The 55,778-nt window shown below is 67.4% G+C and carries 61 protein-coding genes (2 of these 61 cut by a window edge); 15 read left to right on the plus strand and 46 right to left on the minus strand.

Annotation, left to right across the window (positions count from 1 at the left end; translation table 11 throughout):
* From ACE37B_RS09805 to ACE37B_RS09910, 22 genes are all read right to left on the minus strand, one after another.
* Nucleotides 1-144, minus strand: the 5' portion of a protein-coding gene (locus ACE37B_RS09805; protein ID WP_409923142.1) for a flagellar biosynthetic protein FliQ. Its footprint begins 129 nt before the window's first position; the window shows 144 of its 273 coding nt (coding positions 1-144); its start codon is at nt 142-144; its stop codon lies beyond the left edge, outside the window.
* Between the two features lie 100 nt (nt 145-244).
* Nucleotides 245-1,174, minus strand: coding sequence for a flagellar type III secretion system pore protein FliP (gene fliP / locus ACE37B_RS09810; RefSeq protein WP_409923143.1), 930 nt, complete (start codon nt 1,172-1,174; stop codon nt 245-247).
* On the minus strand, nt 1,167-1,664 hold the full coding sequence (locus ACE37B_RS09815; protein ID WP_409923144.1) for a hypothetical protein: 498 nt from the start codon (nt 1,662-1,664) through the stop codon (nt 1,167-1,169). The genes fliP and ACE37B_RS09815 overlap by 8 nt, the downstream gene beginning before the upstream one ends.
* A complete protein-coding gene (gene fliN, locus ACE37B_RS09820; RefSeq protein ID WP_409923145.1) occupies nt 1,664-2,368 on the minus strand; it encodes a flagellar motor switch protein FliN in 705 nt (234 codons plus the stop codon). Before fliN ends, ACE37B_RS09815 begins: the two co-directional genes overlap by 1 nt.
* A 76-nt stretch (nt 2,369-2,444) precedes the next feature.
* Entirely contained in the window at nt 2,445-3,443 is a 999-nt protein-coding gene (fliM, locus tag ACE37B_RS09825) for a flagellar motor switch protein FliM (protein ID WP_409923146.1), read from the minus strand.
* A gap of 92 nt (nt 3,444-3,535) precedes the next feature.
* On the minus strand, nt 3,536-4,765 hold the full coding sequence (locus ACE37B_RS09830) for a flagellar hook protein FlgE (protein WP_409923147.1): 1,230 nt from the start codon (nt 4,763-4,765) through the stop codon (nt 3,536-3,538).
* Between the two features lie 247 nt (nt 4,766-5,012).
* Nucleotides 5,013-5,513 carry a flagellar hook assembly protein FlgD gene (locus ACE37B_RS09835; RefSeq protein WP_409923148.1) on the minus strand — a complete coding sequence of 167 codons (501 nt, stop codon included), beginning with the start codon at nt 5,511-5,513 and terminating at the stop codon, nt 5,013-5,015.
* A gap of 60 nt (nt 5,514-5,573) precedes the next feature.
* Entirely contained in the window at nt 5,574-7,448 is a 1,875-nt protein-coding gene (locus ACE37B_RS09840) for a hypothetical protein (RefSeq protein WP_409923149.1), read from the minus strand.
* Nucleotides 7,445-8,221 carry a lytic transglycosylase domain-containing protein gene (locus ACE37B_RS09845; protein WP_409923150.1) on the minus strand — a complete coding sequence of 259 codons (777 nt, stop codon included), beginning with the start codon at nt 8,219-8,221 and terminating at the stop codon, nt 7,445-7,447. The genes ACE37B_RS09840 and ACE37B_RS09845 overlap by 4 nt, the downstream gene beginning before the upstream one ends.
* Entirely contained in the window at nt 8,218-8,640 is a 423-nt protein-coding gene (locus ACE37B_RS09850) for a hypothetical protein (protein ID WP_409923151.1), read from the minus strand. Before ACE37B_RS09850 ends, ACE37B_RS09845 begins: the two co-directional genes overlap by 4 nt.
* Complete coding sequence (locus ACE37B_RS09855) at nt 8,637-9,992, minus strand: FliI/YscN family ATPase (protein WP_409923152.1); 1,356 nt, start codon at nt 9,990-9,992, stop codon at nt 8,637-8,639. The genes ACE37B_RS09850 and ACE37B_RS09855 overlap by 4 nt, the downstream gene beginning before the upstream one ends.
* On the minus strand, nt 9,989-11,032 hold the full coding sequence (fliG, locus tag ACE37B_RS09860; RefSeq protein WP_409923153.1) for a flagellar motor switch protein FliG: 1,044 nt from the start codon (nt 11,030-11,032) through the stop codon (nt 9,989-9,991). The genes ACE37B_RS09855 and fliG overlap by 4 nt, the downstream gene beginning before the upstream one ends.
* A complete protein-coding gene (fliF, locus tag ACE37B_RS09865; RefSeq protein WP_409923154.1) occupies nt 11,029-12,687 on the minus strand; it encodes a flagellar basal-body MS-ring/collar protein FliF in 1,659 nt (552 codons plus the stop codon). The genes fliG and fliF overlap by 4 nt, the downstream gene beginning before the upstream one ends.
* Before the next feature lie 3 nt (nt 12,688-12,690).
* Complete coding sequence (gene fliE / locus ACE37B_RS09870) at nt 12,691-13,008, minus strand: flagellar hook-basal body complex protein FliE (RefSeq protein WP_409923155.1); 318 nt, start codon at nt 13,006-13,008, stop codon at nt 12,691-12,693.
* Nucleotides 13,009-13,010: 2 nt separating this feature from the next.
* Entirely contained in the window at nt 13,011-13,412 is a 402-nt protein-coding gene (locus ACE37B_RS09875; protein ID WP_409923156.1) for a flagellar basal body rod protein FlgC, read from the minus strand.
* Nucleotides 13,413-13,450: 38 nt separating this feature from the next.
* Nucleotides 13,451-13,810, minus strand: a complete 360-nt coding sequence (gene flgB, locus ACE37B_RS09880) for a flagellar basal body rod protein FlgB (RefSeq protein WP_409923157.1) — start codon at nt 13,808-13,810, stop codon at nt 13,451-13,453.
* Nucleotides 13,811-13,905: 95 nt separating this feature from the next.
* A complete protein-coding gene (locus ACE37B_RS09885; RefSeq protein WP_409923158.1) occupies nt 13,906-14,502 on the minus strand; it encodes a FliH/SctL family protein in 597 nt (198 codons plus the stop codon).
* Nucleotides 14,499-14,996, minus strand: a complete 498-nt coding sequence (locus ACE37B_RS09890) for a hypothetical protein (protein ID WP_409923159.1) — start codon at nt 14,994-14,996, stop codon at nt 14,499-14,501. Before ACE37B_RS09890 ends, ACE37B_RS09885 begins: the two co-directional genes overlap by 4 nt.
* A gap of 5 nt (nt 14,997-15,001) precedes the next feature.
* Nucleotides 15,002-15,289 carry a hypothetical protein gene (locus ACE37B_RS09895; RefSeq protein WP_409923160.1) on the minus strand — a complete coding sequence of 96 codons (288 nt, stop codon included), beginning with the start codon at nt 15,287-15,289 and terminating at the stop codon, nt 15,002-15,004.
* Entirely contained in the window at nt 15,286-15,792 is a 507-nt protein-coding gene (gene fliS, locus ACE37B_RS09900) for a flagellar export chaperone FliS (RefSeq protein ID WP_409923161.1), read from the minus strand. Before fliS ends, ACE37B_RS09895 begins: the two co-directional genes overlap by 4 nt.
* A gap of 48 nt (nt 15,793-15,840) precedes the next feature.
* Nucleotides 15,841-18,225, minus strand: a complete 2,385-nt coding sequence (gene fliD, locus ACE37B_RS09905) for a flagellar filament capping protein FliD (RefSeq protein ID WP_409923162.1) — start codon at nt 18,223-18,225, stop codon at nt 15,841-15,843.
* A gap of 94 nt (nt 18,226-18,319) precedes the next feature.
* The gene (locus ACE37B_RS09910) at nt 18,320-19,528 is read right to left on the minus strand and encodes a flagellin (RefSeq protein WP_409923163.1); all 1,209 of its coding nucleotides are present in this window, start codon (nt 19,526-19,528) and stop codon (nt 18,320-18,322) included.
* A 247-nt stretch (nt 19,529-19,775) separates the two neighbouring features.
* Between ACE37B_RS09910 and ACE37B_RS09915 the strand changes: the two genes are divergently transcribed.
* Nucleotides 19,776-20,684 (plus strand): sigma-70 family RNA polymerase sigma factor, encoded by a 909-nt coding sequence (locus tag ACE37B_RS09915; protein WP_409923164.1) that lies wholly within the window; start codon nt 19,776-19,778, stop codon nt 20,682-20,684.
* A gap of 62 nt (nt 20,685-20,746) precedes the next feature.
* A complete protein-coding gene (locus ACE37B_RS09920; RefSeq protein WP_409923165.1) occupies nt 20,747-21,505 on the plus strand; it encodes a D-alanyl-D-alanine carboxypeptidase family protein in 759 nt (252 codons plus the stop codon).
* On the opposite strand, the gene ACE37B_RS09925 is transcribed toward ACE37B_RS09920, so the two are convergent.
* From ACE37B_RS09925 to ACE37B_RS09935, 3 genes are all read right to left on the minus strand, one after another.
* Entirely contained in the window at nt 21,412-22,224 is an 813-nt protein-coding gene (locus ACE37B_RS09925) for a hypothetical protein (RefSeq protein ID WP_409923166.1), read from the minus strand. The two genes, ACE37B_RS09920 and ACE37B_RS09925, sit on opposite strands and share 94 nt — an antisense overlap.
* Nucleotides 22,225-22,300: 76 nt before the next feature.
* Nucleotides 22,301-23,164: a hypothetical protein gene (locus ACE37B_RS09930; RefSeq protein ID WP_409923167.1), complete on the minus strand. Its 864-nt coding sequence runs from the start codon at nt 23,162-23,164 to the stop codon at nt 22,301-22,303.
* 311 nt (nt 23,165-23,475) lie between these two features.
* The gene (locus ACE37B_RS09935) at nt 23,476-23,778 is read right to left on the minus strand and encodes a WhiB family transcriptional regulator (protein ID WP_409923168.1); all 303 of its coding nucleotides are present in this window, start codon (nt 23,776-23,778) and stop codon (nt 23,476-23,478) included.
* A gap of 271 nt (nt 23,779-24,049) precedes the next feature.
* On the opposite strand from ACE37B_RS09935, the gene ACE37B_RS09940 reads away from it, so the two are divergent.
* Nucleotides 24,050-25,477 carry an MFS transporter gene (locus tag ACE37B_RS09940; protein WP_409923169.1) on the plus strand — a complete coding sequence of 476 codons (1,428 nt, stop codon included), beginning with the start codon at nt 24,050-24,052 and terminating at the stop codon, nt 25,475-25,477.
* A gap of 51 nt (nt 25,478-25,528) precedes the next feature.
* Here the strand turns inward: ACE37B_RS09940 and ACE37B_RS09945 are convergent, their stop codons facing one another.
* The 6 genes from ACE37B_RS09945 to ACE37B_RS09970 all read right to left on the minus strand — a co-directional run bounded on the left by ACE37B_RS09945 (nt 25,529) and on the right by ACE37B_RS09970 (nt 29,816).
* Nucleotides 25,529-26,197, minus strand: coding sequence for a nitroreductase family protein (locus ACE37B_RS09945; RefSeq protein ID WP_409923170.1), 669 nt, complete (start codon nt 26,195-26,197; stop codon nt 25,529-25,531).
* 65 nt (nt 26,198-26,262) lie between these two features.
* On the minus strand, nt 26,263-26,718 hold the full coding sequence (locus ACE37B_RS09950; RefSeq protein WP_409923171.1) for an ATP-binding protein: 456 nt from the start codon (nt 26,716-26,718) through the stop codon (nt 26,263-26,265).
* 9 nt (nt 26,719-26,727) lie between these two features.
* Nucleotides 26,728-27,048 carry an STAS domain-containing protein gene (locus tag ACE37B_RS09955; protein WP_409923172.1) on the minus strand — a complete coding sequence of 107 codons (321 nt, stop codon included), beginning with the start codon at nt 27,046-27,048 and terminating at the stop codon, nt 26,728-26,730.
* Nucleotides 27,049-27,157: 109 nt separating this feature from the next.
* Nucleotides 27,158-27,976, minus strand: coding sequence for a SigB/SigF/SigG family RNA polymerase sigma factor (locus ACE37B_RS09960; RefSeq protein WP_409923173.1), 819 nt, complete (start codon nt 27,974-27,976; stop codon nt 27,158-27,160).
* Nucleotides 27,977-27,985: 9 nt separating this feature from the next.
* The gene (locus ACE37B_RS09965; protein WP_409923174.1) at nt 27,986-28,561 is read right to left on the minus strand and encodes a hypothetical protein; all 576 of its coding nucleotides are present in this window, start codon (nt 28,559-28,561) and stop codon (nt 27,986-27,988) included.
* Between the two features lie 91 nt (nt 28,562-28,652).
* Nucleotides 28,653-29,816: a phospholipase D-like domain-containing protein gene (locus ACE37B_RS09970; RefSeq protein ID WP_409923665.1), complete on the minus strand. Its 1,164-nt coding sequence runs from the start codon at nt 29,814-29,816 to the stop codon at nt 28,653-28,655.
* A 189-nt stretch (nt 29,817-30,005) separates the two neighbouring features.
* Here ACE37B_RS09970 and ACE37B_RS09975 point away from each other — a divergent pair, with 189 nt between their 5' ends.
* A complete protein-coding gene (locus ACE37B_RS09975; RefSeq protein WP_409923175.1) occupies nt 30,006-30,572 on the plus strand; it encodes a MarR family winged helix-turn-helix transcriptional regulator in 567 nt (188 codons plus the stop codon).
* A gap of 255 nt (nt 30,573-30,827) precedes the next feature.
* Here the strand turns inward: ACE37B_RS09975 and ACE37B_RS09980 are convergent, their stop codons facing one another.
* Complete coding sequence (locus ACE37B_RS09980; protein ID WP_409923176.1) at nt 30,828-31,721, minus strand: hypothetical protein; 894 nt, start codon at nt 31,719-31,721, stop codon at nt 30,828-30,830.
* Between the two features lie 708 nt (nt 31,722-32,429).
* On the opposite strand from ACE37B_RS09980, the gene ACE37B_RS09985 reads away from it, so the two are divergent.
* The 6 genes from ACE37B_RS09985 (at nt 32,430) to ACE37B_RS10010 (ending at nt 35,631) form a co-directional block, all read left to right on the plus strand.
* Nucleotides 32,430-33,056, plus strand: a complete 627-nt coding sequence (locus ACE37B_RS09985) for a sigma-70 family RNA polymerase sigma factor (RefSeq protein WP_409923177.1) — start codon at nt 32,430-32,432, stop codon at nt 33,054-33,056.
* Nucleotides 33,053-33,325 carry a zf-HC2 domain-containing protein gene (locus tag ACE37B_RS09990; protein ID WP_409923178.1) on the plus strand — a complete coding sequence of 91 codons (273 nt, stop codon included), beginning with the start codon at nt 33,053-33,055 and terminating at the stop codon, nt 33,323-33,325. The genes ACE37B_RS09985 and ACE37B_RS09990 overlap by 4 nt, the downstream gene beginning before the upstream one ends.
* Before the next feature lie 51 nt (nt 33,326-33,376).
* On the plus strand, nt 33,377-33,853 hold the full coding sequence (locus tag ACE37B_RS09995; RefSeq protein WP_409923179.1) for a hypothetical protein: 477 nt from the start codon (nt 33,377-33,379) through the stop codon (nt 33,851-33,853).
* A 113-nt stretch (nt 33,854-33,966) separates the two neighbouring features.
* Nucleotides 33,967-34,119: a hypothetical protein gene (locus ACE37B_RS10000; RefSeq protein WP_409923180.1), complete on the plus strand. Its 153-nt coding sequence runs from the start codon at nt 33,967-33,969 to the stop codon at nt 34,117-34,119.
* Nucleotides 34,120-34,173: 54 nt separating this feature from the next.
* Nucleotides 34,174-35,055, plus strand: coding sequence for a tRNA lysidine(34) synthetase TilS (gene tilS / locus ACE37B_RS10005; protein WP_409923181.1), 882 nt, complete (start codon nt 34,174-34,176; stop codon nt 35,053-35,055).
* Between the two features lie 69 nt (nt 35,056-35,124).
* Complete coding sequence (locus tag ACE37B_RS10010) at nt 35,125-35,631, plus strand: hypothetical protein (protein WP_409923182.1); 507 nt, start codon at nt 35,125-35,127, stop codon at nt 35,629-35,631.
* A gap of 89 nt (nt 35,632-35,720) precedes the next feature.
* Here the strand turns inward: ACE37B_RS10010 and ACE37B_RS10015 are convergent, their stop codons facing one another.
* From ACE37B_RS10015 to ACE37B_RS10040, 6 genes are all read right to left on the minus strand, one after another.
* Nucleotides 35,721-36,488 (minus strand): M23 family metallopeptidase, encoded by a 768-nt coding sequence (locus ACE37B_RS10015; protein WP_409923183.1) that lies wholly within the window; start codon nt 36,486-36,488, stop codon nt 35,721-35,723.
* Between the two features lie 150 nt (nt 36,489-36,638).
* The gene (locus ACE37B_RS10020; RefSeq protein ID WP_409923184.1) at nt 36,639-37,445 is read right to left on the minus strand and encodes a M23 family metallopeptidase; all 807 of its coding nucleotides are present in this window, start codon (nt 37,443-37,445) and stop codon (nt 36,639-36,641) included.
* Between the two features lie 139 nt (nt 37,446-37,584).
* Nucleotides 37,585-38,313: an ABC transporter ATP-binding protein gene (locus tag ACE37B_RS10025; RefSeq protein WP_409923185.1), complete on the minus strand. Its 729-nt coding sequence runs from the start codon at nt 38,311-38,313 to the stop codon at nt 37,585-37,587.
* Nucleotides 38,314-38,365: 52 nt separating this feature from the next.
* Nucleotides 38,366-39,469: an ABC transporter permease gene (locus ACE37B_RS10030; protein WP_409923186.1), complete on the minus strand. Its 1,104-nt coding sequence runs from the start codon at nt 39,467-39,469 to the stop codon at nt 38,366-38,368.
* On the minus strand, nt 39,466-40,590 hold the full coding sequence (locus ACE37B_RS10035) for an ABC transporter permease (protein WP_409923187.1): 1,125 nt from the start codon (nt 40,588-40,590) through the stop codon (nt 39,466-39,468). Before ACE37B_RS10035 ends, ACE37B_RS10030 begins: the two co-directional genes overlap by 4 nt.
* Before the next feature lie 71 nt (nt 40,591-40,661).
* A complete protein-coding gene (locus tag ACE37B_RS10040; protein WP_409923188.1) occupies nt 40,662-41,369 on the minus strand; it encodes a M23 family metallopeptidase in 708 nt (235 codons plus the stop codon).
* A 52-nt stretch (nt 41,370-41,421) separates the two neighbouring features.
* On the opposite strand from ACE37B_RS10040, the gene ACE37B_RS10045 reads away from it, so the two are divergent.
* From ACE37B_RS10045 to ACE37B_RS10060, 4 genes are read left to right on the plus strand one after another with little or no spacing between them, the layout of a single operon-like run.
* Nucleotides 41,422-42,393, plus strand: coding sequence for an NAD-dependent epimerase/dehydratase family protein (locus tag ACE37B_RS10045; protein ID WP_409923189.1), 972 nt, complete (start codon nt 41,422-41,424; stop codon nt 42,391-42,393).
* Nucleotides 42,390-43,256, plus strand: a complete 867-nt coding sequence (locus ACE37B_RS10050) for a hypothetical protein (RefSeq protein WP_409923190.1) — start codon at nt 42,390-42,392, stop codon at nt 43,254-43,256. Before ACE37B_RS10045 ends, ACE37B_RS10050 begins: the two co-directional genes overlap by 4 nt.
* On the plus strand, nt 43,256-44,113 hold the full coding sequence (locus tag ACE37B_RS10055; protein ID WP_409923191.1) for an alpha/beta fold hydrolase: 858 nt from the start codon (nt 43,256-43,258) through the stop codon (nt 44,111-44,113). Before ACE37B_RS10050 ends, ACE37B_RS10055 begins: the two co-directional genes overlap by 1 nt.
* Before the next feature lie 14 nt (nt 44,114-44,127).
* On the plus strand, nt 44,128-45,153 hold the full coding sequence (locus ACE37B_RS10060) for an NAD(P)/FAD-dependent oxidoreductase (RefSeq protein WP_409923192.1): 1,026 nt from the start codon (nt 44,128-44,130) through the stop codon (nt 45,151-45,153).
* 396 nt (nt 45,154-45,549) lie between these two features.
* Here the strand turns inward: ACE37B_RS10060 and ACE37B_RS10065 are convergent, their stop codons facing one another.
* From ACE37B_RS10065 to hemB, 3 genes are read right to left on the minus strand one after another with little or no spacing between them, the layout of a single operon-like run.
* Nucleotides 45,550-46,161, minus strand: coding sequence for a hypothetical protein (locus tag ACE37B_RS10065; protein WP_409923193.1), 612 nt, complete (start codon nt 46,159-46,161; stop codon nt 45,550-45,552).
* Between the two features lie 9 nt (nt 46,162-46,170).
* A complete protein-coding gene (locus ACE37B_RS10070; protein WP_409923194.1) occupies nt 46,171-47,529 on the minus strand; it encodes a glutamate-1-semialdehyde 2,1-aminomutase in 1,359 nt (452 codons plus the stop codon).
* 46 nt (nt 47,530-47,575) lie between these two features.
* Nucleotides 47,576-48,595 carry a porphobilinogen synthase gene (gene hemB, locus ACE37B_RS10075; RefSeq protein WP_409923195.1) on the minus strand — a complete coding sequence of 340 codons (1,020 nt, stop codon included), beginning with the start codon at nt 48,593-48,595 and terminating at the stop codon, nt 47,576-47,578.
* Between the two features lie 54 nt (nt 48,596-48,649).
* Between hemB and ACE37B_RS10080 the strand changes: the two genes are divergently transcribed.
* Complete coding sequence (locus tag ACE37B_RS10080; RefSeq protein WP_409923196.1) at nt 48,650-49,882, plus strand: hypothetical protein; 1,233 nt, start codon at nt 48,650-48,652, stop codon at nt 49,880-49,882.
* Between the two features lie 60 nt (nt 49,883-49,942).
* On the opposite strand, the gene ACE37B_RS10085 is transcribed toward ACE37B_RS10080, so the two are convergent.
* The 5 genes in view from ACE37B_RS10085 to ACE37B_RS10105 are tightly spaced (at most 50 nt apart) and all read right to left on the minus strand, a layout consistent with a single transcriptional unit that may run on beyond the window.
* Complete coding sequence (locus tag ACE37B_RS10085) at nt 49,943-52,432, minus strand: choice-of-anchor D domain-containing protein (RefSeq protein WP_409923197.1); 2,490 nt, start codon at nt 52,430-52,432, stop codon at nt 49,943-49,945.
* 50 nt (nt 52,433-52,482) lie between these two features.
* Nucleotides 52,483-53,253 (minus strand): uroporphyrinogen-III synthase, encoded by a 771-nt coding sequence (locus ACE37B_RS10090; RefSeq protein ID WP_409923198.1) that lies wholly within the window; start codon nt 53,251-53,253, stop codon nt 52,483-52,485.
* On the minus strand, nt 53,240-54,220 hold the full coding sequence (hemC, locus tag ACE37B_RS10095) for a hydroxymethylbilane synthase (RefSeq protein ID WP_409923199.1): 981 nt from the start codon (nt 54,218-54,220) through the stop codon (nt 53,240-53,242). The genes ACE37B_RS10090 and hemC overlap by 14 nt, the downstream gene beginning before the upstream one ends.
* Nucleotides 54,174-55,433, minus strand: a complete 1,260-nt coding sequence (locus ACE37B_RS10100; protein ID WP_409923200.1) for a glutamyl-tRNA reductase — start codon at nt 55,431-55,433, stop codon at nt 54,174-54,176. The genes hemC and ACE37B_RS10100 overlap by 47 nt, the downstream gene beginning before the upstream one ends.
* 12 nt (nt 55,434-55,445) lie before the next feature.
* Nucleotides 55,446-55,778 carry the final stretch of a redox-sensing transcriptional repressor Rex gene (locus ACE37B_RS10105; protein WP_409923201.1) on the minus strand. 372 nt of this gene lie beyond the right edge of the window, so only the last 333 of its 705 coding nucleotides appear in the window; the start codon falls outside the window, past its right edge; its stop codon occupies nt 55,446-55,448.

Here is a 55,778-nt window from a genome sequence, read left to right on the forward strand (position 1 = left end):
CGTGGGTTCCTGCAGCTGGGTGACGGACTGCATCAACCCGACGATCAGGCCGATCGCCAAGACGACGAGCAGGAACGGCGCCGACAGCTTGGCGATGACGACGAGGGAGTCGGTGGCGATGTCGATGGCATCGGACGAGTTCATGCGGACTCCGAACGGACGAGCAAACGGGTGGATACGAGGGTGAACATCTGGGTGCAGCGCCCGAGTCGGGACGCGCAGCGACGACGGCAGGCGAGCATCGTCAATAGGAACTGAGCAGGGTCGAAACGACGAGGGTCCACCCGTCGAGGAGGATGAACAGCAACAGCTTCATCGGCAACGACACGAACGTCGGCGGGAGCATCATCATGCCGAGCGAGGTCAACACGGCCGAGACGACGAGGTCGATCACGAGGAACGGGACGAAGATGACGAAGCCGATGATGAACGCCGACTTGAGTTCGGACAACACGAACGCCGGGATCAAGGCCTTGAGTGGCACCTCGTCACGTGCGACCGGCCCCTCGACGTCGGACGCGTCGAGGAACAGCGCCAGCTCGCTTTCTCGCGTCGACTTCAGCATGAACTCACGGATCGGGCCTTCGGCCTCTGTGTAGGCCTCGCTCAGCGTGAGATCGCCGGCGAGCAACGGTTGCAGTGCGTTCTCGTTCAGCGTCTCGAACGTGGGACCCATCACGAACAACGTGAGGAAGATGCTGAGGCCGACGATGACCTGCTGCGGGGGCAGCTGGGGAATGCCGAGCGCGTTGCGTGTCAGCGAGAGCACGATGACGATGCGGGTGAACGACGTCGTGAGCACCAGGATGCTGGGCGCGATCGACAGCACCGACAGCAACAAGATGATGACGACGACGTTCGACGAACCGCCAGCGACGTCGGGAAGTTCGATCCCGATCATCGTGCCGTCGGCGGCATCGTCACCTGCGTCATCGCCGGTGTCGCTCTGCTCGCCGAGCAGTTCGTCGAGCGGTATCCGGTCGGGGATCGGAAGGTCGGGGATCTCGATCGGAGTGATCGGCTCCGGCGGCGGAATGGTCGCTGCCTGGGCCGGAGATGCGGCACCTACCGTCAGTACGAGACTCGCGACAGCGGCGACGAACGCTCCCGTCATGAGTGCCCGCAACACGCGCCGGGCGGGCCCAGCGTGCGTCTCCGGCTTCGACTCAGGCACGTCGAACGGTCGCTTCTCGCAGTGCTTCGACGAAACCGGGACGGCGATCCGGTGCAGTCTCGTTCCCGAGGACGTCGGTCGAGACCGACGTGGTGACGACGCGTTCGACGGCGCTCAGTTCGTCCCAACGTTCGGCGGGCATCTCCTGGAGCACCGTGATCGGCGCGCCATCGGCCAAACCGAGGAGCACGACCTGGTCGCCGAAGCGGACCGCCATGGCGACCGATCCTCGGGACAGTCCGATCCGTCCGAGTGTCTCGAGCACAGCCGGTTCGCGCTTGACGTGTTGGCGGGATCGTCCGCTGCTCGTGCCCGATCCGCGAGCGACAGCGCCAGTCCAACCGCGCGCCCGACTGCCTCCCCGAGTGCTCGGCCGGCTCACGCCGGCACGGCGCTTCGCGACGAGGTAGGCCAGGCCGATCAGCACCAACACGATGCCGAGCGAAACGATCGAGCGGATGACCAGCTCGATGAAACTCGTATCACCCATCAGGCAGGCTGCTCCGCGGAGATGATCTCGGTGATCCGCACACCGAATTCCTCGTCGATCACGACGACCTCACCGGTGGCGATCAGCCGACCGTTGACGAGCACATCGATCGGTGCGCCTGCTGCGCGGTCGATCTCGACGACCATCCCCGGCTGCAACGAGAGCAGCTCGCGAATCGGCAGCTTCGTGCGGCCGAGTTCGACCGTCACCTCCATGTCGACGTCGTTGAGCATCGAGAGCGACCCGACGGTGGCGATACCCGGTCCGGGTCCATTCGCTTGCATCGGCGTCGGCTCGTAGTCGGCCAACGCTCCGGTGGGGGCATCCAGCACGAGGCCCACCGTCAACTCCATGCCATCGACACCGACGATCGTGACGGCACCGGCGACGGGGTCGACGGTCGGGACGAAGGCGTCGACGTCGACGCTGTCGGTGGGTGAGCCGAGCGCGACGAGCACGGCGCCGACGAGAGAGGGGGCCGTCGCAGGGTCGGCCTGCAACTGCGCAGCGACGTCGCCGGTGACGCCGACGTGCAGTGCCCCGCCGACAGGGCCGGTGAAGCGGGCGACGAGATGCTCGCCGACGGAGTCGGGCCACGCTCCTGCGGGCGACGGAACGCCGTCGAAACCAAGTGCATCGGCAATGGCACTCGCCGCCGTCGTCAGGGTTGCAGCATCAAGCGCCTGTGCGTCTTGCGTCGTCACGATGAGTCTCCATCAGGTCTCGAACACCCCGATCACTTCGGGGACGAGAACGACTGTGTGGAGATTCCGTCAATCGTCAAGCAAGCGCGGTCGAAGAACTCACCGCGTGCATCCGATGCCGCCGTTGGTGACGGCCCGGCTCGATGGCACCATCGACACGCACGGCGAGATGTCGATGTACTCGGCCGATCATCACGTCGTGCAGCGGTACACCGTCGACCTCCAGGGTCAACGGCGCAGCGACCGGATGATCGAGCAGGACGACGTCGCCGACGCCCAGGCCGAGAATCGCCGACGAGGAGGCGACGAGCGGACGGAACCGAGCGACCGCTTCGACTTCGGTCTCGGTGAGGTGCGCATGCAGCCGACTGCGTTCCTCGGCCAACTTGTCGGCACTCAGCGACCCCATTCGAGCCTGCTCGCTGAGGTCGTCGAGGAACGGCTGCAACGCGGAGAAGGGAATGCACAACCGAACTCGGTCGGTCGCGCCTTCGATCCGGGTCTCGAACGAGATCAACACGACCATGTCGGTCGCCGAGGCGATCTGGACGAACAGCGGGTTTGCTTCCTGTCCGGTGATCGTGGGCTCCAAGGCGACGACGGGCTCGAAGCCGTTGCGGATCACCGGCAACATGAGCTGCACCACGTTGTGCATGAGCGCACGTTCGAGGTCGGTCATGGCCCGCTCGGGCTGCACCGCGGAGCCGTTGCCGCCGAGCATGAGCTCGGTCGTCGCGAAGGCGAGCGGCAACGGGATCTCGAGAATCGCCTCACCGATCAGCGGCGACAGTGACAGCGTGGTGAGCATCGACGGATTCGGCAGACCGGCGCTGTATTCCTCGTACGGGACCTGATCGATCCCCGCGATCGACACCTGAGCGACGGCACGCAGCGATGTCGCAAGCGTCGACGCGAGACCCCGAGCCATCGTCTCCTGCACGATCTGGAGTGTCCGGATGTGCTCGCGCGACATCGTCGACGGGTGCCGGAAATCGAACGGCTTCGCGTCGCCTCGCACGGAAATCGTCGGTCGCGATGTCCGGTCGGGACGAGAGCTGCGCGTGGCGTTGTTCATCGGGGATCTCTCAGTTCGTGTGGATGAGTGCCGCAGGAGTCGGCAGGTGAAGAAGACGAGCGGCGGCGCCCGGTGCGCCGCCGCCGACGGAATCAACGACGCAGATTGACGACTTCCTGGAGGACTTCGTCCGAGGTCGTGATCATCCGGGCGTTGCCCTGGAAGCCTCGCTGGGCGATGATCAGCTGCGTGAACTCCTCGGCGAGGTCGACGTTCGACATCTCGAGCGTGCCCGACGAGATCAGACCACGGCCACCGGCTCCGGCGACACCGACCTGGGCGAGCCCGGAGTTCGGGGAGGTCCGCCAGGAGCCGGCCAGTCGCTCGAGGCCGGTCGGGTTGGTGAACGTCGCCATCGCGAGCTGGCCGATCGTGCCTCGGCGACCGTTGGAGTAGCTGCCGACGATCCGGCCGTCCTGGCCGATGTCGAACGACGTCAGCACACCCGACGGGCTGCCGTTCTGATTGACCACCGACGCACTCTCCGCGCTCGCGTACTGCGTCATGCGTCCCGAGTCGCCTGGCATACCGAGCTCGACCGTGATCGCACCCGACATCGACGGGATGACGCCGCCGGCGATGTTCATGTTCCCGTCGGCCGGACCGATCCGTTCGCCGCTGGCGTCGAAGGTCAGCACGTTGTCGGTCAACGCGATCGGCACGGCGGGATCTCCGAATTCCGCCGTCGCGGTCCACTCGTTCGCAGCGGTCTTGGTCATCGTGAAGGTGAGCAGGCCGGGCTGGCCCTGGTCGTCGTACACGGTCAGCGACATGATCGAGGCGTCGCCGATGTCGGCCGCCGAGCGCAGGTTGCCGCCGACGAGGATCTCCGATGTCGGCTCCGGGGGGAGCAGGTCGCCGGAGCGGATGGTGATCGGGCCCATCGCCAGGTTCGTGTTGATCGAGCCGTCGGCGACCGCCTGCCAGCCCTGCACGAGCAGGCCGTCGAGCGTGGTCATGTTGCCGTTGCCGTCGAGCGAGAACGCACCGGCGCGGGTGTAGAGCTGCTCGCTGCCGTTGTTGATCACGAAGAACCCGTCGCCCTGGATGGCGAGGTCGGTGGGCCGCCCGGTGCGCTGCAGGGCGCCCTGGGCGAAGGTCTGCACGGTGCCGGCCAGGCGCGAACCGAGGCCGACCTGGTTGGCGTTGGTGCCACCGGTCAGACCGCCCGGTGCGGTGGCGCCGCTGAGCGTCTGTGACAGCACGTCGGAGAAGATCGTGGCGACGCCCTTGTAGCCGACGGTCGAGACGTTGGCGATGTCGTTACCGATGACGTCGATCTTGGTCTGGTGGTTGCGCAGGCCGGAGAGGGCGCTGGACATGGAACGAATCATTGCTGGATGCCTCCTGTGGAATGGGTGTCCGGAAGTGGACGGGAGCAGCATCCGTGCCGCGAGTGCCGATGTCGGCGAGTGTCGGACTCCGTCCGACACTGTGGGGAACCGTCCGAACCTGTCGACGATGCGCCGACAGGTCGGACCCTCTCGCCGCTCACGTCGAGCTGGTGACCGTCGAGCTGGCGACGGACACGAACTCGCGGCGAGGCGAACGAGACGAGGTGGGCCTGAGTCACCATGAGGTCGAGCGAGGCGAACCAGGGGTGGAGAACGAGCTGGAGAACGGGTCGGCCGATGCCGCGGCGACAGGTGCGCCGGCGCGGATCTCGGTGACTGCAGTGAGCGGTACAGCGAACCCACCGGCCGAGAGCACGAACTGACCTTCGAGGAAACGCACCGCCTCGACGAGGCCCGTCGTCGGGCCGTTCTCGCTCTGGAAGGTGATCTCGCGTCCGACCATCGACCCGGCGAGCGCCAGCTGATCGGTGGCTGCCGCGGCCGTCAAGGCGTCGGAGATCTCTTGGAGCCGCTCGACCATCGTCAGCTGCGACGTCTGGGCCATCATCGCCGACGGATCGGTCGGGTTCGTCGGGTCCTGATACCTGAGCTGCGCGACGAGCAGTTTCAAGAACGCGTCGCGGTCCAGGTCGGCGCCCGGATTCTGCGGCGCTGCGACCGGTGCCGCTGAGGCACCGAGGTCGCGGGACGCGACCGGGGCAATGGCATCGGTCATCGGAGGTCTCCTCGTGATGGGGTGCGAAGGTTGGTGAACTGCATCGGTCGTCCGATCGATTCAGATCCGAACGTCGACGTGGCCGTCGACGGTGAGCATCGAGTTCCGGGACTCGGCGAGCGACGGAAGGTGGGCGGTATCGAGCGTGGTTTCCGTCAAGGCCGCCGTGGCAGCGCGGCCTCGCGTTCCTGGCGGCTGCTCGTTGGCGGCGTCCCCGCCCGCGCTCCGCTCGCCGTCTGGACGGTCCCCTCGAGAGCCGACGTCGAGCGACTCGATCGACACGCCGTCGGCGCCGAGTGCGGCGCGCAGTTCGTTGGCGCGGTCGGCGAGCAGCGTCCGCACGCCGAGATCGTCCGAACCGAGCTTCACCTGGATCGAACCGGCACGATCGACAGCGTCGACGTGCACGGTGCCGAGTTCGTCGGTGACGATGTCGACGCCGAGACGGGTCGCGCTCGCCAGCCGTTGCAGATCGAACTGACGCATCTGTTCGACATGGCGAACGTGGTCGGCGATCCCGTTCGAGAGCGACGCGCCGTTCGGCTCGACCGCCTGAGCTCCCGCCGCGGGCGGCGCCGAGGCAGGTTGTGACGGCGATGATTGCGACGCTGATGGTTGTGACGGAGATGGTTCTTGTGCCGTCTGGATTGCTGGCGCACTGTCGGATCGTGTTGTCGCGGCAGGACCGCTCGGTTCGGGCGATGATGAAGCAGCGGACGATCCTGCGGCGGTGGCTCCGCTCGGCACGGGACTCTCCACCGTCGGCGACGCGTCGGCGGCTGCCGCAGACCGACCCGTCGCCGATCCTGGAGCGGGGCTTGGCGATGATCCTGGCGATGATCCTGGCGTCGGCCCGTCGGCGCCGACGGGGCTTGCATCGGACATCAGCATCTCGTGCTGCGCCGAGACCATCCCGCTACTCGACGGTCCGGACGGGAGCCCTCCCGGAACAGGGATCGTGGTTGCCTGCGCGGTGCCGACGGGTTGGGCCGGTGCGCCCGCTTCGTCAGCGCCGAGGGCCCGACCCGCGGTCGTCGCACCCGACGGAACCTCGGCGGTGGCTGACACGGCGGCTGGCGCCGTGGCTGGCACGGCGGCCGGCAAGTTGGTCGACGCCGCGGGTGGAACGACAGGAGTCGAAGTGGACGCCACCGCGGGTGGAACGACAGGAGTCGAAGTGGTCGACGCCGCGCCCCTTTCGATGCTCGCAGCGGGTCGCCGGTCGGGCCCGACCAGCGGTCCGGCCGGTGCCGTCGAAGCGGCCGCGTCAGTCGCCGTCGACACCGTCGACGGGGCCATCGGTGGTGTCGCTGGCGAGGACACCTCGGACGACCGGGGAAAGCCAGACACGGTGCCAGGCGCAGTGTCACGCGCAGTGTCAGGCGCGGTGCCAGACACGGCGTCAGGCGCACCGTCAGGCGCGGTGCCAGACACGGTGCCAGGCGCAGTGCCAGGCGCGGTGCCAGCTGGTACCGCCGGGCCCACCGCATCGCCGGCCAGGGCACTCGACGACATGGGCGCTCGGGTCGTCGTGCCGGCCGTCGTCGTGCTGGATTCGGCGTTCGTGGCGTGCTCGCGTGCCATCGGCTCGGGGCCAACCGCCGACGCAGCGCCGTCGAAGGCAGCGGGCAACCGAGCTGCAACGACTTCTGGATCACCGGTCGTGGCGCCCTCGGGCATCGCGGACCGATCGACGCTTGCTCGGTCCCCCGTGGACGGAGTCGTTTCGTGATCGGCAGCCGGGCCGTCGGCGTCCGATTCGTTCGTCTCACCGGAGAACGGGCCGGCCTCGCGCTGCGACGCTCGGTACACCTCGTCGAACGGCGGCCCCACGGCAGGATCGACGACCGAGTTGGCGCCCTTCGACGAACGAGCGGTGCTGCGATCGCCGACCGCTTGGGGAGCAACGAGGAGTGTCGGAAGCGTGGAGTTCACGTGAAGGCAAGCCGTTCGGTGACGTTGCGCACGTAGTCGTGCGAGCGGGTGGTGGGTGGAACGTTGCCGGCGCGGCTGACGGCGCCAGCACCGGAGAAGTACGAGGCGACCGACAGTTCCCAATCGCCGAAGCGCTCGCGGTGCTCGGCAAGGAGTTGTGCCGCTGCGTCGATCGCTTGCGCCGGGACCCGAGCGTCGACGCCGTAGTGCTCGGCAACGAACGGCATCAGTTGCATGACACCAACGGCGCCGTCGGGGCTGACCACGTCGGTCTGGTAACGCGACTCGACCCAGCCGATCGATGCGAGCAGGCGTGGTGGCACGCCGTGACGGGCTCCCGCCGCGTCGAACAGTTCCGCGAACGGCGTGCCAGGGGCGACCGGTCGAGCGTCGAGCGACTCGAGAGCCACCGGCCCCGACGATGGCACGACGAGACCAGGGCTGCCAGCAGGCGTCGCCTCGGTGACCGAGGCAGTCGGACCCCACGATGGGGTGGCCGCGCCGGTCCGAACGGACGACGCCGACGCACCCGACCAGGCGGCACCGCCGGGCAACGACGACCACGGCACGGCGACCGAGCCGATCGGTCCGGTCCGCAACGCAGCAGCCATCGCCGTGTCGAGGACGGCGTCGAACTCAGATGACGCGCTGCTGGCCACGACGCCAGGCGTGCTCGCAGGTTGATCGAGCGGCGTCGACGGAGGCTCGACGCCGAAGCGGGATTCGATCGTCGCGATGCGAGCCATGATCCCGGCGACCGGTGAGATCGTCACGCCACGCCTCGCTTCCAGCGGGTGACGACCAGGTCGTCGATTTCGTTCTGTACGCGCAGCGCCTCGTCGAGTCGCGCCTGCTCGTCGAGACGACGTTCCAGCCGCTCGACCCCTTCCAGGCGACGCGAGGCGTCAGTCCAGTCGTCGACGGACTGGGCGACCTCGACCTGCGCGGCGGTCTGGCGCTGTTCGGCGAGTCCGACGTGCACGAGCCCCACATCGAGCATGGTTCGTTGGGCCGCAAAGGCCGACGGCGACGCCGGATGATGACCCGCTCGCTCGGCGACGGCGAGTTCGGCCGCGGCAACCTCGTCGGCACGTTGGCGTTCGGCACGGCGACGCCGTTCCACCTCTCCACGAGCGATCTGCTCCTGCAGCGTTCGGATGCGCACCACGTTCTCGAGTCGCGAGCGGCTCATTGCGCTCCTCCAGGAACGGACGCCAACAGCGCCTCCAGCCGGGCGAAGGCCTCCGATGCGTGCTGACGGTCGTCGATCTGCTGGCGGAGGAACCCATCGATCGACCCGCGCAGCGCCACCGCACGATCGACGAGCGGATTGCTGCCCGGGATGTACGCGCCGATCTCGATGAGGTCGCGAGCTTCCGCGTGTGCGGCCATCAGGCGCCGGAGTTCGGTGGCGAGTTCGCGTTCACCCGGCGTGGTGACCGCGTTCGCGACTCGACTCACCGACGCCAAGGCGTTGATCGCCGGATAGTGGCCGGCATGAGCGAGATCGCGGGAGAGCACGACGTGACCGTCGAGGATCGATCGCACTGCGTCCGCGATCGGTTCGTTGTGATCGTCGCCGTCGACCAGCACGGTGTAGAGCCCGGTGATCGAACCCCGCGCCGCGGTGCCGGCCCGCTCGAGCAGCTTCGGCAGCATGCTGAAGACACTCGGCGGATAGCCCCGTGACGTGGGCGGTTCGCCGGCGGCGAGCCCGATCTCACGCTGGGCCATGCAGTACCGCGTGATCGAGTCCATCATCAGCATCACGTCGTTGCCTTGATCACGGAACCACTCGGCGATGCGAGTGGCAGCCGTCGCGGCACGGAGACGTACCAGCGCTGGCGCGTCCGACGTCGCGACGATCACGACCGACCGGGCCATGCCCTCGGCGCCGAGTTCGCCTTCGATGAACTCGCGCACCTCTCGACCGCGTTCACCGATCAGCGCCACCACGTTGACGTCGGCGGTCGCACCGCGAGCGACCATGCCCATCAAGGTCGACTTGCCGACGCCGGACCCGGCGAACACGCCGACGCGCTGACCCTTGCCCATTGGCATGAGGGTGTCCCAGGCGCGAACCCCGAGCGACAGTCGTTCGTCGACGCGAGCCCGACGCAACGGATGCGGTGGCGTTCCGTCGAGGCCGACCCATCTCGTCCCGCTGAGCGCCGGGCCGTCATCGAGCGGGTGTCCGAGCGCGTCGATCACCCGACCGAGCAACTCGGTACCGACCGGAATCGAGGGCGGACGTCCGATGCTCGACACTCGGGTTCCGACGCTCAGCCCCGCCACGTCGCCGTAGGGCAGGCAGGTGATCCCGTCGAGCGTGCACCCGACGACCTCGGCGGTGAGCGGCGGACCGTCGGTGCGAGTGTCGTCGACGATCTCCACACCGGCACCGATGGGCACGTCGAGTCCTTCGACGTCGAAGCCGAGCCCGACGACACGCGAGATCGTTCCGGTGACCCGCGGCTGCGCGGCCTCGAGCGAGGTGTGCAGCCGAGCCGACAGCCCGGGGTCGCGAACGAGGGTCGGCGTCACTCGACGAACTCCTCACTGCCGCGGGCGATGGTGATCTCGCCGCTCTCTTCGAGCACCCGGATCTGCTGCACGATGCCGACCTGAGCTTCTTCGACGGTGGCGAGTCGGATCTGTCCGAGCAGCTGGATCTCTTCCTCGAGATTCTTCGCTGCTCGCTCGGACATGTTCTTGGTGACCTTCTCCTTGACCTCCTGGCGAACACCCTTGAGCGCCGTGGCCAGGGATCCGGAGTCGACGTTTCGAAGAATGAGCTGGATGGCCTTGTCGTCGAGGTCGACGATGTCTTCGAACACGAACATGCGGCGGCGGATGTTCTCGGCGAGTTCGGCTTCGGTCGATTCGAGTCCTTCGAAGATCGCTCGCTCGGTCGTGCGGTCGGAACGGTTGAGGATGTCGACGAGCGTCTGAACGCCGTCGGCGTTGCCGGTTGCCGGGCCCGCGACCATGGCGGAGCCGAACCGGCGCTGCAACATGCTCTCGAGCTGAGCGATCACTTCGGGTGAGGTGCGCTCGAGCTTGGCGACGCGAATCGACACGTCACGCTGCATGTCTTCGCCCAAGCCCCCGAGGATCGGCGACGCGACGTCCGGAGCGAGGTGCGCGAGGACGAGCGCAACGGTCTGTGGATGCTCGGCCGAGAGCACGTTGATGACCTGCTTCGGTTCGGCTTTGGCGATGAACTCGAAGGGCACCGGCGTCGGCGTGATCAACCCCATGATCCGATCGGCCTCTTCGGCGCCGACCGAGGACTCCAGCATCTGGCGAGCAGCGCTGACCCCGCCCATCGCTCCAGCCCGGCTCGACTTCGCGAGCTCCACGAACTCCATCAGCGACGCTTCGGCCACTGCGGCAGGAATGGATCCGGCGCGTGCGATCTCGACGCTGACCTCAGCCATCGCCCGCTCGTCGAGCAGTTTCATGATGGAGGCCGCTCGGTCGCGACCCAGCTTCAACAACAGGATCGCGGCCTTCTGTGCCCCCGTGAGCGCGACCGGCGGCTCGATGGTGTCGTCGAGCGTGTCGACGTCGACAGCGCTCACGTCGTCGCCTTGTCATCGGCGAGCCAGTCCTGCAGGATCTGAGCGATTTCCTCGGGACGGCGATCGGCCAGCGAGCTCAGTTCGTCGAGTGCACTCTGACTCGAATCGTGCATGGCGGTGAGCGCCCGACCGTCCTCGTCGTGCGGCGATCCGCTCGGAGTCAGCGCGCGATCCGCTTCGTCCTCGCCGGAACCGAGCGGAAGAGCGCCAGCTCCCGACCCGGCACTGATCGAACCGATGTCGATCGGCGTCGCCACCTCGCGACGGGCTCGGCGAGCGCTGCGATAGGCGAGGATCAGTGCGAGCAGGGCGACGAAACCGACGATGCCGGTGCGGATCATCGACGACTGCTCCGACGCTGCTTCCATGGCCGCTGCTTCGGCGGCTGCCGCCTCGGCTTCGGCCGGGTCGGCGACGGAGAACGGCAGTCGGGTCACCGAGACCTGATCCCCACGGGCGGCGTCGATGCCAGCCGCGGCGCTCACCATCTCGGCGATGGCTTCACTCTGCTCGGCGGTCACCGTGCCTTCGTCGACGAGCACGGCGACGCTGAGACGGGTGACGGCGCCCGGGGCGAAGGTGACCTGCTCGACGGTGCGGTTGACGGCGAAGGTGCGCTCCGCGTCGTCCTTGACGTACGACGTCTCCCCACCGGCTCCCGCACCGGCAGCGGCGATCGGCGCGCCGTCGGGGCCGAGCACGCCGGCCTCACCGCCGATGCCGACGTCGATCCCGGTGTAGGTCTCGTTGGCCACCCGTTCACCGAGGACCACGCCGTTCTCACCGGTCGTGTCGTAGGTCTCCGACGTGGCCTGCCGTTCGGTCAGTTCGAGTTCGGCTTCCACGTTGACGGCGACGTTCTCGAAACCGGTCACGCGTCCGACCATCGCGCGCAGTTCGCTGGCCAGGTTGGTCTCGAACGCGTCGGTCTCGGGATTGACCCCACCGCCGGCGACGGAGGGAGCCCCGCTGCCATCGGTCAGGACCCGGCCGGTCGAGTCGGCGATCGTGACGTCTTGGGGCTCCATGTTCTTCACCGACGCGGCGACGAGATGGACCATCGCGGCGACCTGATCGGCCGTGATCGCATCGCTGCCGGCCATCCCGACCAGCACCGACGCAGTTGGCTTCGTCGGCTCGTCGACGAACACCGAGTCTTCCGGGAGCGCCAGGTGGACGGTCGCCGACCGGACGCCCTCGATGGAACGGAGGGTCTTGGAGAGTTCACCTTCGAGCGCCCGCTGGTAGTCGATCCGTTGGCGGAACTCCGAGGTCGTGATCCCTTGACGGTCGAGGAGCGCATAGCCCTCGTTCGACGCCGGAAGTCCTTCGCCCGACAGCGCGATTCGCAGGTCGTAGACGTCGTCTCTGGGCACCATCACGGTGCGTCCGCCGTCGGCGAGTTCGTACTCGACGTTGCGAGCCATGAGTTCATCGGTCACCGACGCTGCGTCGCGCGCCTCGAGGTCGGTGTAGATCGCCGCCATCGCGGTCTCGCCGCTCGTCGCGCTCGTGAAGACGAAGAACCCGGCGACGAGCGTCAGCACGGCCGCACCGAGCGCGACCTTGTGGAGTGGGCTGAGCGACGTGACCGTCCCCATGATGCCGCTCGACGAGCCGGAGGCGCTGCTGCGGTTGGAATCGAAGCCAGCCATGGATCAGACCTGCATCCGCATGATGTCGTTGAACGACTCGATCGCCTTGTTGCGGATCTCGACGGTCAGTTGGGTCATCAGCTGCACTTCGGTCGTCGCGATGGTGAAGTCGTGGACCGCTGTCAGGTCGCCCGTCGCCGCCTTCACGGCGAGTTGATCGACTTCGGTGTGCGCATCGGACAGCGACTGGAGCGCGTTGCCGATCTGGTCGCCGAACGACTGTCCCGACTCGCCTGCAGTGGCGGCGGGCGTGCTCGTCGGCATCGCCGGGAGTGCGCCGACCGAGGGAAGAGAAATCGGGGGGAGAGGAGCGATTGCCATGGTCAGCGTCCGATCGAGAGTGCTGCTTCGTACGCCTCACGGGCGCGTTGGAACGTGTTGATGCTGGCTTGGTAGCCACGCTGTGCGAGCTGCATGTACACCATCTGCTCGCCGAGATCGATGCGAGGACGGCGGACCATCCCTTCCTCGTCGGCAAGTGGATGCCCTGGCTCGTAGACGACGATGCCGTTCGGGTCGCCGAAGGCAGCACCCGACACTCGAACGCCCGAGCCGGGCGCTTCGCCGCCAGCCTCGACGAGGATGAAGCGTTCGGCGAACGCTGCCTCGTCGGTGGAGGTGACGTTGTTCATGTTGGCGACGTTGTCCGCGACAGCGTCGAGCCAGATCTTGTAGGCGCCCATCCCGGTGCGGGCGGCGTCGAACGTGGCGAACATTTCAGACATGGGGCTCCTGATCGCTCCTTTCAGCGGGTTGGCGCTCGCTACGACCGGCCGCTGATCGCCGTACGCAACATGGCGTACTTGGCGCTCAGGCCCTGGGTGATCATCTGCTGTCGCAGTGCCGTCTCTGACCCTTCGAGCAACTCGAAGTCGATGTTGACGTTGTTGCCGTTCATACGGGTCGGGGCGACCGACCGATCGATGGAAATCGCTGCCTGTCGAGGGTCGCCGGTGGCCGCTGCCGAACGCAGGCTGTCCTCGAACGACACGACCTTGGCTTGATAGCCGGGTGTCTCGAGGTTGGCGAGGTTGGTGGCGATCGCTTGCTGGCGGACGTCCAGGCCGTCGAGGGCTCGATGCAGCGCCATGGTCGCCGTGTCGGAAATCCCGATGATGCTCACAGAAGGGACCGTCCGGGTTCGGTCGAGGAGTCAAGCAGGTGGCGACGATTTGCGTTCACACGGCGACGGGGAGTGATCCTTCACCGTCGGGCTGGTCAGATCGTGTCGCGGAGCCGATCGAGCGCGCTCGAGACCTGCGCATCGATTCGACACCCGCCGAGGTCGACGATGCACCCACCGCGCTCGACGCGAGCATCGGCGACGACGGTGGCGTCGGAACCCCAGCGGACGAGATCGGCCTCGGCAGCTTCACGCGCCGTCGCTTCGTCGTCCGGATGCACGCGGATCATCGGTGCGCCTCGCTCCGGCGTCATCGCCAGCGCGCGACGCATCGCATCGAGGACGGCGTCGTCGCCGTGTTCGAGTTCTCGACCCACCAGTCCTGCTGCGAGCTCGACAGCCATGGCCACGACATCCGACTCGACGTCGGTGACCGTGAGCGCGTCACGGCGGCGGAGATCGGCCAGCGCCGCCTCGAACGCCTCCACGCACCGCGCGAGACGGTCCGCATTGATGCGGTGATCGGCGATCGCTGCATCGACGTCGGCGCGCGCCTCGGCCATACCGAGCTCGTAGCCCTCGCGGAATCCGGCGTCACGACGCTGCGCGGCGATCGCCGCCGCCTCGCGTCGCACGTTGCTCACCACCTCGCTCGACGGAAACGCCGGCGCAGCGAAGTCGACGACGCTCATCGCCGCGACCCGCTCGAGGTTCCAGGTGAACCCCCCGGTCGTTGAACTTGCTGGTCTCGGTCGTTCTGCAGCCACTGCATGATGATCCCTGCGACGAGGTCGGGGTCCGTCTCGAGCAGGTGCTCGATGGTGCGTTCGGCCGCGACCGCCTTCGTCTCTGATGACAGAGCGTCCGGCGCTGCCTCGATCTGTCGAGCAGGTCCGGTCACGGTACGCCGCTGCACCACGGAGGTGGCCTCGACCGCTCCAGCGGGCAGTGCTGGGCGTTCGCCCGTCACCGCGCCGCGTCGTCGCGAGGTCGTCGAGTTCGCCCACCCGGCGTCGTTCGAGCCGCCCCAGCGCCACCGCGGCAGGTCCGGGAGCGCCCGCGACATCAAGACAACGCAGATCGCGAGGACCGTCGCGCTCACGGCGAACGCCGCCACCGACATCCGATCCCCGAGCGCGCCGACGGCGACGACCGCCGAGTCGACGGCGAAGAGGTGGGCAGACACGACGATCAGGCCATGTACTCGAATCGAGCGGCTCCCGACGGCGCAAATGCTCCCGACGCAGCGGTCACCGGCGGCGGCGGGTTGTCGGCGGCCAGGCGCTCGGTGGCTTCGGTCAATGCTTCGTTGCGCGCGGCGAGTCGCAGCGCCCAGTCGCGATGCTCTTCGGGCATGGACGTCAAGCCGTGCGGCGCCGAGAAGGTGCGAACCGAGGTCACGTCGCCGGAGGCGATCGCTGCGTCGATCTCGTCGAGGCAGGCCTCGAAATCACGCAGGGTGACCGCCCAGAGGGTCATGCCCGCACCGACAGTCGAGGACGATCGCCAGCAAGCTCGGTGCCGAACCCGCCGCCCATTTGTGCAGGCGACTGTGCAGGCGACTGTGCAGGCGACTGTGTCCGCAGAGACTCTGCGGCGGCCGTGCGGAATGCGTCGCCGATCTCGCCGATCAGATGGCGGGCTTCGGACACGGCAGCTGCATCTTTGAACATGTTCGCCTGCGCCAGCCGACGCAGCAGGTAGTCGTACACCGACAGCAACGCCGGAGCGTGCTCCCAGGCCTCGACATCGAGCATCCCCACCATCTCGCTCAGCAGGTCCTGCGCATGGCGCAGCAAGGAGTTGGTCGTCTCGTGATCCGTCGCATCGATCGCGATGAGGGCACCATCGAGGTCGCGGTCGAGCCGGTCGAAGCACATCACGATGACCTGACCTCCCGACGCGGTCTCGAGGGAGCCGTCGGTGAACCGCGAACGTTGAGCGCCGGCGGAGAAGGAAACGAGCGAGTCGGAGGAGTACATGTCGTGCTTTCGTTACGTGTCGTGATGCTGGTTCGTGGACGGATGGCGTCAGGAGTTGCCGACTTGTGGCAGCGACGCGAGTTGGCTCGAGATCCAGCTCCCCTGGTCTTGCAGGCCTTGGAGCAAGGTCTGCAAGCTGGCCCACTGCCGCCGCAGCGTGGCCTCTCGCGTGAACAGGCGGTCCTCGAAGCGTTCGATCTGATCGTTGAAGTCCTTGACTCGGCGGTCGGCGGCATCGCTGGCGGTTTGCAGCAGCCCGGTGTCTTCGTTGATGACCCCCGTGGCGAACTCGGCGACGCGGGCGGCGATGCCCGGCTGATACGAGATCGCACCGAGCGCGCCGCTGACGCCGCCGTCGACGGTGATCGACAGCCCGGCGGCCGGCGTGTCGACGAGCGGGCCGAGCGTCAACGTGCGACCCTGCCCGAGTGCGGCAACGCCATCGATTGTTCCCTCGACGTTGACCCCGGCCTGAGCGTTCCAGGTACCGAGACCTGCGACGTCGAGGTTGAGTTCGAACGAGCCGGCGCTGCCCCATTCGTCAGCACGCACTCGCAGGCCGGCGCCGTTGGCTTCGACGACGAGATCGAGGCCGGCCTGGGCGATCGATTCGTTCAGACCGGAAATGATCTGGGCAGCAGACTGACCTGCCGTGACGTCGTACGTCGCGGTGATGTCGCCGATCCGAACGCCGACGCGAGTGTCCGCGAGCGCTCCACCGGCGAAGATCTCGGCGGAGGCAGCTCGGGTCGCTGCGACGGTGATGTCGACGTCATACGAGCCGGTCACGGTCGAGGCCGACGCGTCGGCGAAGCTCACTCCCGCCGGTGCGGTGGCGCCGCGCCCGAAGAACCGAGCGGCGTCGTCGGGACGCTCGGTGAGCGCGGTCATGAACGTCGCCCTGTCGAAGGTGAACGATCCGTCGCGAGTGCTCTGGATGCCGAAGTCGGACGGAAGCATTCCTGCGACACCATCGACCGACGAGCCGAGCGCTTCGCGGACCTGGTCGGTGAGACGCCGGATGGCGCTGTTGTTGGCGAGGACCCCAGACGTGCCGTTCGCGACGTCATAGCGGGTCTGTACCTTGATCTCCGCGAGCAGCGTGTTCGCCGCGGCGACGAGCTTGCTGACATCGCTGGCGATCGCATCGTCGTTTCGGGCAACGCTGACCGTCACCGGCGACGTCGTCACCTCCCGAGCGGTGAAGCTGACGCCGTCGACCACATCGTCGAACGTGTTCCCACTCGCCTCCACGCTGTACGCCCCAGGACCCTCGCCGATCGAGATCCGAGCGTTGCGTGCAGCCGAGGTCTCGACCAGTCCGCCCACCGCACCGAACGCGGCACCGTCGACGGCGAGTTCACCGTCGGTGCCCGTGGTGGTCGAGCCCAGTTGGAGTCGCCAGTTCGTGGCGTCGACGCGTACCGCAGCGGCTGAGATACCGGCGCCGGCGCCGTTGATGGCGGCGGCGACATCGACGAGGCTGCCCGACCCGGCGCTCACCGTCGTGATGGTGCGTTCACCGACCCGCAGCCCTCCGTCGAGCGTGACGTCGAGGGTGCCCGCACCGGTGTCGACCGCAACGGAGTCGCCGGCCTCGAGCGAGGTCACCACGGTCGTGTTCCCATCGACGTCGATGATCCCGTCCGTACCGGTCCGTGGGGTGACGTCGATCGTCAGACCGAGACTCGCGAGCGCCGTGCCGCCGGTCATCTGGATCCAGGCGTCGGAGCCCTGGCGGTCGGTGCTGATGACGATCGAGCCCGACGAGTCGAGCGCGGCGTCCGCTGCAGCGCCGACGTTCTGGAGTTGCGCATCGACTTCGGCTGCGAGCGAGACGGCGTCGTACGGGCCGTCTGTCAGCGTCAGCGTGTAGCTGATGCCGTTCACCGACACGTCGAGGGTGTTGTTGATCGCCGAGATGTTGGTGGTCGCGGCGAGCGGCGAGGTGCCGGTCGCCGCAGCGCTCTCGGACGCTTGGACGACCGAGAGGTCGAACGATCCGACGCCGAGTCCGGTGCCGGCCCGAACCGCAGAGATGCCGAGCGATTTCGTCCCGGTGGCCAGCGCCAGCACCGCGTCGGTCGTGACCGGAAGGTTGCTGGCTGCCACCGTGCCGCTCGAGCGCAGACCGTGCGAGGCGGCGAGCTGTTCGACGGAGAAGGTCAACGAGCCGGGCGTGGCACCCGACGTGACCGAGGCGGTCACTGCCGCCGAGTTCGACACGGTCGCCGAGAACCGGTCGAAGGAATCGTTGTCGCTGAGGCGGAGTGCAGCGAACCGAAAGGAGTCCACGGTCGAGCGCATCGCCGTGATGGCCCGGGCAGCATCCTGAGCGCCGCTGCGGCGCGACTCGAGGGCCGTGAGGGGTTGACGCTCGATCTGGATCAGGCTGTTGACGATGTCGTTGGCGTTGATGCCACCGATTTCCATGAGCTGCTTCCTTCAGTCCGTGATGCCGTTGTTCACGTGCTCGACGCTCGGGGCCAGACCGGATGGCCTGGCCCCGAGCGCCGAACGAGGTGGATCACCGCAGCAGTGAGAGCACCGACTGCGGAACCTGGTTGGCCTGAGCGAGCATCGCCGTGCTCGCCTGGGACAGGATCTGGCTCTTGGTGAAGTTGGTCATCTCCGCCGCCATGTCGGTGTCACGGATCCGGCTCTCGGAAGCGACGAGGTTCTCGGTCGTCACCTGCAAGTTGTTGATCATGGACTCGAAACGGTTCTGGAGAGCACCGAGGTCACCACGGGTGGTCGACACCGTCTGGATGGCGGTGTCGAGGGCCGTGATGGCCGCAGCCGAACCAGCTTCCGAGGTCACGTCGAGGGCGCCCACACCGAGGGTGGTGGCATCCATGTCGGCGATTCCCACGGTCACCGTGTCACCGGAGTTGGCTCCGATCTGGAACGTTCCGCCGGTACCGGTCGCCGCTCCAACCGCACCGGCGAGGCCGGCGAGGGTGTTGTCGGCGAGCGGGGTGCCCGTGCCGTCCGCGATCGTGATCGCCGCTGCCGAACCGTTCGACACCGTGAAGGCGCCGCCCGCTCCGATCGCTTCGAAGCTGACCGACAGGTTGTTGGCCGCCGCAGCGTCCACCGCGTTGCCGGTGCCGACCAAGGCCGACTTGATGGCCGACTCGATCGACGCAGCAGCGTTGGCGCCCGTGAAGGTGCCGGCGGACAGTGCAACCGACACCGTGCCCGAGCCACCGGTGACGGCGACATCGATGGTGTCGGCGACGGCGACCGTGATGCTGCCGTCGGCGTCGAAGGCCGACAGCGTGCCGGCGGTCTTGCCGTAGCTGCCGTCGAGCAGGTTCTGCCCACCGAAGGCGGTCTTGTCGGAAATCCGGTTCACCTCGGCGGTGAGCGCGTTGATCTCAGCCTGAGCAGCGTTGCGAGCATCGGCGTCGTTGGTGCCGGTGTTCGCTGCCTGGACGGAGAGGTCACGCATACGACCGAGGATGGTGTGGACTTCGTTCAGTGCACCTTCAGCCGTCTGCACGACCGAGATGCCGTCCTGAGCGTTGCGAGTGGCCTGACGAAGGCCGCTCACCTGGGAGCGCAGGTTCTGGCTGATGACGAGACCGGCAGCGTCATCGGCTGCCCGGTTGATGCGGAAGCCCGACGAGAGCTTCTCGAGCGACTTGCCGAGCGACATGTTGTTCGTCGACAGGTTGCGGTAGGCGTTGATCGCCATGCTGTTCTGGTTGATACGCATTTCCCTTACCTCCATGTAAGTGATGTGTGATTGAGGCCCCAATCCGTTGGAACCACCCGTAGGCCTCGTCGACTGTGCGGCGTGGCGAACAGTGCGCCAGGAGGTCACCAGAGTTTTTTCGACGACGGATCCCGTACGCACCTGATCGCCCCCTGCCGTGGTTTGTCGAACTACTGACGGATTCTTGATTCAGGTCGCAAGCAAAAGCGCCGAAGCACTGTGCGTCACCACGCACCACTGGACATCGAGAGCGGGAACTCAGATGACGATCATCGAAGAACACCACGTCGACAAGCAGCGCAGCGAGAACACCTCGCTGTTCTGCGACCGCAGCCGGCTGCGCGCCGAACTCGCACAGCTCGAGGAGCAGCCCGACTCGGTCGCGACCCGTCGACGGATTCGCATGTTGCGCCGCCGCGTGGATGACATCACCAGTCAGATCGTCACCTCGAACATGGGACTCGTCCGGTCCTACACCCGTCGCTTCGGTGGCGCTGCCAATGCGCACAGCCGCGCCGACTTCGAGTCCGCCGGCATGCTCGGCCTCATGCGTGCGGTCGACAGCTACGACCCCGAACGCGGGACGTTCGGGCAGTGGGCGTTCAAGCCGATCCAGCGCGAGGTGCTGCGTGCGGTCCGTGACAACGACCATCCCAATCTGAACCTCGGTGACTTCGAGAAGCGTCCGCAGATTCTCCGAGCCGCCCGCCAGCTCCGAGGTGTCGACGATTCCTACTCACCGTCCGACGCCGAGATCGCCGCGGCCGCCGACGTCACCGTTGCTCAGGTCCGCCGGGTCCTCAGCCCGCCTCGCCTCACGTCGCTGAGCCAGCCCGCCGACGACGACAACGAGTCGACGCTCGACGACAGCATCCCGTCCGACGAACTGTCGCCCGAACACGCGGTGCTCTCGAAGTTCACGCTCGCTGCACTCGAACAGTTCGGTCTCCGCGCACTCGACCAACGCGAGCTGTACGTCGTCGTCCGACGGTTCGGACTCGATGGCGAACCGATCGAGAAGTTGACCGAGATCGGCGAGACGCTCGCACTTTCTCGTGAAGCCGTCCGCCAGATCGAGGCCAAGGCACTCGCCAAGCTCCAGCATCCGATCGTGATGTCGAAGCTCGGCCGCCCCGGTGATCCTCGCTCGCACGCTCACTCGACCGTCTGAGATGAACCGTCGCCTGACCGTCGAGCAGTGATCGTGATCGCCCCGTCGAACCAGCATCTGCGATGAGCACCTCGGCGATCGACTCGGTGATGTCGAGGATCGGAGCGATCGAGAGTCGCTTCGACGCCAGCGCGATCTCCGAACCGCAGCCCGGTGCCGTCCCGGTCGTCGACAACGGCGTCGAGTTCGACCCCTTCGGTGACGTCTACCAGAACGCCGTCCGGGTCCGTGACGCATCAGGGTTCATGCCCGCCCAGCTCGGTCCGACCGACGGCCTGATCGGCGCGTCCGGTTTCACCTCGTTTCGCCCGGGCCCGGCGGGCGCTGGGGCAGGCGGCACGGCCGCTGTGAACGCCGCCATCAACGGACTGGCCGGCGTCGCCGGGGTACGACCGGTCGGCGGCTACGGGTCGATGCCCGTCCCGTCGTCACTGCGTGGTTTCGGCAACGGACGCATCCCGACCGAGGCACTGACGCCGCTGGCGGCGCAGTCCGGACATCGGCTCTACGCTCCGGCCGCCGCGTCGTGGAACAACGTCGTCACGGCAGCCCGGGCCGACGGCATCCAGTTGCGGATCACGGATTCCTACCGCGACTACGACGAACAGGTCGACCTCGTGCGCCGGAAGGGGTTGTACTCCGAGGGTGGCCTCGGAGCAACGCCCGGCACGTCGAACCATGGTTGGGGTCTGGCCGTCGACGCCGACGTCACCGACCCCGCCACGCTTCAGTGGCTGAGGACGAACGGGCCACGCTTCGGGTGGGTCGAAGCCGTACCACGCGAACCGTGGCACTGGGAATTCCGTCCCGAGCAGGTCTGACGCTTCCGAGCGCGACCGCGGAACCAGTCAGCTTTTCCCGTCGGCGACTGCCCCGGACCTCCACGCTGTTCGTCGCCGGATGCCTCCGCACGCGATTCGCTCGACGTTGCCGCTCCGTCGACGACGTCGTCGCCCGTCTCCGCCACCTCCGCGCTGCCCGTGTCCGGGTCGAGGGGGGTGTCGGTTCCCAGGTCGTTCCCGTGCGCGGAAGCGACGACAGCGTCACGCGTTTCGCGGTGGACTCGCAGCGGGTCGAGCGCCAGGCGGTCGGCGATGACGACGGTGAGCGCCGCCATGAGAGCGGCCGCAGCGTCGAACAGATCGGCAACGTCGAGCACGTCGAGCGCAGAGTCGAGGGTCGCAGAGGCGGCTGCGACGTCGTTGCACACGACGCCGTCGAGCAGCGACGACATCGCTCCCAACGCGGCGGGAGACGCGGCGTGGTAGCCCTCGGCGTGACCGCTCATGGTCAACAGCGCTGCGCGACGGTCGTCGTTCGACACGCACAGACCCATCACGAGGTGGAACTGGCGGCACATCAATGTGGCGGCCATCAGCAACAGGCCTTCATCGTCGCCCGGCGACGGGTGCACCGTGCACTCCAGCGGGCGCAACCCCAGGAGGAGTTCGGCCGTCCGATCGAACAGGTCCGCCGCGTGCACGTCCGAGAGGTCGACGGTGTCGGGCGTGTCGGGCGTCTGGCTCGTGCTGCGATTCACCCGATTGATCGTGCCGCCTCCGACGCATCGCGCCCGAACCTTGAGGAGTTCTTGACTCAAGTCGTGTCGGAACGCGTCACACCGCTACGGGCACACCGTCATGGTCGAGGATCGCATCGGCCACGTGTCGGGCAGCGAAGTCGCACCCGTCGGCCACGCCCGCGAAGGTGTCGGCCCACACGACCGATTCCGGCACGCTGCGGATCCGCCAACTGGTCGCCTCCGGGATCAGCCACGCCAGCGGAGCCACTGCGGTCGACGGCAGGTCGGTGACGTCGTTCGGCGTCACGAGCGACACCTCGTCGCCGGTGAACGACACCTCCTGGATCTCAGAGATCGCTGGCTGCCCCGCGCCCGGTTCGACGCGCAACCCGTCATGGCCGATCGACACCGTGCACGACGGGTCGGCGGCGAGCACGTGGCCCCCCAACGCGCACGACCACGCTCGCAGGAGCCCGGTCCGATTCGAGCCGGGCGTCGTGTCGATCACGCCGAAACCCAACCGGCCCGCCTGGTTGATCATCGACCGCACGCTCTGGAGCACCGTGTCGAGGTGCACGAAGCTCTCGACGTCGATCCGTGCGCCGACCAACTCAGGCCGGTGACCGCACAACGTGTCGAGAAGATGACGGCCGCGTTCGGTCAGGGTGTCCATCTCGTCCTGGACGAGGTCGCGGAGCAACCGCAGCATCGAACGCTGACCGAGCGGCCACGACTTCATGAACGTCTCCTGCCAAGCCGCCATGCGGGAAACGAGTTCGCGATCCCCGAAGGCGATCGCGTCCTCGGTGAGCTTCCAGCCACGCAACGGATCGTCCGGATCGGTACGCCGCAGAAACGCCACGAGATCGTCGGGGGGCTGTTCGGGAACCTCGTCGTAGATGACGTTGGCGAAGACGAACCGCGAGGGAGAAATCACCTGATCCTGCGCCACGGTCATCTGCCCTCTCGATCTGCTTCGTTCGACATCTCGCCCACCGCGAGCCGCTTCACTCGCGCTGTCGCACGTTCCGCCCGCTCTGTCGCACATCGTGTTGCGGCGCCGCGACCGCCCTTGCGAGTATCACGCAGGGCGCCCTGCACAACACTTGTCACCTGAGATGCCACGACTTCCGCCTCACGTCCACGGGCCGGAATCCCCGCTTGGCTCCGACCGTTCGAGCGCGACGCGCCCATGTGACATTCTACACGTCAGTAACGCTCGGCGTGGAAATCTCGGCGAGCGCCGCGTCGTCCCTGCGTAGGTGACCTTCAGGACACGGCTGTGCCGATCGAGGCGACCGCCTCGGCCAGTGTGAGACGGCGCCGTTTGCTCGGGGAGACCCCGCCGAAGTACCCACCGGCGATGTCGTGCTCGTAGGCGTGCGTCAGACATGAGATCCGCGCCGGGCACCCTTGGCAGATCGCGACCGCCTCCTTGGACAGCGACTTGCCGGCGTCGACGAAGAACAGGTCGAGTTGATCGATACCGAGGTCGCCGCAGGCGGCGTCGCGGATCCAGGTGATCTCCTTGGATCGTTCGATCAGAGTGGCGAGTTCGTCAGTGCTGGACATGGTGGCTCCATTTCGATTCGGTCGTTCGATTCGGTGGTTCGATTCGGGGGTTCGATTCGGTGGTTCGATTCGGTGGTTCGATTCGGTCGTTCGATTCGGTCGTTCGATTCGAGCTCGTCCACTGCTTCGAGACGGTGCTCGTCGAGCTGGTCGTGCTGTCGACTGTCCGGTGCTCACGCGCGAATGCACGAAAAATCTTTGCGGGCACCGACCGATGTCACGTCGGCGCGAGCACCGTCGTCATGCGATTCGTTGCATAGGGTCACTATCGATGAGTCGCCTCGACCGGTCCAGTCGCGCCGCAACGGTCGCCGCAACGACCCCCGCAACGGTCGCCGCAACGACCCCCGCGCGACCCGACCCGTACCCGCGGCGGCTGCTCATCACCGTCATCGCCGGCGTCGTGGTGTTCTCGTCGTCGATGACGATCGTGTCGGCCTCGCTGCCGACGATGGCCGACGACCTGGACTCGTCGGAAGCCTTCCTGGCGTGGTCGGTCACCGGGCTGTTCCTGGTGATGGCGGTCGGCACCCCGATCTTCGGCCGACTCGGCGACATCTACGGCCACCGCCGGCTCTTCCTCACGGGCGCCACCATTCTCAGCGTCGGCACGATCCTCTGCGGGCTGGCCCCGACCGCCGAAGCGTTCGTCGCGGCACGCATGATCGTCGGCCTCGGCATCTCCGCCACCATGCCGAACGGGATGGCGCTGATCATGGCTGCGTACTCGCTGCAACGCCGATCGGAAGCGATGGGTTGGTTCCAGATGGCGATGACGGGCGCTCCGGTCATCGGCCTCGTCATCGGTGGGCCGCTGATCGACGCGTTCGGCTGGCGCTACATCTTCGCCGTCCTCGCCCCGATCTCGTTCGGCGGGGTCATCGCGTCGTGGAAGGTGATCAAACCCTCGCCGCGGGGCGAGCCGATCCCGATCGACTGGCTCGGCGCCGCCACCCTCGGCACGGCGACGTTGACGTTCCTGCTGTTCCTCGAACAGGGCTCGTCGACCTCGTTTGCCGACGGGCCAGCACTGGCACTCGCCGCCGCGTCGGTCGTGTCGCTGCTGGTGTTCATTCGCATCGAGCAGCGCGTCAGCCATCCGTTGCTGAAGCTTCGCTACTTTCGTCGACCCAACTTCACCGGCCCGCTGATCGCACAGCCGCTCAGCCAGTTCGCCTACATGGGCGGATTCTTGATCGCGCCGCTGCTGCTCGACGAACTGTTCGGCTACTCCGTGGCGGCGATCGCCCTCGTCTTGCTCGCCCGCCCACTCGTGTACAGCGTGCTGTCGCCGGTCGGTGGACGGCTGGCGAACACGGTGGGCGAACGATCCATGATCGTGAGCGGATCGGTGCTGATGGTGCTGTCGATGATCGCCTGGGTGTTCGGCGCGCACTGGACCAGCCTGCCGATGGTCGTCCTCGGGCTGATCCTCTCCGGCACGGCGATGGGCCTGGCATCACCCGCCTACACCACGGTGATCGCCGCGGCGGTCGACGAAGGCGACCTCGGCATCGCGAACGCGATGGGCACGACGATGATGAACATCGGCATGCTCACCGGCATCCAGGCGATGTTCACCGTGCTCGGTGACGGACGCGGACCCGATGACTTCGCGCTCGTCTTCGGTTTCGGTGCGATCGTGACCGCGTTCGGGCTGATCGGCGGCCTGATGGTCACCTCGTCCAACCGAGCCTGACCAGCGTCGACCGAGTCGGAGCGGGCCGGACCCGTCCGGCAGCGCATGGTGTCAGCCGGCGGTGTCGTCCGCCCACGTCGCGCCGAAGCGGTCACGGTACGCGAGCGCCGCGGGCGGCTGACGCGTGATCGGGCCGTGGCCCTTGCCGACGGGGTAGCCGATCGGCACCAATGCGACGGTGGCCCAGTCGGCCGGGATGTCGAGGGCCGCCTTGACGTCGTCTTCGCGTAGGCAGTGCAACGTCGTGAGCGTGCATCCCAGGCCTTCGGCGACGCAGGCCAGCATCGCGTTCTGCACGGCGGGATAGACCGACCCCCCACCGACGAGGCTGACGCGGTCGAGCTTGGCGTCGGTGATCGCCATCATCGCCGGATTCGCGCAGAAGACGAGAATGGCCGGAGCCTCGGCGAGGTGCTGTGCGAGATGGTCACCGGCCGCAGCGACGCGTTGCCACTTCGCGTACTCGTCGGCGGGCAGCCGCTCCATCATCTTCATGAAACCGGCCGAGTAGCGCTCCCACTCGGGCTCGTAGACGTCCTGGAGCGCGCGCTTCGTGCCCGGCTCCGTCGCGACGACCACACGCCACGGCTGTGTGTTGCCGCCAGTCGGCGCCCAGCAGGCGGCTTGCAGCACGCGCTCGAGCACGTCGCCGGGAATCGGATCGGGCCGCAGCTTGCGAACGGCTCGAAGTGTGCTCATCGTCTCGTAGAGATCTGCCATCGACGCAGTCTCGCGGACCGGCGACCACGGCGAGAACCTGCCGTCGCGTCACGCCGTCATGACCGTCAGGTTCGAGACCATCTGACGCAGCGCAACACCGTGCCACCGCCGACCTCGACCACGCGGACGTCGTCCATGATCGCCCGCACCACGACGAGGCCTCGCCCCGTCGGAGTCGACGCCTCGGGGGCGGCCATGGCGTCGATCTCCGGCACACCATCAGCGTCGTCGACATCGAGGCGCCACGACTCGTCATCGCGTCGCAAGGTGACCGTGATGTACTCGGCGCCGGAATGCTGCACGACGTTGGTGGCCAGTTCGCTCACCGCGAGACCGAAGTCTTCGGCGAGATCACCGCCCCCACCCCCCTGCCGGACGAACGCCTTGGTCTGTTCGCGCAACGTCGCCAGATTTTCCAGGTCGGCGCCGACACGCACCCGCCGCTCGAACGCTGCGCGCGAGTCGGAGACGTCGACGCTGCGCGAGATCGCACCACCGTCGTTCGATTCGAGCCCGCGCACCAGAGCCACCTACACGGAGTCGGCGTGGTCGACGTGCAGATGGTTGGTCAGCCCACTCACTTCGATGATTCGACTCACCGCAGGGCCTGGCGAGACCAAGACGAGGCGGGTGCCGAGTTCTTCGGCGGTCTGATGCGCATCGATCAGAACCCGCAAGCCACTCGAGTCCATGAAGTCGACGGCCGACACGTCGAGGCGACGATCACGATCGGCGGGCATCGCAGCGAGTCGGTCGGCGAGTTCTGCGGCACTGTGCGCATCGATCTCGCCCGACACGCGGAGCTCGGCGTCGCCGACGTGGATGTCGAGACGTGACTGCGGGGGTGACATCTCCCCGAGCCTACATCTCACCCGAAGACCGGATGGAGACCGTGCTGGCCCCGTGCTGGCCACGTACTGGCACCGGTTCGCGAGGCGGTGCCGAGCAGGTTCACAACGGTCAGGGGCGATCGAGATCGTCGCTCATCCAGCTTCGGAGCTGCTCGAACGTCTGACGCAGCAAGCGACTCACGTGCATCTGCGAGATGCCCATGCGCTCCGCGATCTCGGTCTGTGACAAGTCGTCGTAGAAACGCAAGCGCACGATCTCTCGCTCGCGTTCGGGAAGACGCCGGAGCACGTCGTCGAGGACCACGTCGTTCTCGCGATCGATGAACGCCCGGTCGAACACCCCGAGCGCAGCCTGGCGATCAGCGGCGCCCGCACCGTCACCAGCTGGTACATCGAGCGTGCCGACACGTGCTGCGCTCGTCGCAGCGAGTCCGAGCACGACGTCGTCGCGCTCGATGCGCAAGTGCTGAGCGATCCGGTCGACGCCCGGCGAGCGGCCGTCGAGTTGTTCGAGTTCGCGTACGGCGTTGCGAACCAACAAGTGCAGTTCCTGCGCGGACCGTGACACCTTGATCGTCCACGACCGATCCCGGAAGTGCCGCTTGAGTTCCCCTTCGATCACCGGCACCGCGAACGCACCGAACGGCGACCCATGCTCAGGGTCGAAACGATCGACCGCGCGCACGAGACCGACCATCGCCACTTGCCGCAGATCGTCGTCGTGGCGGCCGTCTCGACTGAAGCGCTTGACGACATGGCCTGCGAGACCCATGTAGTCCTCGACCAGTCGATTGCGCACCGATCGCTCGCGCGTTGCTGCATACTCGCGAAACAGCTCGAGTTCCGGGTCCAGATCGTGGCTCGCCGAGCTCGCATCAGCGCGCGTCTCGTCGGAGTCCCGGTCGTCGTGGGCGCCCTCGTCGCACACCAAGCGACCTCAGATCGAACGTTCGAACGCAGCAGCGTCGGCGGATGGGGCACGTCGTTTGTGGAGCACGACGCCGCCGCCGACGAGGTCGTAGCCGTCAACCACCGACTCGAGGATCGATCGCGCCAACGAGTCGAGTTCGACGGCTGGCTCGGAGACCGGCTCGGACACGGCGGTTGGCGTAGCGGTTGAAGTGGCGGTTGGCGTGGCGGTTGGCGTGGCGGTTGAAGTGGCGGTTGGCGTGGCGGCCGCAGCCGGCGCGGTGCCGGTCGAGCCCTCGGGCATCACCGGCGTCAGCGTGACGATCATCGACGGCGACGAATCGCCGTCGACCGCCTCGAGGCGAACAGCACAGCGAGTCACGGCCGTCAGATCGCCGTCCGGGGCCCGCGCCCCCTCGACGAGAATGGTGAACACCTCGCTCACGGCGAGTCGCAGGTCGTCGATGTCGTCGACGTTCAGCCCGATGTCGGCCGCAACCGATGCGACGACCGTGCGCACCGTCATCGCGTGACGGGTTCCGAGCGGCACGGTCAACTCGACGGCGAAACTGGCGAGATCGTCGACGACCGCGGAACCCTGCATCGACCGAACAGTACCGGACCGATCCGCTCGACCTCCACGCTCGACCTCCCCGCTCGACCTCCACGCTCGACCATCGCCGCGCTGCGACGCGTCAGAGCCAGCGTTCGACGACCGTCGACACGCGTTCGGCCATCCGTTGCGGCATCCCTCGGCCGGCCCACCGCGTCGGATCGAGTTCGATCGACGCTCGAAGATCGTTGTCGAGGTGCGCGTCGAGGACCGCGACGACCTCGGCGTCGACCACGACCACGTTGGCCTCCTCGTCGTGCTGCATCGACCGTTGGTTGAAGTTGGTCGAGCCGACCGACGCGACCTTGCCGTCGACGGTGATGACCTTGGCGTGCATCATCGACACCTCGTAGGTCCGGATCTCGACACCAGCGTCGAGCAGGCGTTGGTACGACTGCTCGCCGGCGATCTGGATGAAGCGTTTGTCGGCATGCTCGCCCGGTACCAGCAACGTCACCACGACGCCACGCTCGACCGCGGCCTCGAGCTCGCTCATCATGTGGGTGTCGGGATTGAAGTACGCCGACGCGATCCGCACGCGCTTCTCGGCCAGGCCGAGCAGTGCCATCAGGAGGCGCCACACATCGCTGGCCCCCGTCTCGGCCGACCCGCGCACGACGAAGCAGGTGCTGTCCCCTCGCGGCGTGAGATCGATGGCGCGTTCGTTGCGAGGATCGAACCCGTCGTCGTACTGGTCCGCCCAGTTGTCGATGAACGCCACGTGCAGGCCCGCGACGGCCGGCCCGACGACGCGCAGGTGCGTGTCACGCCACTCGTCGGGACCCTGGGCGTTGCCCGTCCATTCCTGCGCGATGCCGACGCCCCCACAGAAGCCGACCGTGCCATCGCAGACGAGGATCTTGCGATGCGTGCGTCGGTTCGCCTCGACGATCTTGGGCACTCGGCCCTCGAAGAACGGACGGAACCATCGGACTTCGCAACCCGCCTCACGCATGCGCACGACCAGCGCCGGGTCGATCTTGCGTGCGCCGACCGCGTCGAGGAGCACGCGGACCGCACAACCGCGCTCGGCTGCTGCCGCGAACGCCTCGGCGAACTCGACGGCGATGTCACCGCGCCAGTACACGAAGGTGACGAAGTCGACGGTGTGCTCCGCACGTGCGATCGCGTCGAGCATCGCGGGAAAGATCTCGTCACCATTGCGCAGCACGGTGATCTCGTTGCCGACCGACGGCGCCATCCCGAGCAGGCCGTGCAGTCGATCGGTCCACTCCGCTTCCGACATCGCCACGACGGCAGTCTCTCAGCCGAACGACCGACTGCGACATCCGGACGCAAGAGCGACGACGGCGACCTCACGCCGCAGCGGCGGTCGGCCACTCCGCTGGCACCACACTCGTCTCGATAACGTTCGGGCGACGATGTTGGCCTTCAGCGAACCGACCGGGCCCGCGCCTCGATCACCGAGGCAGCGATGAGCGCACCGTCCGACGAGCGCGCCACGGTCGACTTCTCGAACCCGATCGATCGCGAGAACGCGATCCGAGTCGGGCGAGCCTGGATCGAGTTGCGCCGCGGCGCGTGGACGGCGAACCTGCGCGAGTACCTCTACGGCGACGACGACCCGCTCGAACAGGGGCAGATGGACGCGCTCGATCTGCTGACCCGCAGCGACCGCACGATGCGCGGCCTCGCCGCCCGTCTGCGTATCGATCCGTCGTCGGCGACACGCGCCGTGCAACGCCTCGTCGACGACGGACTCGCCGAACGGTTCCCCTCGCCCGACGACGGTCGCGTCGTGATGGTGAGGATCACCAAAGACGGACGCACTCGGCACGCCGACGTCGACGCTCGTCGCTCGCACACGATGGCGCTGATCCTCTCGGAGTTCACGCCGCACGAACGTGCCGACCTGGCGGTGATGCTCGACCGTTTCGTCGACGCCCTCGATCACGTGTGCGAACGACTCGGCACCGCCCCCGACCCTCACACCAGCCACGACGCCGAGACCCCGGACACCACCGGCACGGCCAGGCAGTAGGACCGTGAGTCTGAATCGGTTGTGGTGGCCGGGGTGAGCGGTGACGGGTGCACGAGTGCCGCGATCGGTGTGGGCCTGAGCGTGGCCGAGGGTTGCGCTGATGGTCTTGGGTCTGGAGGTCTTGTCGGGCGTGCTCTGGCGGGTCAGCAGGTGGCGGCTTGCGTGGCGTCGGCGATGTTGCTGGTCGAGCAGTAGCGGGCATCAGCCAGGTCCTCCACGTGCCTCACCGTCACACGGCGATGCGTACCCACGGTCCTAGACGAACAGAATCTCTGCGGCGTCCAATGCACCCTCGGATGTGTAGCCACGGATCTCGATTCCGTAGTTGAGCGAATCATCGATCACCTCGAGAAACTCGATCGGCCCCGCGAGTTGCCCCGACGAGGTGTTCATCGAGCTCCAGCTCGTCTCGTTCTCGCCGTCGATCCGATAGAGCAACGCGAAACAGCTGAGGCTCGCCAAGCAGGACGGATCTTCGCTCGGATGCTGATACCCCTTGACCATCACGACGTCCGAGTCGACGAACTCGAGCTGATCCCGGTCGTCTCGTCGATCCCAACCGCCGAACACTTGGCCATCTCGAATGGACTCGGCCGGCGCGTCGATCTCCTGCCAGGAGCCGTCGCGTTTGATTGCCAATCGAGACGAGTACGTGCCGTCCGACAACGAGGTCAGCAAGGAGACGGCCACCGCGCCGTTCTCACTGACTTCGAGCTCGGAGACTCCTGCGAAGCCAGGATCCGACGGGGTACCAACCGATCCAGGATCGAAGGTGGGAAGGTCGTCCACTGACGAGGTCGACGTTCCCGTGATCAGATCCACGGTGCGCGTCACCACCTTCACGTCTTGAACGACGCCGTTCTTCTCGAAGAACTCGACGCTGACCAGACTCCCGGAGCTGTTCTGCGCGTCCGCTGCCCGTCGAATGGACGCCGAGTTGTCGGAGAGGTCGTAGAACTCGTTCGTGGGAAGATTCTCGACGCCGGTTTCCTCCCATCCGGAGTCAGCGGACAGAATCCCTTCGATTCGGACGTCGCCGCCCACGCCGACAGAACTCTGGTCATACGAGACGTAGGTCGAGCCATCGTCGAGGATGTACATGTCGTCCACCCACCCGCTGAAGAGACTGGGCGGGGAGGCCAGTTGCACCCAGGCTCCGTCAACGGAGCTACGGGACCAGAACTCGGTGGGTGGAGGCTCATAGAAGGGTCCATCGGTGTCGATATCGCGGCTCCGGATCTCGACCGTCGTCGTCTGCCCATCTGTCGCAGACACTCCGGCAGATACAAGATCCCGATGGTTCCAGCGCTTCTGAGTCTCCCAGTTCGCGTTCGGGGGTTTGATGGCTGCAGTCGTCGATTCGGTCGTCGGGAACGACGACTCACCACGCACCAGTGTTCGTGATGTTCACCACCGCCACATCACCAGCCCCACCACCCGGCACCGCAACACACACCGACGAGCCAGAACCACTGACAGCCGGCAAGGGCGCGGCGTGAGCGACCGAAGCCGGCACTGCGGCAAGCGACGCAACTGCGACGAGACCGGCGACCGCACTCCGGCCACGACGTCGCGTTGACCGAATTCGCACTGCATCTGCACGCTTCATGGCACCTCACCGTAGGTTCGGCGATCTGTTCTGCGCAATGTTGGACAACATCGATTGCGCGAACGGCGGCGCGGCGCCGACGAACCCAGTGACCGCCCCCTCTCGCTCGGGCTCGCTGACGAACAACATCCCGTTACGCGATGACGGAGAAGCTTCCACTCGGCGGACGCTCCCCGAACGGCGGCGTTCGCTGCCAGATCGCCGAGCGATCTCACGACCGCCCGTTCCGAGGGCTAGTTTCGACGTCGATGGCAGACCAAGCCGACTTCGCAGATCAGGCGATGCAGTACGCGCCACAGTTGTACGCCGCAGCGATGCGAATGACGCGCAACAAGGCCGATGCCGAGGACCTCGTGCAAGAGGCGTACCTGAAGGGGTTCCGCAGCTTTCACACGTTCACCGAGGGCACCAACCTGCGCGCCTGGCTGTTCCGGATCCTGACCAACACGTACATCAACACGTACCGGGCCAAGCAGCGACGCTTCGACGAGAGCGACCTCGCCGACGTCGAGGATCTCTACCTCTACAAGCGGCTGGGCTCGTTCGAGGATCCCTCTATCGGCCGCTCGGCCGAACAATCGCTGATGGAGATGCTCCCCGACGACGAGGTGAAGCAGGCCCTCGACAGCCTGCCCGACAACTTCCGGATGCCGGTGATCCTCGCCGACATCGAGGGATTCGCGTACAAGGAGATCGCCGAGATGTTGGAGATCCCGATCGGCACCGTGATGTCGCGGCTCCATCGGGGAAGAAAAGCGATGCAGAAGGCGTTGTACGACTATGCCGTCGAGAACGGGATCGCCCGAAGTGCGATCGCCGAACTCGACGCAAAGAACGCAGGGACCCCCACCTCCCCCTCGGCAACGGAGCGATGAAGATGGACGAATGTGACGAGCCAGATTGTGCCGCGACGCTCAAAGAACTCGACGCCTTTCTCGATGACGAACTCTCGCCTGCTGCAAAGGCGTCGATCCATCACCACCTCGAGTGCTGCCCCGACTGTCACGGAGCGTTCGATTTCCACGCCGAACTGAAGCAGGTCATCGGCGAGAAGTGCCGCAACGAAGAGATGCCTCCCGACCTCCTCGCCCGGATCGAGCGATGCTTCAGCACCGACTTCGACGGTGACGGCGTCATCGGCTGAGCTCTTGACGGCTCGCTCACTGCGCACACACCGAGGGCCAGGAACTCCACCGTGTCGAGCACCGATGCCCTGATCGTCACGATCGCCGTGGCCTCGACCTGGGCGATGACGGGCGTGATCTGGGTGATCCAACTCGTGCACTATCCGATCTTCGATTCGGTCGATCGTGGTGACGACGACGCACTATGGGTGCGCTTCGGTGAACGTCACCGCTCCAGCATCTCGATCGTCGTCGGGCCGTTCATGGCAGCCGAGGGCGTCACCGGTCTGCTGCTCGTCGCTCGGCCTCCCGACGGCGTCGACCGCTGGCTCACGATCGTGGCGCTCGCGCTGATGGCCGTTGCGTATGGGACGACGGCGTTGGTGTCGGTCCCACTCCACGAACGCCTCACACACCGGTTCGATACCGAGTCGCACCACCGACTCGTCGCGACGAACTGGATTCGAACGGCGGCCTGGACGCTGCGCGGCTTGGTCGTCGCCGTCATCGCGACACTCGCGATGACGGCGACCGCCGCGACCGTCTGAGACGGACGGGAAGCAGGGATGCGAGACGGACGGCGAGTCGGATGCGCGTCGACCGCGACCCGACTCGCGGCACTGGGCTGGGACTCCGGCGACCGGGGCAGTAGCCTGGACGGATGCTTGCAGCGGAGATCTGGCACTGGTGGATCGGCGTCGCCCTGACGGGTGTCGCCGTGCTCGCTTCGTTGAGCCTCGTCGGCGCCTACCTCAAGAGCGTCGCGTCGCAGCGTCATCCCGGCGGCAAACGCGGCCGCCAGAACGATCTCTGAGCTGATTCACCAGCGCGCGGCCACCCGGTTCGGCGTCGTGAGGAGCGTCGTGTCGTGAGGAGCGCCGAGTCGCTGTTCGACGACCTGCTGGGTCGCTGCACGTTTCCCGACGCTGGCACCTCGGTCGTCTGCGGCCTGTCCGGCGGCGCCGACTCGAGCGCGCTGGTCGCGCTCGCAGTGCACGCTGGCCTGCTCGTCACCGCGGTCCACGTGGATCACGGGCTGCGCCCCGACGCCGAGGTCGACGCCGCTGCCGCCCGCCGGATCGCCGACACGCTCGGCGCCGACTTCCGGTACGAACGCGCGGCAGTGCAGGACGGACCGAACCTCGAGCACCGTGCACGCATCGCTCGCCGTCGGCTGCTCGGACCCGATGCGCTCACCGGCCACACCGCCGACGATCAAGCCGAAACCGTCTTGCTCGCGCTCCTGCGCGGCAGCGGGGCGACCGGCTTGTCGGGCATGGATCGGTCGGTGCTCCACCCGATCCTGCGCTTGCGTCGCGCCGACACACTCGCCGTGTGTGCGGCGCTCGACCTCGACCCGGTCACCGATCCGACGAACTCATCGCCGCGGTTCCGTCGCAATCGGCTTCGGCTCGAAGCGATCCCGCTGCTCGACGACATCGCCGAACGTGACGTCACACCGCTGCTCGTGCGCGCCGCCGATCTGCTCGGAGACGACGACCGGTTCCTCGATCAACTCGCATCGGAACTCGACCCGACCGACGCTCGGGCGGTGGCGGCGGCACCGCGACCGCTGGCGCGCCGTGCAATTCGAGCGTGGCTGACCGTCGACGGGTACCCGCCGGACGCTGCGTCGATCGAACGCGTGCTCGATGTTGCGGCCGGACGCAGCGCCGCCTGCGAGATCAATGGCGGCGGACGAATCACGCGAACACGCCAGCGACTCGCGCATTTTCGCGAAACCGACTGAGCAAGTAACGTGACCTGCGCTCATGTGCACACTCGCCCACTTTTTCATCTCACGACCTGGAGTTCGCTGATGGCACCACGACTTCGAGGCAAGTGGGCGCTCGGTATCACGCCACGAAACTTCACCTGGGTCCTCAAGGACAAACTGGCGATCTGCGAGCGACCGGGCGGTGTCGGCGACAGCCACCGCCGAGTGCGTCGCCAAGAAGAGATCATCTGGCTGCGCGAAAACGGGTTCACCTGTGTGATCTCGATCATCGCGGCACCACACAACTTGCACAACTACGACGAGTTGCAGTTGCCGTATCGGCACCGACCGTTCAACTCCGAGCATCCCGACCCATACCTCAAGGCGCTCTACACCGAGATCCGCGAGCTGCTCAACCACGGCACCAAGTTGCTCGTCCACGCCGAAGAGCTCGGCGACCGGGTCATCGGGGTGATGGGCGGCTACATCCGCTGGGCGGGCCTCGTCGAAGATCCGACGCAGGCCATCCAGGTCACCGAGCGCATCGCCGGACGCCAGCTCGATCCCTTCGCCCGCGCGATCATCATGCGCGCCCACACGCTGCGCTAGTTCGCAGGCTGCGACTCCATCGGTCAGCCTCTCGAGCCGAAACTCAGGTCCGGCCCGTCATCTCGCCGGTCAGCGACCGGCGCGTCACGTCACCAGAACAGCACGTTTTCGGGGCGTTGGAGCAGCGGGTACGCATCGGCGGGGACGTCGCCGGGGCGGTACTCGAAGTGGAGGTGGTAGTTGCCCGGCGACGTGCCGGTGTCGCCGACGAAGCCGATGATGTCGCCCTGCGCGACACGATCGCCTTCGACCCAGCCGTTCGGGTTCGGCGTGTTGTGGAAGTACTTGTAGAGCACGTCGTTGACGTCGTCATACAGTCGCCAACCGTTGAATCGCCCGGTGTACCACTGGGTCAGCACACCGTCGACGACCGCACGGATCGGGAGTCCACCGTCGGCCATGATGTCGACACCTTGATGGAAGTAGCCGTCGGTTCGGCCGCGGCGATCGCCGTAGTTGTTCAGCACGCCGCAGTGGTCCCCTTCGCCGACGACGATCGGAAAGAGCATCTCTCCCGGTTCGGGCGGCGTGAACGGCAGAGGTCCGACGACGGTGGTCAGATCGGTCGGGTCGATGCCGCCGGCGGGCGGGATCGTGGTGGGCAGGGTGGTGGGCAGGGTGGTGGGCAAGGTGGTGGTCGGCGGCGGAATGCGTGTGGCTGGCAACAGGGCGGATCCCGCACCGTTGAGCTCGTCGACACCGGGCGACGCAGCGCCGACTCGTGACAAGCCAACGACGCCGAATCCGGCGAGCGCCGCGCCGAGCACCCCGCGCCGGGAGATGCCGCGAGGCCGCGCAGGTGGATCGTCCCCTGCCGAACAAGCGCAGTTCGGATCGTGGTCGTACGGGTGCGTCATCGTCTCGTGGATCGGCGCCGTCGGGTCGTGCTGCGACGCGTTCGAGAGTCTATGACGACCCCGTTGCCATTTCGACATCGAACTGCAATACACCACGGGGCCGTGCGATCCGACGCGGCGCCCGCGGTCGAGCTCACGACGGGAACGATCTCACGACTGGAACGAGGCGTTGGGGTCGCGTTGGAGCAGATGGAACGAGTCCATCGGCACGTTGCCCGGCCGGTACTCGAAATGAAGGTGATAGTTGGTGTTGCTGTTCGCCCCGTTGGTGCCGGTGTTGCCGACGTATCCGATCACCTGCCCCAGCGCGATCTCGTCGTCGACCTCCAGGCCCTCCTCGTGGGTGTCGAGGTGGAAGAACCGGTAGGCGACGTCGTTCTCCTCATCGAGGAGCGTCCAGCCATTGCCGGCGCCGAACAGCAAACCGCTGTCGTCGTACCGCTTCGTCAGCCGTCCGGCCGCGGGCGACCGGACCGGGAGGCCGCGATCGGCCATCAGGTCGACGCCCTCGTGCAGACGACTGCACCCCGAGCCCCGGCAGTCGCCGAAGCTGTCGGAGACCCAGCAGTAGTCATCCGGGCCGACGATGATCGGGAACAAGATCTCTCCGGGCTCGAGCGGCGGAAGCGATCCGATGTCGGGCACGGTCGTCGGTGGTGTCGTCGTGGTCGGGGGCGGAATGCGTTGTGCTGGTTGCAGCGCGTCGGCAGCGTCGTTGAACTGTTCGACGCGGGACTCGGCGACCGCCGACGTTCTCGCCAGCACGATCGCCCCGATCCCGACCGCCGAACCCACACCACCGAGCGCGAGGACCGACCGGCGAGAGACGGAACGCTCGCCCGGCGACGTCGTGCTCGCAGCCGAGTGCTCGGCGGCTCGATCGACAGCGAGCGCAGCGTCGCCGCGAGCCGAGCTGGCCGGGTCGGAGGGGAGGTGGTCGTCTGACGTTGCGGTCATGATGCGAGTCCGTGATCGAGGCACGACACCTGTGCATCGGCAGCACCGGCCCTCGACTTGACCGAACTCTATGTCAGCCTCGTCACCCGTTCGACATCAGACCGTAATATTTGCACCGAAATGCTCGCTGGCCAGGGGCTCAGCCGCTGAGACGTCCGTCGACGATGTGCACACTGCGATCGCAGAACTGCGTGATTCGCTCGTCATGGGTGACCACGATCGCCGCCGTCCCACGCGATTTCATCTCGTTGCGGATGAGTTCCATCACCTGCTCGCCCAGTTCGGTGTCGAGCGCCGAGGTGGGTTCGTCGAAGAGCACGAGCGACGGCTCGTTCATCAGCGCCCGGCCGATCGCGACCCGTTGACGCTGACCACCCGACAGTTGCGACGGCAGGTTCTTCGCGCGATCCGCGAGACCGAGTTCCTCGAGCAACTGGTCGGCACGTTGTTTGGCTGCGGCCCCCGTGCGCTTCCCGAGTTCGTCGACGACGAGCAGGTTCTCGCGCGCCGTGAGGAACGGCACGAGGTTGACCGACTGGAAGACGAAGCCCACTTTGTCCTGCCGGAACTTGGTGAGTTCCTTGGGCGAGTGATCGGAGATGTCTTCGCCGCCCACGACGATGCGGCCTTCGGTCGCCGAGAGGATCCCGCCGGCGATGGAACACAACGTGGTCTTGCCCGACCCGGACGGGCCGACCAGCGCGACCACCTCGTCGCTGCCGAGTTGCAACGTCGCGTGGTCGAGCGCGACGACCTGGGAGTCGTCGCCCATCGTGTACACCTTGCGCACGTCGGACATCTCGAGCGCGAGCGCCGTGCCATCTGGTGAGCCGGATGTGGTGCGGGCAGATCCCGTGGTGGACGTCATGTCGACACTTCCTTCGACGAGAGGGGCGAGAGCCTGGATGGCCCAGCGGCGGTCACGACGTCGTTCCGATCGCTGAGGCCGGGTCGACGCGCAACACTCGACGCAACGAGAACGAACAGCCGATGATCGCGGCGACGAGCAACAGCACGGTGCTGGTGATGATTCGCCCGGGGGTGATGAGCAGCGGAATCGAGCCGGGCGGAATCAAGAGATCGAGCCCGACCACCAGGGCACCGGCGATGAACGCTGCGATCGCCGTCACGACGACCGCCTGCGCGACGAGCCCAGCGAAGATCGTCGAGGACTTCGCGCCGAGCGCCTTGAGCACGCCGTAGAGACTCGTACGTTCGACCGTGAGCAGCGCGAAGAACAAGCCGATGACCACCAGCGCGATGGCGACCGTGACACCGATGATCTGGTTGAAGGTGCCGGTCTGCTCGCTGACGCCGGGGATCGCGTTGATCGCATCGTCGACGGTGAACGACTCGGTCGCGCCGTCGGTGGCGGCGTCGATCACCGCCGGGAGATCGTCGACGGCACCGCGCACGATGAGCCCCTGGTAGACGCCTGGTGCGAGTTGCGCGTCGGGCCGGTTCTCGCTGAGCACCGCGCGCCACGTGTCGGGCGAGGCCCACAAGCTGGCCTGCCCGTTGAAGCTGGTGTCGGTCACGAAACCGACGATCTCGATGGGCGAGCGAGCTGGACCCAGTTCGATGCTCATGCCGATCTCGACCCCGTCGGCCTGCAGCGTGTCGTCGGCCCAGGCCTGACCGGCTCCCGGGACCTCGGGCACACCGTCGGGCGCGAGTTCGTAACCGAACAACGCCACCCCTGCGAGGTCGCGGGGCCCGTTGCCGGGAATCCGTGCGCCCAGTTGCACGTTGCCGATGCCACCGACCTCGGTCACGCCCTCGATGGCTTCGACCTTGGCGCGTACCTCGTCGTCGATGCGGCTGCGCACGAACGACGCCTGCGCGGTATCGGAGTAGACGATGGCGTCGGCCTGCTGGGCTCGGATCGCTCCGGTCGATGACGCGATCAAGCCGTCGAGGAGTCCGCCGAGGAACATCAGCAGGATCGCGATCAGGGTCAAGATGACCGTGGCCGTGGTGAATCGACCAGGACGACGTCGCAGCTCGGTCAGCGCAAGCCTCATGCTCCGACCCCCTGCCCGGTGGTGGCCTCGATCGGGTCGATCGCGAGCACGCGTCGCGCGGCGACCAGCGAACTGGCGACGCCGAGCACGAGCAGGAGCACCGACCAGAAGACCACCGCGCCGGTCTCGAACCGGAGCGCGAGACCACCCAACTCACCCCGAGAGAGCGGGTAGTAGAGCAAGGTGCCGACCGCGAGTCCGGCCCCGATGATCACGACGACCTGGATCAGCAGCGCTGCGACCAACCGGCTGGCTGGCGCTCCGATGGCGCGCAACAGCGTCAGCGAATTGGCCTTCTGGAACGTGACGATCAGGAAGAACAACCCGGTCACGCATGGGACGACGAGCCCGTAGAGCAAGAAGATGATGTTGAACGACTGCTGCACCTGCGCGACGCCGGGCGTTTCGGCCGCGGCGTCGGCACGGGTCAACGCGTCGAGGTCGAGCGACACCGCATTGATCGACGCCACCACCTCCTCCGGGCTCACGCCGTCGGCCGGCACCACGCCCAGCACGTTCGGCAGCGGGATGCCGGCGTCGGGGTTGACGCTTCGCACCGCGCTGACGTAGGTGTCGTAGGACGCGAACAGCGTCGGCGCGACGTTGAGTTGGACGTTCTCCGCGATGCCGACGATCTCGATCTCCATCCCGCCGGGCAGCAGGGTGACGATGTCGCCGATGCCGTAGCCGAGCCCGACGTCGGCGTCGCTGACGACGGCTTCGTCGTCGGCGATCGGGAGTCGACCGTCGACGACGGTGCTCGGCGCGCCGATCCCTGCGCCGTCAGCGCCGAGTTCGTAGCCGATCAAGGTCGTGTCGAAGGTCTCGCCGTCGTCGTTGCCGCTCGGACTGGCGGTGAAGGTGCCCTGACCGATCCGACCGACGGCGCCGACGCCGTCGGCAGAGCGGATCTGCTCCTCCATCGGCGGAGTGATGACGCTGCCCTGGAGCACACGTTGACCGTCGACGCTGTACACGAGCACGGGCGCGTTCTGTTCGCGGATCGCACCGATGAAGCCGTTGATCAACCCGTTCTGGAGCGACTGTTGGAACAGGATCAAGAAGACGAGGAGGGCGATGGCGGCGACGAGCAGCAGGAACCGCACCTTGGCACGAGCCATCTCTTTGAACGCCAGGAACATCTCAGTACGCCTCGACGGTCACCGTAGTGGCACGGCGTCGCCAATCCCCGTCAGTCGCTCCCGCCCGGGGTGCTGATCGTGGTGGGGGTGCTCGGGGTCGTGGTGGTCGCCGAACCTGGCACCGTGGTCGTGGTCGTGGTCGTGGTCGTGGTCGTGGTGGCGCTCGAACACGCTCGAGACTCGTCGAGTTGCACGCCGAGCGGAAAGGCGATGAGCGGGAACGGGTCGAGCGCCGTGCCGTCGCGCGGAATGAGGCTGTCGGCCCACACTTCGAAGTGCAGGTGGGTCCAACTCGTGTTGCCGGTGCGACCCATGAATCCGATCACCTGGCCCGCCGTCACTCGATCGTCGGGCGCGACGTCGTCGCTGTACGCGTCGAGATGGTGATAGCGGTACCACCGACCGTCATCGCCGCGCAGGATGCGCATCAAGCCCCCAGGCCCTGCGACCTCGTCGCGCTCGATCACCCCGTCGACGCACGCCACCAGCGGTCGGCCCGGAGTGTTGTCGAGGAGTTCGCCGATGTCGACGCCACGGTGTCCGCACGGGCCGTTGGCATTGGAGAACCCGTTGAAGTTGTTGAGACACACCAGACCACCGTCGAGCGGATCGACCGGCATGGGCAGCGTGCCGGTTCCGGGCGGGATGCGAACCGCCGGACTCGTCGCCCGGGCGGCAGCAGCGACGCCGGGGAGCGAATCGGCACGCAGGGTTCCATCACGCCCGAGCGCGAGCCCCAGCGCTGCAGTGCCGGTCACGCCCGCCAGCGAGCCCAAGAATTGGCGTCGGCTGCGAGTAGCGTTTGGATCCATGGCGGGTCGACGTGTCTTCGTGAGCGGCGTGGGCGGTGAACTCGGCATCCAGGTCGCCAGCATGCTGGAGGAGGAGCCGTGGGTCGGTGCGATCGCCGGAACCGATGCGGATCCGCCCCGGCGACGCCTCAAGCGTACGGCATATCACCGGATTCACCCCGACGAGCACGACCGCATCGTCAGCACGGTGATCGACTTCAACCCGCACGTGCTCGTGCACGTCGGGGTGTGGGAGCCCGACGCTCGCGCGGCACCGCAGGCGGCCGCGAGCCTGACCGACCAGGCAGCCACCTCGATCGTCGGCGCCGCCGCCGAGTGTTCCGCGCTCGAGAGCGTCATCGTCCGCAGCGGCATCCAGATCTACGGCCGCGCTCGCGGCGCGCTCACGCGTCCCGACGAGTTCGCCCCGATTCGTCCGACGTCGGAGTACGGCCGCACGCTCGCCGACATCGAGCGAACCGCGGCGAGCGTCGGTCGACGCGTCGGCGTGACCGTGGGGGCGGTACGGCTCGCGTCCGTGATCGGACCACACGTGCCGTCGCCGCTCGGTCGGATCCTGCGACTCCCGGCCGTGCCCTTCGCTGCGCCCGCCAATCCGGCCTTCGCGGTGATCCGCCAGACCGACGCGGCGCGGGCGATCGTGGCCGCCGCACGCGAACATCTCGCCGAACCCGTCAACGTCGTCGCCAACGGGGCGATCACGGCCACCCAGGCCGCCCGACGCGGGAGGCGACTGTCGATCCCGGTCGTGGGTCCGCAATGGCCGGTCGCCGGGCGACTCAGCCATCTCACCGGGGCACCGATGCCCGATCACGTCGTCGAGACTTTCCGGCGTGGCCATCTGGCCGACAACGGCCGAATGCTCGAGCTCCTCGGGTTGGTTCCCGAACAGACGACGCCGGACGTGATCGACGACCTGTACGGCTGGCCGAGCATCGTCCGCCGTCCGGCACGAAAGCAGATCGCATGATGAGCGCCGCCGACCGCCTCGCCGACGTGATCCCACTCGCCGGTCGCGTCGCGCCGACGGTCGAGTCGCTCGGCAACACCGTCAGCCGCACCGCAGCCGGAACGATGGCCGACGTCGTGGCTCGCGCTGGGTCGACCGTCAGCGAGCAGGTCGGCGGCGCGATCGGTTCGGTCGCCGACGTCGCAGCGACCAGCATTCGGGAGGTGACACGGCGACTCACCGACGAACCGGTCGACGCCACCGACGAGTGGGGCCGCGACCCGGTACTCGTGCGCAACATGCTGATCGCCGCGCGCCTGCGCTGGGATGTGTCGACCGGCGGCGACCAGCGTCTCCCGAAGCGCAACGGTGCGCTGATCGTCGTCAACTCGCCGAGGTGGTCACTCGCTTCGATCTTCGCCGCCTTCGCCGTGAGCGAGGCCGTCGACCGGCCGGTCCGCTTCGTCGGACGCCCCGACGACGACCTGTTCGGAGCGATGGCGAAGCGACTCGGCGGCTTGCTGCATCACCCCGACGAGGTGGCCGGAGCGTTGCGGGCATCCGAACTCGTCGTGCTCGCGGCTCGGCCGACGCGCAACCCGCGTACCGTCGGACCCATCGACCACACCATCGTCGGCTCGGCGATCCTCGCGGGCGTCAAGGTCTTTCCGGCTGCCACGACGTCGAATCCGTTCGCCCGAGGCGCTCGGGTCGAGATCGGCAACCCGACTCGGCCGCCGGCCAGCCGCCGCGGTCCGCTCGCCGAACTCGAACTCGCCGATCGCCTGCGCGTCGACATCACCAGCCTGCTGTCGAGCATGGGCGACATCAGCACCGGCACCCCGCTCGACTGGTTGCCGTTGAGCCAGATCGGAGCGCGCTGATGACCTACGTCCGCAGCAGCGACGGCACCCGAATCCACTACCAGGTGACCGGTCGACCGGGTGCACCGCCCGTGCTGTTCATCCAGGGTCTCGGCGCCTCGAAGAACGGGTGGATCCTGCAACGGATCGCTTCCGCGCCCTGGTATCAGGCGATCGCCCTCGACAACCGGGGGGCCGGTCGCAGCGACAAGCCACACGGTGCGTACTCACTCGAACAGATGGCCGACGACGCCGTCGCCGTACTCGACCATGCCGGCATCGAGACCGCGCACGTCGTCGGCGCGTCGATGGGCGGCGCCATCACGGCGATCCTCGGGGTCAAGTACCCCGAGCGCACCCGGTCGCTCACGCTCGCCTGCACGGCCGGGATGAATCATCCCTGGCGCGAAGAGATGCTCGTCGAGTGGCGTGACAACGCACTCGAGCACGGGATCGGTGCCATGAGCCGCGAAGCAGCCCGCTTCGTCATCGGACCCCGATCGTTTCGGCGCTTTCTCCCTGCGATGGGCTGGCTCGGCCCGCTCGCACTCGGCCGTCCTGCGCATGCGTTCGCTGCGCAGGTCGATGCGATCCTCAACGTCGACGCGTCGCTCAGCGATCGGCTCGACGAGATTCAGGTACCGGTCCTCGTGCTCGCCGGCAATCAGGACATCCTGACGCCACGCGGTGACAGCGAGGAGCTGGTCGACCGGATCGACACCGCAGAACTCGCGGTGATCAGCGGCGCAGCGCACGGGTTCATGTTCGAACACGCGTCGACGTTCAATCGGGTGCTGTTCGACTTCCTCGGGCGGGCGGAACGCGCCTGGGTCGAACGGGAATCGGCTCGCACGGGTTCGCTTGCCGATGCCGGCTGAGTGAGACTGCCCGGATGCCGAACCCACGCAAGGTCGTCATCGTCGGCGCCGGACTCTCCGGCCTCGTCGCCGGTCGCGAACTCCTCGATGCCGGCCTCGACGTCTGCGTCCTCGACAAGGGACGCTCGGTGGGCGGCCGTCTCGCCACGCGCCGGATCGGCGACGCTCGACTCGATCACGGCGCCCAGTTCTTCACCGTGCGCACGCCTGCGTTCCGACGACGTGTCGACGATTGGCTCGAACGCGGCATCGTCGCCGTCTGGAATCACGGCTTCGACGACGATGACGGCCACCCGCGCTACGTCGGCGCGACCGGGATGAACTCGATCGCCAAGGATCTGGCGGTCGGACTCGATGTCGAGACCTCGACGCTGGCGTTCGGGGTGCGACCGATGGAGGGAGTCGACGCTCCGCATCGCTGGGAGGTCGTGATCGACGACGGGACCACCCGTCCGGCCGATGCCGTGATCTTCACCTGCCCGCTCGTGCAGACGTTCGCGCTCCTCGCCGACATCGGCGTCTGGAAGAGCGGCGACGAGGCGACCGATGCAGCGCACGATGCGATTGTCGAACGCCACGGCATCCATCTCGATCAGCAACTGTTCCGCACGCAGTACGACCGCACGATCGCGCTGCTGGCGACCGTCGACGGCCCGACGGCGATCGGAGCAGCGGGCGGCGTCCAGCACGGCGACGACGTGTTCAGCTTCATCGGCGACAACCAGGCCAAGGGGATCAGCGAGGCACCGGCGATCACGTTCCACGCCAACGCCGAGTGGAGCGAAGCACACTGGGACGACGATTCCGCCGACACGCTCGCCGCCCTCGAAGCCGCAGCTCAGCCGTGGCTCGGCAGCGCGGCGATCGTCGAGCGGCAACTCAAGACGTGGCGCTTCGCCACCCCGCGCACGATCTGGCCCGACCCGTGCTGGTCGACCGCCGACGGCACGATCGTCGTCGCCGGCGACGCGTTCGCCGGCCCGAAGGTCGAAGGCGCTCACAACTCCGGCCTCGCCGCCGCTCACTCCCTTCTCGCCTGATCCACCGGTCGGCGCCCCGCCGCCGAGACGTGATGTCAGTCGCTGAGCACTTGGACGATCAGTTCGTTATACCACCGCGCTCGGTCCGCACGTTGGTGGCGATACCGAACCACCAGTGGCGCGCCGGCCCGCGTTCGGGATCGAACGAGTCGTACGACTGGAGCGCGCGTCGTCGAGGAACATCGTTCGAACAGCACGCTCGGTCGTGGCCGCGTCGTTCGAGCGTCGACGATCGTTCGGACGGTGCAACTCGTCCTCGGTGTTCAGGGGCACATCATGCTCTTGTTCGCCCGAGCGCTCACTGTTCGATCTTTCTCCACGGCCCGACATTCGAGGCCGGTCACGACTCGATCCACCGAACCGTCGCAGGCGGCTGGGCCGACGAGGCGGTCCGGTCTAGGTGACTTCGTCGCCGCAGACGACGTCGGTGACCTGGCGGGTCTCCAGGTCGACGATCGAGGTGCTGTTGGGACCGAAGCGGCGGAGGAAGTCACTGAAGCTCGTCACGTCGGCCGACTCCGGGCACTGACGAGTGATCACCGGCGGGTACGGGATCAGCCACCCGTTGGTGAACAGGGCGTACCCGTCGACGAGGTCGACGATCGGCGGCAGCACGACCGTGTCGCGTGGGCCGCGGGGCAACACCGCGAACCACAGCACCGCCTCGCCCAGGAGATCCGCGAAGACGACACAGCGATTCTCGTTGCGCAGGTTCGTGCAGGTGATCTCACCCGGAGTGCCGGGCGCGACGCGCAGGATTCGCTCCGGGCCGAGCACGACGTCCATGAACCCGGTGCTGCGACCGTCGACGCCGATCTCGAAGTCGGGTGAGCGCTCGAACGACTGCACGAGTTCGATCAGGTCGACACGCCGCTCGGTCGGCGCCAGTTCCTCGGCGACGACTTCGACCAGTTCCTCGTCGTCGGCGAACACGGCGTTCACGCCGAGCGCCAGGAGGCCCAACGCGACGAGTGCCGCGACGAGTCGGACGCTCAAGAGTTGCCGCACGGCTCCACGCTAACCCTGTGCGACGGCCGAGATGGCGGCACGATGGGCCGCCTCCGCGATGCGGTCGATCACCGCGTCGTCGTGGGCGACGCCGACGAAGATCGCCTCGTACGCGCCGGGAGCCATGGCGACGCCCTCGGCGAGCATCGCCTGGAAGAACGCTGCGTACATCGCTTCGTCGGTGCGCTTGGCGTCGTCGAAGTCACGCACCGGGTCGCCGGCGGCGTCGCCACACACCATGCCGAACAGCGTGCCGACCACCGGGAAGCTCGCAGCGAAGCCCGCCGACGCGCACGCGTCGCGCAGTAGCGACGCCATCCGACGGGCCCTGGCCATCAACTCGATGTAGACGTCGGGCGTCAGATTGTCGAGGGCGGCCAGCCCGGCAGCCGTGGCCAAGGGATTGCCCGACAAGGTGCCGGCGTGGAACACCGGGCCGAGCGGCGACAGGTGCTCCATGATGTCGCGTCGTCCGCCGACGCCACCGATCGGGAGACCACCGCCGATCACCTTGCCGAAGCAGGTGATGTCGGGACGCACGTCGAACTTCGCCTGTGCCCCGCCGGTGCCGAGCCGAAAGCCGGTGATCACCTCGTCGAAGATCAACAGCGCGCCGACGCGGTCGCACTCGGCGCGCAGCCCGGCCAGGAACCCATCGACCGGCGCGACCACGCCCATGTTCGCGGCAACCGGCTCGACGATCACGGCGGCCACCTGGTCGTCCAGTTGCGGAACGACGTTGTAGGGCACGACCATCGTCTCGGCGACCGAAGCGTTGGGGACGCCGGCCGTCCCCGGCAGGCCGAGCGTCGCGACGCCGCTGCCGCCCGCGACGAGCAGCGCATCGGTCGCGCCGTGGAAGTTGCCGGCGAAGGTGACGATCCGATCGCGGCCCGTCACCCCGCGGGCGAGACGGATGGCGGTGCTCGTCGCCTCGGTGCCGGAGTTCATCAGCCGCACGCGCTCGCAACTCGGCACGCGCTCGGAGATCGCCTCGGCGAGCTTCATCTCGCGCGGCGTCGGCGCGCCGTACGACGTGCCGTCACCCGCTACCGCGGTGAGCGCGGCGGTGATCGCCGGATGCGCATGGCCGAGGATGACCGCCCCGTAGCTCTGGACCAGATCGAAGTATGTGGTTCCCTCGACGTCGGTGATCGTCGCGCCGCTCGCACGAGCGACGACGTAGGGCTCGCCGCCGACCGCCTTGAACGCGCGGATCGAGGAGTTGACGCCACCGGGGATCGCTGCTTTCGATCGGGTGAACAGCGTCGAGTTCGAGGGCACACCGGCTCCGGTGCACGTCGTGGGGCTGCACCCCGCGTTCGGACACGCGACGGGGTCGCAGTACGGGATCATCTGGTCGGTCATCGTGCTCCGTTCGGGGCTGGCATCGGGATCGTCGACGAGCGGCCGCTCAGTCGATCGCGCCGGTGGCGGCTTGCTCGGCATACCAGCGCGTGAAGTAGGTGAGGATGATGTCGGCGCCGGCGCGTTTGATCGCGGTGAGATGTTCGAGCGCGACGGCGTCGGGGTCGATCCATCCACGCTCGCCCGCCGCGTGGATCATCGCGTACTCGCCGCTCACGTGGTACGCCGCGACCGGCACGTCGACGTGAGCGGCCACATCCGCGATCACGTCGAGGTAGGCGAGCGCCGGCTTGACCATCACCATGTCGGCGCCCTCGTCGAGGTCGAGGTCGACCTCGCGCAGCGCCTCGCGGACGTTGCGGTGGTCTTGCTGGTAGCCCTTGCGGTCACCGCCGTCGGCGATCGACACGTCGACGGCGTCACGAAACGGCCCGTAGAGCGCACTGGCGTACTTCGCCGAGTACGCCAGGATCGCCACGTCGAGGAATCCGGCGGCGTCGAGCGCGTCGCGGATCACGCCGACCTGGCCGTCCATCATCCCGCTCGGCGCGACCACGTGCGCACCGGCGCGAGCCTGGGCAACCGCCGCCTTGGCGTAGATCTCCAACGTGGCGTCGTTGTCGACGTCACCCTCGGGTCCGACGATGCCGCAATGGCCATGATCGGTGTATTCGTCAACGCAGAGGTCGGCCATCAACACGATGTCGTTGCCGTGGTCGGCCACGAGATCGCCGAGCGCCAGTTGCACGATGCCGTTCGGATCATAGGCACCGCTGCCGACCGCGTCCTTCGTCATCGGCACGCCGAACAGCATGACCGCCTTCACGCCGAGCTCGACCAGGTGCGAGACCTCGGCGCGCAGTGACGTGCGCGTGTGCTGGACGACGCCAGGCAGCGAACTGATGGGTTGGGGTTCGTCGATCCCTTCGCGCACGAAGAGCGGAGCGACGAGGTCGTCGACGCGCACGTGGACCTCGGAGACCAGCGAACGCATCGCTGCGGATCGGCGGAGGCGTCGAGGGCGCGAGATCGGTGGTTCGATGGATCGTCCGTTCGTTCCCGTCACGTCATCGAGCCTATTGCCGCTCGTGTCTCACCACTGGCCGTTATCGTCGCTGGCGTGTCGGTACAAGCGTGGTTCTCCAGCGACGAGGTCGAAATCGATCCGGGGTCGAAGGTCACGCTCAAGCTGTCCGTCCACAACCTGGGCGAATCCACCGAGAGCTACACCATCGTGCCGAGCGGCCTCACCGCCAACTGGATCACCGTGAGCCGCGGCAACATCACGCTCTTCGCCGGATCACAAGACGTGGTCGACGTCGAAGTCGACCCGCCGATGCTGCCGACGACGACCGCTGGTCCGACCGTCGTCGGCGTCCGCATCATCCCCAACGACGAGCCCGACGACACGATCGTCGCCGAGACGACGCTCGACGTGCAGCCGTTCGACGACCGTCGGATCGTCGCGCTCCAACCCGTGCTGCGAGCCCGCCGCCGCGCCAACTACGAGTTCATGGTCGAAAACCACGGCAACGGGCTGGCCAGCTGCCGACTTCGCCTGATCGATCCGACCAATCGCGTCGACGGTACGTTCGATCCCCCAGCGGTCGGCGTCGCCCCCGGCGGCGCCAGCTTGGTTCGCCTCAAGTCCAGGGCGGCGCGCAGCTTCCTGCGTCGTTCCACGCGCACGCTCGAGTTCGAAGTCGAGGCCGAACAGCCGGGCCATCCGCCGGCGGCGGCCGACCTGTCGCTGGTCCAGCCGCCCACCATTCCCGGTGCAGCGATCGGCCGTATCGCCGCGGTCGTCGTCGTGCTCGCTGCGGTCGCGGCGGCATGGTTCGGCGTCGTGCGCCCCGAGATCCGCGACGCCGCCGACGATCGCGTCGACGAACGGCTCTCGCAGTTCGAGACCCTCGTCGCCGAAGCGCAGGAAGCGGGGAGTACCGAAGTGGCGTTGCCGTCGACGTCTGTACCCACGAACACGATCGCCCCCGACGACGGCGAGCCGACGTTCTTCCGGCTCGAAACCGCTGCCGCGCTCACCGAGACCTCGAGCGAGTCGTTCACCGTGCCGGCCGGGCAGCTCTTCGATCTCACCGACCTGCGCATCGAGAACGCCAACAACGACAGCGGCGTCGCCATCTTGTCACTCAACGGCGACGACGCGTACCGCTGGCGTCTCGAGAACATCCGGGGCTCGCTGTTCGAACCTGGCATCACCCCGAAGCGATTGAACCCGAACGACAACGTGACCTTCAGCGTCCGCTGCGACACGGTCGGCGACCCAGCAGCCGGCTCCTGCGTCAACGCGATCAACGTCGGCGGCCGCGTCATCGACGTCGACGAACTCTGATCTCGTCACCGATCCGATGGCGCCCTCGGCCACCCGAGCGGCACCGCATCGAGTGTGTGCTCAGCCGAGGCCGAAGCCGGGGAGGCCGACGAAGGACTGATCGGACTCGATCACCTTCACCGGGGTACTGGCGGCGGCGCCTGAGGCCGTCTGGACGACGATGCGTCGATTCCCGCCACGCTCGGTCGACGAGACGGGCACGTTGACGGCGAAGTTGCCCTCGTCGTCGGTGACCGCAGTCACGGACGAGTTGGGACCATCGCCGAACACGACCGTCACCTCGGTGTTTGCCGGGTACTGCGATCCGGTGGCGAGGAACTCCCGGCCTGCTTCGACCTCGGCGGTGTCGAGCTCGACGAGCGGGGCGTACTTGCCATCCCCCGCGATGATCGCGGTGGTGTACTGGCCCGACACGGTGCCCAGCTCGAGCAGCGCCGTACGGCGACCGGCATCGGCGGGCGTGAAGGTGATGCCGACGCTGCACGCTGCGCGAGCGTTGAGTGGTCGGAAGGCGCAATTGTTGCTGGTGAACTCGAAGTCGGACGCGTGCGCCCCGGTGATCTCGAAGGAGCCGAGCGAGGTCGACGGGATCCCGATGTTCTCGACGTCGAGTTGCAACTCGACGCTGGACTCCCCGACGGTGACGACCGGGAAGTCGAGACCGGCCTGACGGATGCGCAGCGCTGGCTCGCCGCCCGATCCCGAAATCGTCGCCGACACGCTGACCGCGTCGAATCCGGCCTCCGACACTGTGAGCGTCGAGCTCGCCGCACCGCCCACTGCGGGGACGTACGACAGCGCCACGGTGCAACTTCCGCCAGCCGGAACCGCGGCACCGAGGAGGCAGGTGCTCCCGCGTTCGGTGTTGATGACGAATTGCGGGTTATCGATGGTGACCTCCGCAGGCTGGAACGTGGCCGGCCCGTCGTTGATGACGGCGACGTACCACTCGTCGCTCTCGAGGCCGATGAGCGTGGTCCCGAGGTCGGCATCAGCCATCGCCAACGACGGCTTCGTCGATCGGGCGACGACCTGGCGACCCCCGACCGCTCCGTCGACGACGAGTTCACTCGCCGCCGAGGTGTCGTAGACGGTCGTTCGGCCGGTATCGCTGAGGTCGGGATGTGCGTGGACCCCGGGCGTCGGCACGATGCCGTCGATCTCGGTGGTCACCCGCACGAGTGCACTGCGATGGAGTTCGGCCAGCAAGATCTCGCCGTCGTCGCCACTGCCGATCGCCGGTGCCTGGATGAGTTGCAGATTGGGAGCCTTGGACACGAAGGCGACGAGTTGTCCGTCGGCGGAGATCGACGACTGCGACGACGGGGCGATGCCCGCCACGGGGAGCGCTCCATCGCCTGGCTCGGCGTCGACGATGGCGCTGACCAGACGCGCCACGGGTGTCTCGGTCTCGCCGACATCGCCGTCGTCGTCGAGATCGCGATCGACGAGGAAGACCTGGCTCGGGCACTCCGCAGCGCACGGCGGGTACACCGCGTCGACGAAGGACGTGTCGGACGACGTGAACGTGACCACCGTGCCGTCGCGGGAGATGTCGGGCTCGGATGCGCCGACCGCTGACGCGACGCCATCGGACGTCTTCGAGATCAGCACCACGGCGAGGAACGGATCGGGTTCGGGGAGGTTCCAGACGTACACCTGCCTCGTCGCCGGGCCGCCTTCGACCGGGCCGACTCCCCAGACCGGCACCGCCTCGTCCGACAACGCGTCGGAGCGGTAGGCGAGATGAGAACCATCGTCGGACAGGACCGGCTGGTCGATGCCCGCGTGCGTGTACACCGTGTTCGGCGTGTCGCCGGGCATGCCGGCGACGAGACGCGAGCGGCCCGCATCGCTGACCGGCACGGCCAAGTCGACCAGCGACACCGTCGTCACTCCGTCGGCTTCGAAGAGGTGATCGGCCGGATGGGTGTAGGCGATGAGCGTGCCGGACCGGTTGAGCGTGGGCGCAGCGATGGCGACATCGTCACGAGCAAGCCCGCCGCTGCCGTTACGCGTCGACACGAGTTCCCAGTCACCGTCGATCCCGCCGCAGTGCGGCAAGGTCTTGCGATACACGTCCCAGCGGCCAGCCGTGTCGTCGTCGCGGAACACGTCGAGCGCCAGTTCGGTGACGGCGGCAACCGTGCAGCCGTCGCCCGAGATGACGGGAAACATCGTGTCGCCAGCGCGCAGCCCGTCGGGCACCGAGATCAGATCGGTGGTCTCGTCAGTGCTCCGATCGGTGAGATACACCGTCGACGCACGAGAGTCGGAGGCCTCACCCTCGACCTCAGATCGAGGTGCGCCGTGGAAGACCACGAAACGGCCGTCACCGGAGACCGAGGGATGCGCCCCGACGACGTCGCCGACGGCGAACTGTCCCGATGCGAGTTCGACGTCGTCGCGCACGGGGGCGTCATCGGCTTGCAGCAGGTGGACGTCAGGACGCGCGCCGACATCGGCCGCTCCTGTTCCGAGCAGCATGCTCGCTGCGAGCGCGGCACTCGATGCCGCAAGCCAGCGCTTGCTCCTGCCTGCTTCGCCCACGTCTCTCCTTCTTCGATCGGCGCAAAGTCTGCCAGATCGAGCGAACGCCGTCACCCCTTGACGCCCGAGCGCCATGAGATGTTCAACTCGTTCACCAGACCTGCGAGAGAATGATCGGCAGCAACACCGGTCAGCTTGAGCCCGTTCTGGCGCGCGACAGCAGCGGTCGACGGACCGATCGCGATGACATGAGCGGGAAGCAGTCGATCCGCATCGGAACCGAGTGCCTCCGCCCAACTCTGGGCCGCCGAACCGCTGGCGAAGAGCACGGCGTCGGCGTCTGCGATCACTGTCCGGTCATCGTCGAAAAGCGCCCGCAACTCGGTTCGGTAGGCCGTCGCCGTGGTAACCAGGTGCCCGGCCCTCCCCAGTTCGTCGTGCAGGGTGGAGGCGGCGCGGTCACCGAGTGCGAGCAGCACCCGTTGCCGCGGCTCACTGCGATGGGCGTCGACGAACTTCGCTGCGAGCGACGCTCCGAGTTGACGGCTGGGGACGAGGTCGACCTCCCGTCCGGCGAGGTCGGCGAGCCGACGAGCGGTCGCTGTGCCGACTGCCCCCAAACGCAACTCTCGATGAGCGTTCGCCGCCTGGCCGACCGCCTCGGCCCCAGCGACCGAGGTCACGATCAGCCAGTCGAAACGGGCGAGTTCGTCGAGTGCCGAGCGCAACGCCACACCGCCGTCGGGCGGACCGGTGATCTCGATCAGCGGAACGTGGAGGACGACGGCACCGCGCTCGTCGAGCAGCCGACCGAGTTCCCCCGGGTGGTCGCGCGTGACGACGACCCGGCAGCCTTCGAGCGCCCGCTCAACGGACATCATCCGATCCGATCGCTGCGAGCCGGTCGGTGACGCTCGCCGCCAGACGCTGCGCGAGTTCGAGGTCAGGTCCCCAGGCGTCGGTCGCATCGATCGACGAGGACAGCTCCACGCGCTCCGAGACCGATACGCCGCGGTCAGGGTCAGCGAGGAACACTCGCAGTGTGGCCCCGTCGACGTGCCCGGCTACGGGCAGCGAACAACCGCTGCCCAACTCGGCCAGGTACGCACGCTCGATCTCGACGGCGCGACGGGTCGCTGGGTGGTCGATGCGGCGCAACACCTCGGCGGTCGGTTCGTCGTCGGCGCGGCATTCGACGGCGACGCAGCCCTGCCCGACGGCCGGAACGAACTGGTCGATCGACAACACCTCGGCAACGTGGTCGGTGAGCTCGAGGATCTGCAGCGCCGCGATCGCCATCACGATCGAGCCGCGCTCGGGCACCTTCGAGAGCCGCGTCTCGATGTTGCCGCGCAACTCGTCGAAACGAAGATCGGGGCGCTGGGCTGCGAGCTGCGCCCGCCGACGAACCGATCCGGTCGCCACGGTGGCACCGGGGTCGAGGTCGTCGAGGGCGCGGCCGACGAGCACGTCACGCGGGTCACGGCGCTCGGTGAACGCAGCGAGCTGCAACCCGGCGGCGACCTCGGACGGGAGGTCCTTGGCCGAGTGCACGGCGATGTCCGCGGTGCCGTCGAGGACCGCTCGCTGCACCTCTTTCACGAACACGCCCTGCCCGCCGATCGAATGCAGCGGGACACCGTCGGCCTGGGTTCGATCCCCGATCGTGTCGATCACGATCAACTCGACCGGCCGATTCGTCACTCGCTCAATCGCTGAGGCGATGGCGGTCGACTGCGTCATCGCCTGTCGGGAGCCTCGCGTCGCGATACGCAGCGGCTGGACACTCACCTGAGCTCGCTCAACCGAGATCGAACAGGTCGCGCACGGCTGCTGCGTTGCGGTCACCTTGCGGCGTGCCGGCCTGCGTCTTGAGTCGAACCGACGGTTCGTGCAGCAGTTTGGCGACGATCGCCTTCGTGAGCGCCTCGACCGACCGGCGTTGTGCGTCGTCGAGCCCGGACAAGCGCGAAGCGAAACGCTCGAGTTCGGCGAGGCGAACCGCTTCGACAGCAGCGTGCATCGAGGCCACGAGCGGCGCCGCCTGGCGGGCCGTGGATTCGACAGCGAAGTTCTCGACCTCTTCGCGAACGATGGCGCGCACTCGCTCGGCTTCGAGCTCGCGATGGGCGCGGCCTCGATCGGCCCAGTCGCGTAGATCGTCGAGGTCGAACGCGGTCACTTCGGGGAGTTCGGCAACGCTGGGCTCCACGTCGCGCGGCAAGCCGATGTCGAACACCAGCAGCGGCGTCGACGACGACGCCCGCGCTGTTCGGACGAGCTCTTGCGTGATGACCGGTTGCCCCGATCCCGTGCCGGCGATCACCACGTCGGCCTCCGCGAGCGACGACGCCAACGCATCGAAACCGACCGCTTTGCCTTCGACCCGTTCGGCGAGTGCCGCCCCGCGCTCGGGTGTGCGGTTGACCACGGTGATGTGAGCACCACCCGCCTTGCGCAAGGCGATGGCGACGCCTTCACCCATCGCTCCGGCACCGACGACGATCACTCGCTTGCCAGCCAGATCGTCGAGCACGTCATCGAGCATCTCGACCGCAGCGTGACTGATCGATGCGGTGCCGCGACCGATCGCCGTCTCGCTGCGAGCGCGCTTGCCGGCCGCGATCGCCGACCGGAACAGCAGTCCGAGGCTGGTCCGCGCAGCGGATTCGGCTTGAGCAACGTCCCACGCCACTCGCACCTGGCCGAGGATCTCCGATTCGCCGAGCACGGCAGAATCGAGCCCCGAGGCCACCTCGAACAAGTGCGTCACTGCGCCCTCGTCGTGCTCGCTGAACACGTGAGGCGACAGTTCGTCGACGTCGATGTCGCCGATGCTGCACAGGAAGTCGCGTACGTCGCCGTAGGCGCCGTGGAAGCGCTCGGCGACCACGTAGACCTCGGTGCGATTGCACGTCGAGAGGATCACCGCTTCACGGATGTTGTCACGCTTGGACAGGCCGGCGACGGCCTTGCCGAGTTCGTCGGGGGTGATCGCCAACCGCTCCAGCAGCGGCAGTGGCCCACTGCGATGATTGACGCCGACGACGAGAATGGACATGACGACGCCAGCCTAGGCCGATGCCCCGCGGCGACCCGTGCCGGGCACCGATTGGAGGCTGGTCGCCTGTCGGGCATTGGCGCGACGCTGCTCGTGATAGCTGAGGATCTGCAACTCGACCGCCAGGTCGACCTTGCGCACGCTGACCCCGTGCGGTGCGGTGATCACACTCGGTGCGAAGTTCAAGATGCTCGTCACACCGGCTGCCACGAGCGCGTCGGCGGCATCCTGAGCTGCTGAGCCAGGGGTGGTGATCACACCGATCGAGATGTTCCGAGCTTGCACGACCTGCGCGAGTTCGCCGACATGGCGCACTCGCACTCCACCGATCAGCGTGCCGACCTT

Origin of the sequence: Ilumatobacter sp. (assembly GCF_046290335.1) — a bacterium.
Classification (GTDB): Bacteria; Actinomycetota; Acidimicrobiia; order Acidimicrobiales; family Ilumatobacteraceae; genus Ilumatobacter_A.

Excerpts from the sequence above, each read along its gene's own strand:
- ACE37B_RS09815 (WP_409923144.1), bottom strand. The coding sequence starts at position 1,664 with ATGGGTGATACGAGTTTCATCGAGCTGGTCATCCGCTCGATCGTTTCG.
- fliM (WP_409923146.1), bottom strand. The coding sequence starts at position 3,443 with ATGAACAACGCCACGCGCAGCTCTCGTCCCGACCGGACATCGCGACCG.
- ACE37B_RS09830 (WP_409923147.1), bottom strand. The coding sequence starts at position 4,765 with ATGTCCAGCGCCCTCTCCGGCCTGCGCAACCACCAGACCAAGATCGAC.
- ACE37B_RS09835 (WP_409923148.1), bottom strand. The coding sequence starts at position 5,513 with ATGACCGATGCCATTGCCCCGGTCGCGTCCCGCGACCTCGGTGCCTCA.
- ACE37B_RS09850 (WP_409923151.1), bottom strand. The coding sequence starts at position 8,640 with ATGAGCCGCTCGCGACTCGAGAACGTGGTGCGCATCCGAACGCTGCAG.
- fliF (WP_409923154.1), bottom strand. The coding sequence starts at position 12,687 with ATGGCTGGCTTCGATTCCAACCGCAGCAGCGCCTCCGGCTCGTCGAGC.
- fliE (WP_409923155.1), bottom strand. The coding sequence starts at position 13,008 with ATGGCAATCGCTCCTCTCCCCCCGATTTCTCTTCCCTCGGTCGGCGCA.
- ACE37B_RS09875 (WP_409923156.1), bottom strand. The coding sequence starts at position 13,412 with ATGTCTGAAATGTTCGCCACGTTCGACGCCGCCCGCACCGGGATGGGC.
- ACE37B_RS09885 (WP_409923158.1), bottom strand. The coding sequence starts at position 14,502 with ATGAGCGTCGTCGACTTCGCTGCGCCGGCGTTTCCGTCGAGCGAGGTG.
- ACE37B_RS09895 (WP_409923160.1), bottom strand. The coding sequence starts at position 15,289 with ATGACCCTCTGGGCGGTCACCCTGCGTGATTTCGAGGCCTGCCTCGAC.
- fliS (WP_409923161.1), bottom strand. The coding sequence starts at position 15,792 with ATGTACTCCTCCGACTCGCTCGTTTCCTTCTCCGCCGGCGCTCAACGT.
- fliD (WP_409923162.1), bottom strand. The coding sequence starts at position 18,225 with ATGGAAATCGGTGGCATCAACGCCAACGACATCGTCAACAGCCTGATC.
- ACE37B_RS09910 (WP_409923163.1), bottom strand. The coding sequence starts at position 19,528 with ATGGAGGTAAGGGAAATGCGTATCAACCAGAACAGCATGGCGATCAAC.
- ACE37B_RS09915 (WP_409923164.1), top strand. The coding sequence starts at position 19,776 with ATGACGATCATCGAAGAACACCACGTCGACAAGCAGCGCAGCGAGAAC.
- ACE37B_RS09920 (WP_409923165.1), top strand. The coding sequence starts at position 20,747 with ATGAGCACCTCGGCGATCGACTCGGTGATGTCGAGGATCGGAGCGATC.
- ACE37B_RS09930 (WP_409923167.1), bottom strand. The coding sequence starts at position 23,164 with ATGACCGTGGCGCAGGATCAGGTGATTTCTCCCTCGCGGTTCGTCTTC.
- ACE37B_RS09935 (WP_409923168.1), bottom strand. The coding sequence starts at position 23,778 with ATGTCCAGCACTGACGAACTCGCCACTCTGATCGAACGATCCAAGGAG.
- ACE37B_RS09940 (WP_409923169.1), top strand. The coding sequence starts at position 24,050 with ATGAGTCGCCTCGACCGGTCCAGTCGCGCCGCAACGGTCGCCGCAACG.
- ACE37B_RS09945 (WP_409923170.1), bottom strand. The coding sequence starts at position 26,197 with ATGGCAGATCTCTACGAGACGATGAGCACACTTCGAGCCGTTCGCAAG.
- ACE37B_RS09955 (WP_409923172.1), bottom strand. The coding sequence starts at position 27,048 with ATGTCACCCCCGCAGTCACGTCTCGACATCCACGTCGGCGACGCCGAG.
- ACE37B_RS09965 (WP_409923174.1), bottom strand. The coding sequence starts at position 28,561 with ATGCAGGGTTCCGCGGTCGTCGACGATCTCGCCAGTTTCGCCGTCGAG.
- ACE37B_RS09970 (WP_409923665.1), bottom strand. The coding sequence starts at position 29,816 with ATGTCGGAAGCGGAGTGGACCGATCGACTGCACGGCCTGCTCGGGATG.
- ACE37B_RS09975 (WP_409923175.1), top strand. The coding sequence starts at position 30,006 with ATGAGCGCACCGTCCGACGAGCGCGCCACGGTCGACTTCTCGAACCCG.
- ACE37B_RS09985 (WP_409923177.1), top strand. The coding sequence starts at position 32,430 with ATGGCAGACCAAGCCGACTTCGCAGATCAGGCGATGCAGTACGCGCCA.
- ACE37B_RS09990 (WP_409923178.1), top strand. The coding sequence starts at position 33,053 with ATGAAGATGGACGAATGTGACGAGCCAGATTGTGCCGCGACGCTCAAA.
- ACE37B_RS10000 (WP_409923180.1), top strand. The coding sequence starts at position 33,967 with ATGCTTGCAGCGGAGATCTGGCACTGGTGGATCGGCGTCGCCCTGACG.
- ACE37B_RS10010 (WP_409923182.1), top strand. The coding sequence starts at position 35,125 with ATGGCACCACGACTTCGAGGCAAGTGGGCGCTCGGTATCACGCCACGA.
- ACE37B_RS10015 (WP_409923183.1), bottom strand. The coding sequence starts at position 36,488 with ATGACGCACCCGTACGACCACGATCCGAACTGCGCTTGTTCGGCAGGG.
- ACE37B_RS10020 (WP_409923184.1), bottom strand. The coding sequence starts at position 37,445 with ATGACCGCAACGTCAGACGACCACCTCCCCTCCGACCCGGCCAGCTCG.
- ACE37B_RS10025 (WP_409923185.1), bottom strand. The coding sequence starts at position 38,313 with ATGACGTCCACCACGGGATCTGCCCGCACCACATCCGGCTCACCAGAT.
- ACE37B_RS10030 (WP_409923186.1), bottom strand. The coding sequence starts at position 39,469 with ATGAGGCTTGCGCTGACCGAGCTGCGACGTCGTCCTGGTCGATTCACC.
- ACE37B_RS10035 (WP_409923187.1), bottom strand. The coding sequence starts at position 40,590 with ATGGCTCGTGCCAAGGTGCGGTTCCTGCTGCTCGTCGCCGCCATCGCC.
- ACE37B_RS10045 (WP_409923189.1), top strand. The coding sequence starts at position 41,422 with ATGGCGGGTCGACGTGTCTTCGTGAGCGGCGTGGGCGGTGAACTCGGC.
- ACE37B_RS10050 (WP_409923190.1), top strand. The coding sequence starts at position 42,390 with ATGATGAGCGCCGCCGACCGCCTCGCCGACGTGATCCCACTCGCCGGT.
- ACE37B_RS10055 (WP_409923191.1), top strand. The coding sequence starts at position 43,256 with ATGACCTACGTCCGCAGCAGCGACGGCACCCGAATCCACTACCAGGTG.
- ACE37B_RS10060 (WP_409923192.1), top strand. The coding sequence starts at position 44,128 with ATGCCGAACCCACGCAAGGTCGTCATCGTCGGCGCCGGACTCTCCGGC.
- ACE37B_RS10070 (WP_409923194.1), bottom strand. The coding sequence starts at position 47,529 with ATGACCGACCAGATGATCCCGTACTGCGACCCCGTCGCGTGTCCGAAC.
- ACE37B_RS10090 (WP_409923198.1), bottom strand. The coding sequence starts at position 53,253 with ATGATGTCCGTTGAGCGGGCGCTCGAAGGCTGCCGGGTCGTCGTCACG.
- ACE37B_RS10100 (WP_409923200.1), bottom strand. The coding sequence starts at position 55,433 with ATGTCCATTCTCGTCGTCGGCGTCAATCATCGCAGTGGGCCACTGCCG.